The organism is Halomonas sp. C22, from assembly GCF_007655045.1.
In the GTDB taxonomy this organism is placed as follows: domain Bacteria; phylum Pseudomonadota; class Gammaproteobacteria; order Pseudomonadales; family Halomonadaceae; genus Vreelandella; species Vreelandella hamiltonii.
In genome coordinates, this window is sequence record NZ_VBVC01000016.1 from 1 (window position 1) to 41,170 (window position 41,170).

A 41,170-nucleotide genomic window follows, 5' to 3' on the forward strand; every position below is an offset into this window, starting at 1 on the left:
CCGGCAGGTGTATCGGCGGCGGACCACCCAGAGAGTGACCCGCTTGCCGTGGATGGGCAGATCACGATAGGGAACGTCACGCTTGCCGAACCGCACGAACTCACCCTGCACGCCGCACCCCTCGCAGGCTACTGGTGTAGGTGCTTCAAGCCGAAAATGTATGTCTTCATTCTGCTCATCAGAATCCACCAACTGGTACCCAGGAAGGCTTAACGAATTAATCATCTCCCGCCTTGATCAGAAAAACAGGTAGGTGGCGTAACCGGCAATCATCGCCATAGCAAAAATGACTGCTAAAAACGCCGCTAAAAGCTTCAGCGTGAACAAAGAGCGCAACAGAATGAGCTCAGTCAGGCTGGCTCCGGCACTGCCGATGATCAACGCTAGCACCGTCCCGGCACCCACGCCTTTGGCCATCAGAGCCGCTGCCAGAGGTATGACGGCTTCAGCGCGAATATACAACGGCACGCCGATGACAGCGGCAACTGGAATGGCAAAGGGATTATCTGGGCCTGCATACTGCTCCAATAAGTCAGTGGGCATGAAACCATAGATCACGCTGCCAATCGCAATACCGATGAGCAGGTAAGGCAACACATCGATAAAGTCCGACCAAGCTTCCCGCCACACACCACTGTACTTCCCTTCTTTCTTAACCGTGACAGTGGGTTGACTGTCACAGCATTCGCTAGACGTAGAGACTGTTGTCTTCCTATCAGCCCCGCAAGAAGCCGTCTTCGGAGTGGTGTCGCAGCTGTTGGTGCCGCAACTCGATGCGGTCGATGTAGCACTGCACGGGCTTGCTGATGAACTACATCCACTGCTCTCTTGTGTCGCCGTCCGGCGCACATAACGCTCGAAGCCAAGCGTGTGAAGCAGCCATCCGGCACCTACCGCGACCACCAAAGCGGCGAGCACATAGATAGCAGTAAGTGTCCATCCAAACGTGGCAACCAGCAGGCCGACGACGATAGGATTCAGCAACGGAGATGAGAAAAGAAACACCATCATCGGCCCAAAACCGGCCCGTGCCCGAATCAACCCTTTCAACATGGGGATAGTCGAGCAACTACAGAAGGGCGTTATAGCTCCTAAACCAGCAGCAAGAAAATAGCCTCGCTTCCCACTGGAAGTCAGTAACGCTTCCACCTTGGATGGTGGGATGTGACGTTGAAGAACTCCGACCAGCAAGCTAATGCCAATGAATAAAACCGATAGCCCGATAGCGAGAAAGGCGAACATGCCTAGAGCGTCTTGGAGTTGAGATGACATTCAATATTACTCCTATATTTCTAGTATTGTCGAAATGATGTACGCAGCCTACTTGCGTTTATCCGACCTGTCAACTATAATTCTAGAAACATCGAATTATTGGGGCGTGCTATGGATCACGAAAAGGTTGCAGCCAGCTTAGCTGAGCTAGGGAATAGTCACCGACTGTCCGTGTTCCGCTTTCTGGTCAAAGCTGGCCATGATGGGGCTTCGGTCGGAGATATCCAGAAGGGGCTGGGTATTCCTGCTTCGACGCTATCACATCACCTTGCGCGCATGGCCAAGGTAGGGCTGATCCGGCAGGAGAAACATAGCCGCACGATTGTCTGTATACCCGAGTATGGGCACCTAGAGAATTTGATCGGTTTCTTACTAGAGGAATGTTGTGCAGGTGTCCGGATTGCGCATGAACCAGAACCGCTTTGACGCTTGCCCAGCTCTCGCTGTCCTCCCTAGTCAGCATCGCTATGAAGACTCAGGCGAAGGTGGAAACAGAAAATTGGCAGTAGAGTAGGCTGAAGAGGATCAATCAGATAATCCGCTGAGAAAGATTTTCTTCTTTACATCTTTGGCATTTTATCAACCAGAAATTCCGGATACCCATAAGCGATACGACGATGCTGAATTTGGAGTATATGTGGGGCCTTCTGCCGGTCCTGCTCAGTTATTTACCACTAACGCTGCAAATGGCGAGCATCGCCATGGTATTTGCGCTAGTCATTGCCTGCTTGTTGGCGGTCGTGCGGGTGTTGAAAATCCCGGTGCTAAACGGTGCGGCACTGCTGTTTATCTCGTTTTTTCGCGGCACGCCGCTGCTCGTTCAACTGTTTTTGTTTTACTACGGCCTGCCTCAACTGATTAATGCGCTGATTTCCATTAATGGCGTCACTGCTGCGGTATTGGGCCTGACGCTGCACTTTTCGGCGTATATGGCGGAATCCATCCGTGCAGCGATTGTGGGTATCGACCGTAGCCAAACCGAAGCGGCGCTCTCGATAGGCATGACCCAGCCGCAGCTGATGCGGCGCATCATTCTGCCCCAAGCCACCCGCGTGGCCACGCCCACGCTGATGAACTACTTCATTGATATGATCAAGGCGACCTCGCTGGCCTTTACGCTGGGCGTGACGGAGTTGATGGGGGCCACCCAGAAAGAGGCATCGGGCAGCTTTTTGTATCTGGAAGCCTTCCTGTTGGTGGCGATCATCTACTGGGTGGTGGTGGAAGCGCTCTCTTGGGGCCAGCGCCGTTTAGAAACGTATCTGAATAAGGCGTACCAGCGATGATTACGCTTGAGTCTGTCAGTAAGCAGTTTGGTCAGCAGCCGGTCTTTACCAATGTCGATTTACACCTAGAACAGGGCGAAATCATCGTCATTATTGGCCCGTCAGGTACGGGGAAATCGACCCTGCTGCGCTGTATCAATTTTCTAGAGCGCCCAGAGGCAGGGCATATTACCGTCGGTGATCTGCGCGTCGATGCGCGAAAGGCGAGTCGGGCGGATATTTTGGCACTGCGCCGTCGCACCGCCTTTGTGTTCCAGAATTACGGCCTGTTCGCCAATAAAACCGCGCTGGAAAACATTAGCGAAGGCATGATCGTGGTGGACAAGCTACCCAAGGCGCAGGCCCACGCTCGCGCCAGGGAGATTCTGGAGCGTATTGGGTTAGCAGATAAAGCGGATGCTTACCCTGCATCGCTCTCCGGCGGCCAGCAGCAGCGGGTGGGCATTGGTCGTGCCATGGCGGCGAATGCCGACGTCATTTTGTTCGATGAGCCGACCTCGTCACTCGACCCGCAGTGGGTGGAGGAAGTGCTGGCTCTCATGAAGCAACTGGCGGCCGAGAAGCAAACCATGATTGTGGTCACCCACGAGATGCAGTTTGCCAGAGACGTCGCCGACCGCGTGGTATTTATGGACGAAGGTCAAATCGTCGAGCAGGCGCCTCCCGAGCAACTGTTCACGAACCCGCAGGATGAGCGCACGCGGCGCTTTTTGCGCAAGATTTTAGCGCCCACGGGCCAAGCGATGTCCTAGCGGCGCGCCCGAAAAGCATTGACATTGGCTAGTAAGCCCGCTTTGCGCGTGATAGACTACGCCATCCTCTCAGACAAGACCCGTGAGCGGGCAGCTATAAGACTGCTCGTTACACTATTTAGCAGTGTTGAAAACCCTGCTAAATCAATTGGTTGTTACGGAAATGTCGTGATTTGGCAACTGCCAGCCGACAAACACATAGTAAATTCGTTGCCGTTGATAGGCAGCCCTTATTCTCCAAGGAGATACCTGTGGCGAACAGCAAGCAAGCACGCAAGCGCGCCCGCCAGGCCGAGACTCGTCGCGTCCTGAAATCCAGCCAGCGCAGCATGGTCCGCACTTACATCAAGCGCGTGATCAAGGCGATCAACACTGGCGATCATGGCAAGGCCATGGAAGAGTTCAAGGTCATGCAGCCGGTCGTCGACCGTATTGCTGACAAGGACGTGCTTTCCAAGAAGAAAGCAGCGCGCCTGAAAAGCCGCTTGAACAAGCGCATCAAGGCTCTGGCGGCGTAAGCCGGCAGTCGCCCTAAAAACCGGCTGCGGCCGGTTTTTTTGTGTCCAAACGTTGCCCGTGCTGCTTGAGTCCCCCCCCCTTTTCTCAGTATGGAACCAGTGATGAGTGCGAAGACACCGCCGCAAGCCAATATGTCGCCGCCGCGCCGAGGGCTGATGCGCTCTGGGCTGGTGGTGAGCGCCATGACCATGATCTCGCGGGTCATGGGGCTGGTGCGGGATGTGGTGGTTGCCACCTTCCTGGGGGCGGGCAACGGGTCCGACGCCTTCTTCGTGGCGTTCAAGATTCCCAATTTCATGCGCCGACTGTTCGCCGAAGGGGCCTTCAATCAGGCCTTTGTGCCGGTGTTGTCGGAGTACTCGACCCAGCGCAGCAAGCAGGAAATTCGTGAGCTGCTCAATGCGGTGGCGGGCAGCCTGACCGCCATCCTGGCGCTGATCACGGCGTTTGCCATGCTCGGTGCGCCCTGGCTGGTATGGCTGTTTGCGCCAGGCTTTGGGCGTGACCCCGACAAGCTGGCCATGACCGCCGACATGCTGCGCTTGACCTTCCCCTACCTGCTGCTGATTTCCTTGACGGCCTTTTCCGGCAGTGTTCTGAATACCTGGAACCGCTTTGCCGTTCCTGCGTTTACGCCAGTGTTGCTCAATCTTTCGTTGATCGGGGCGGCGCTGTTTTTAATGCCTCTGATGGAAGAGCCTGCCATGGCGCTGGCCTGGGGGGTGCTGATTGCCGGTGCTGCCCAGCTCGCCTTTCAGGTGCCGTTTTTGCTGCGCCTGGGGCTATTGCCAACGCCATGGCCCAACTTCGCCCATGATGGGGTCAAGCGTATTCTCAAGCTGATGGCTCCGGCGCTGTTTGGCGTATCGGTGTCGCAGATCAACCTGTTGCTGGATACGGTGTTGGCGTCGCTGCTGGTAGCCGGTAGCGTCTCCTGGCTCTACTACTCGGACCGTTTGGTGGAGCTGCCGCTGGGCGTGTTTGGGGTAGCCATTGGTACCATCATCCTGCCCGCGCTTTCCAAGCGCCACGCAGAGCAGTCCAGCGAACATTTCGCTGCCATGCTGGACTGGGCCATTCGCGTGGTGCTGTTGCTGGGCGTGCCTGCGGCGCTGGCGCTGGCGGTGCTGGCCGAGCCTTTCCTGATCACGCTGTTCCACTATGGGGCGATGACCGAGGTGGATATTCAGATGGCAGCCATGAGTCTGCGCGCCTATGCGTTTGGTCTGGTGGCCTTCATGCTGATCAAGGTGCTGGCCCCTGGCTTCTTTGCCCGCCAGGACACCAAAACCCCCGTGAAGGTCGGGATCGTCGCCATGGTCGCCAACATGCTGCTCAATTTGCTGCTGATCTGGCCGCTGGCGCACGCAGGGCTGGCGCTGGCCACGGCGCTGTCGGCGTTCCTGAACGCGGGGTTGCTGGGCTACCTGTTGTATCGTCAGGGCGTGCTGGTGTTTCAGCCCGGCTGGGGGCGGTACGCGGTGCAGCTGGGTGGGGGCAGCCTGCTGATGGGGGTGGCACTCTATCTCGTGTCGCCCCACTGGCAGGCGTGGCTGGAGTTCGGCATGTGGCAAAGGATTCGCTGGGTGTCCGGACTGGTCGTGCTTGGCGGTGGACTCTACTTCCTGTGGCTGACGGCGCTGGGGCTGCGCCCACGGCATTTCAGGATGAATAGCTAGGCTGAGGCGGGGCGTTGGTCAAGATGGCCCGATGGCAATCTTGACCTGCACCAGGCCAGCACGTTCGTTATAATCAAACGCTTTCAAGACGGCAGAGGTGCCATGCACGTCATTCGAGGTCTGCACAATCTGACACCCTCTCAGCGTGGCTGCGTGGCGACCATCGGTAATTTTGATGGCGTGCATCGCGGCCATCAGGCGATCCTGCAGCAGTGCCGAGAGCACGCGGCCCGCCTGGGAGTGCCCTTGACCGTGGTGGTCTTCGAGCCGCAGCCACGGGAGTTCTTTGCGGGTGACCAGGCGCCGCCTCGTCTGACGCGGCTGCGGGAAAAAGTGCGCTTGCTGCACGACCACGGTGCGGAACAGGTGCTTTGCCTGCCGTTCAACGACGCCTTGCGCAGCCTGACCGGCCGCCAGTTCATCGACCAGGTGTTGATCCAGGGGTTGAACGTCCGCCATCTGGTGGTAGGGGATGACTTCCGTTTTGGCTGTGATCGCCAGGGCGATTTCGAGCTGCTGGAAGCCGTGGGCAGTCACCATGGGTTTGGCGTCGAAAATACCCACACCTTCACGGTGGCAGGGGGGCGTGTATCGAGCACCCGGGTGCGTACCTTACTGGCCAGCGGCAATTTCGAGGTGGCGGCGCGCCTGCTGGGCAGGCCCTATTCGCTGCATGGCCGCGTGGTGCGCGATCAGCAGTTGGGGCGCACCATCGGTGTGCCCACGGCCAATTTGCCGCTGCTGCCCCAGCCGCTGACGCTGCGCGGTGTGTTTGCCGTGGTGGCCGAGCTGCCGAACGGTGCTCGCCTGCCCGCCGTGGCCAACGTCGGTTTTCGGCCCACCGTGGGGGCCAAACGGCCCACCCTCGAAGTGCATCTGCTGGACTTTTCCGGCGACCTGTATGGTCAGCGGCTGACGGTTTACCCTTGCGCACGGTTGCGCGGGGAAGTGAAGTTCGACGATTTCGACGCGCTGAAGGCGCAGATTCAACACGACCAGGCCAGGGCGCGCCGCTATTTTGCGGCGGCTGAGGCTGGCGTAGCACGTACTCTTCCGCTGGCCTCGGCCCCGCTTGGGCGTGAGACCGCTTCTTCTGATTTCACTTCGGCGGATAACGACGCCGATGCTAACGACGGCTGACCGGAACTATGGATTACAAGCACACGCTAAACCTGCCAGAAACCGACTTTCCCATGCGCGGCATGCTGCCGAAGCAGGAGCCAGGGCGCGTTTCCCAGTGGCAGGACATGAACCTGTACCAGCGCCTGCGCGAAGCCCGTGCGGGGGCACCGCTGTTCGTCCTGCACGATGGCCCTCCCTATGCCAACGGCAGCATCCATATCGGTCACGCCGTCAACAAGATTCTCAAGGACATCATCGTCAAGTCCAAGAACCTGGCGGGCTTCGATGCACCCTACGTGCCGGGTTGGGACTGCCACGGCCTGCCTATCGAGCACAAGGTCGAGACCACCCATGGCAAGCACCTTCCGGCCGATAAAGCCCGTGAGCTGTGCCGTGAGTACGCCGGTGCCCAGATCGAAACCCAGCTGGTGGATTTCGTGCGCCTGGGGATCATCGGTGATTGGGATCACCCCTACCGCTCCATGGATTACGCCAACGAGGCGGGCGAGATCCGCGCCCTGGCCGATATGGTCGAAGCGGGCTACGTCTTCAAAGGGCTTAAACCGGTCAACTGGTGCTTCGACTGTGGCTCGGCGCTGGCCGAGGCGGAAGTCGAGTACGCTGATAAAAAATCTGACGCCATCGACGTGGCCTTCCCCGTGGAAGATGCCGACAAGCTGGCAGCGGCGTTCGGTCTGAGCGAGCTGGCCAAGCCTGCGGCGGTGGTGATCTGGACCACCACGCCCTGGACCATTCCCGCCAACCAGGCGCTGAACGTTCACCCCGACTTCACCTACGCGCTGGTGGATACCGGCGAGCGGTTGCTGCTGCTGGCCGAAGAGCTGGTCGAGAGCTGCCTGGAGCGTTTTGGTTTACAAGGTGAGGTGGTAGCGACGACTCAGGGCAACAACCTGGATCTGATCAATTTCCGCCACCCGTTCTACGACCGCCTCTCGCCGGTTTATCTGGCGGATTACGTGGAGTCTGAAGTCGGCAGCACCGGTATCGTTCACTCCGCCCCTTCTTACGGTATGGATGACTTTGTTACCTGCCGTGAGCACGGCATGAGCTTTGACGACATGCTGAACCCCGTGCAGGGCAACGGCGTTTATGCCGATGACCTGCCGTTCTTTGGCGGCCAGATGATCTGGAAAGCCAACCCGAACATCATCGACAAGCTGCGTGACGTAAACGCGCTGATGGCACATACGCCGATCACGCACAGCTATATGCACTGCTGGCGCCACAAGACGCCGGTCATCTATCGTGCCACGGCCCAGTGGTTCGTCGGCATGGATATCAAAGGCAAGGATGGCAAGACCCTGCGCGAACGGGCGCTGGCCGGTATCGAAGCCACCGAGTTCACCCCTGCCTGGGGGCAGGCGCGCCTGCACAGCATGATCGCCAATCGCCCGGACTGGTGTATCTCCCGTCAGCGTAACTGGGGCGTGCCGATTCCCTTCTTCCTGCACAAGCAAACCGGTGAGCTGCACCCGAACACCGTGGGGCTGATGGAAGAGGCCGCCAAGCGCGTGGAGCAAGAGGGCATCGAGGCGTGGTTCAAGCTGGAACCCTCCGAGCTGCTGGGCGCGGAAGCCGCCGACTACGAGAAAGTCACCGACACGCTGGACGTGTGGTTCGACTCGGGCACCACCCACCGCCACGTGCTGCGCGGCTCGCACCCCCATGGCCATGAGAGCGGCCCACGGGCGGACCTTTACCTGGAAGGCTCGGACCAGCACCGGGGTTGGTTCCACTCCTCGCTGCTGACCGGCGCGGCCATCGATGGGCATGCGCCTTACCGGCAGCTGCTGACCCACGGCTTCACCGTCGATGCCCAGGGTCGCAAGATGTCCAAGTCCATCGGTAACGTGGTGGCCCCGCAAAGCGTGATGGACAAGCTGGGGGCGGACATTCTGCGCTTGTGGGTCGCCTCGACGGACTACTCCGGCGAGATGGCCGTCTCCGACGAAATTCTCAAGCGTACGGCCGACGTTTATCGCCGTATTCGCAACACGGCCCGCTTCCTGCTGTCCAACCTGAGCGGTTTTGACCCTGCTCGGGATCAGGTGGCGTTCGGCGATATGCTGGCGCTGGACCAGTGGGTAGTGGACCGCGCGGCTCAGCTGCAGGGCCGTATCGAAAAAGCCTATGAAGAGTACCGCTTCCTGGATGTCTACCAGCAGGTACACGGCTTCTGCGCACGGGAGCTGGGTGGTTTCTACCTGGATGTCATCAAGGACCGCCAGTACACCACGCAAACCGACTCGCTGGCCCGTCGCAGTGCGCAAACCGCGCTGTATCACGTGGTGGAAGCGTTGAGCCGCTGGGTGGCCCCGATTTTGTCGTTCACCGCCGAAGAGATTTTCGAGCATATCCCCGGCCAGCGTGGCGACAGCGTGCTGCTGGAGACCTACTACACAGGCCTCTCCACGCTGGATGAGGGTGCCGAGATGGGTCGGGCGTTCTGGGAGCAGGTGCTGGAAGTGAAGCACTCGGTGAACAAGTGCCTGGAAGATGCCCGTAACGCCAAAGTGATCAAGGGCAGCCTGGCGGCGGAAGTCACGCTTTACGTGAACGACGAACTGCACACGGCGCTGGCCAAGCTGGGCGACGAGCTGCGTTTTGTGATGCTCACCAGTGAAGTGCATCTGGCGCCGCTGGCCGATGCGGCCGGTGCCGAAAGTACCGAGCTTGAGGGGTTGAAGGTAGCCGTCAACGCCAGTGAGCATGCCAAGTGCGAGCGCTGCTGGCACCACCGCGCCGATGTGGGCAGTTTTGCCGCCCACCCGGACCTGTGTGGCCGCTGTGTGAGCAACTTGCCCGAAGGCAGTGGAGAGATTCGTTACTATGCCTAACACCGTGAGCGGCACGGAAGCGTCGACCCACCAGCGTCCGCCCATGCGGCGGCCGCTGCGCTGGCTATGGCTGGCGGTGGCGGTGATCGTGCTGGATTTGCTGACCAAATACGCCGCCAGCCATTTTTTGAGTTATGCACAGCCGGTTGAAGTGCTGCCGTTTTTCAACCTGACCCTGCTGCACAATACCGGCGCGGCCTTCAGCTTCCTGGCTGACCATCCGGGCTGGCAGCGCTGGTTCTTTGCCACGGTGGCCATTGGCGCCAGCATAGGGCTGACCGTGTGGCTCTCCAGGGTGCGGGCAGACGAAAAGCTGCTGGCCATCGCGCTGCCGTTGATCATCGGTGGCGCGCTGGGCAACTTGTATGATCGGCTCATTCACGGCTATGTCGTGGACTTTCTCTCATTCCACGTGGCGGGCTGGTACTACCCGGCTTTCAACGTGGCCGATATTGGTATTACGCTGGGTGCCGTGGGGCTTATCTGGGAGTCGTTCATGGGCGATCGACGCCGTAAAAAAATGGCCTGAACGCCCCCGCGCCTACCTGTGAGGAACTATGGACTACCTAATTGACGATGGCATGGAAATCACCCTCCACTTCACGTTGAAGCTGGAGGACGGCACGGTGGTGGATTCCACCAAAGAGAAATCGGCTGCCACGTTTCAATATGGCGATGGCAACTTGCCGCCGGGTTTCGAGCACCCCATCAAGGGCATGGCCGCCGGCCAGAGCGGGTCATTCCAGATTACCCCGGAGCATGCCTTCGGTCAGCATAATCCGCAGAATATCCAGACCTTGAAGCGAGCAGATTTTGGTGACGACGAGCCCGAAGTGGGCATGGTCATGTCGTTTGCCGACAAGGCGGGAACGGAACTGCCGGGCGTGGTCAAAACAGTAGAAGGTGACCGCGTGGAGGTCGATTTCAACCACCCGCTGGCAGGGCGCACGCTGACGTTCGAGGTCGAAGTGCTCAACGTCACGCCGATCACCAAACACTAATTTCCCGAGCGATGCAGGTTGCATCAAGGCGCATTTATGCAGTCATCAGAGTCATCTCAGCCCATTCAGATCAAGCTGGCTAACCCGCGCGGATTCTGCGCCGGGGTCGACCGTGCGATCGATATCGTCAATCGCGCGCTGGATGTCTTCGGCCCGCCGATTTATGTGCGCCATGAAGTCGTGCACAACCGCTTCGTGGTGGAAACACTGCGCGAGCGCGGGGCCGTCTTCGTCGAAGAACTCCATGAAGTGCCCGACGATGTGATCGTCATCTTCTCGGCCCACGGCGTTTCCCGAGCGGTTCAGCAGGATGCCGAACAGCGTGGTCTGAAAGTTTTCGATGCCACTTGCCCGCTGGTCACCAAGGTGCACATGGAAGTACTGCGCTACGCCAAGCGCGGCCAGGAGTGCATTCTCATCGGGCATGAAGGCCACCCCGAAGTCGAAGGCACCATGGGGCGCTACGACACTTCCCATGGGGGCAAGATCTATCTGGTGGAAGACGAACAGGACGTTGCCAATCTGGTCGTCAACGACCCTGCGGCGCTGGCGTTCGTCACCCAGACCACGCTCTCCATGGACGACACGGCCAAAGTGATCGACGCGCTGCGCGAGAAGTTTCCCGAGATCCAGGGGCCGCGCAAGGACGATATCTGCTACGCCACCCAAAACCGCCAGGATGCGGTGCGCGAGCTGGCAGCGGACAGCGACCTGGTGCTGGTCGTGGGCAGTCCCAACAGCTCGAATTCCAACCGCCTGCGGGAGCTTTCCGAGCGCATGGGGACCCCCGCCTATCTGATCGACAATGCCGAGCAGATCGAGGCTGCCTGGCTCGAAGGCGTCAAGCGCATTGGCGTCACTGCCGGTGCCAGCGCTCCGGAAGTGCTGGTGAAAGGCGTCATCGACCAATTGCAGGCACTGGGTGCAGAAGCACCTGTGGAACTGCAAGGTCGTGAGGAGAACATCACGTTCTCCATGCCCAAAGAGCTACGCGAGCGTGTGATCGTTAGTGAATAGTCACCAGTGAGATAGCGTTAACACCAGGTCTATTCTAGTGGGTGCAAAGCGTATCGGTTTGGGACATACTCGAAGTATGATTCAGTTGATACGGGAGCACCGCGCGTGCCAGATCGCTCTATCCCCCCTGTGGGCGGCAAGTTTCCTCCCCAGGGGTTCACCCTCATCGAACTGCTGATTGCCGTCGCGATCATCGGTATCGTCGTCGGTATCGCCTACCCCAGCTACAACCGTTATGTCGAGCGTTCTCTGCGTACCGATGCACATGCGGGTCTGCTTCAGGCCGCCTCCGAGATGGAGCGCTGCTATTCACGTCAATACTCCTACAATGACTGCGCCGTTACGGCCACCTCGCCCGATGGTAACTACGCCATTACGGTCGCCAATGGTGGTGACGAAGACGGTGGTTTCCTGCTGACGGCTTCCAGTGAGCGAGACGATGGCTGCGAAGAAGACTTGCAGTACAACGCCCGTGGCGAACGGCTGCCTGCTGCCTGCTGGTAAGCACCGGCAGCAAGGCGGCTTCTCCTTGGTCGAGGCACTCGTGGCGCTGGTGGTGCTGTCACTTGGCCTGATCAGTATTGCTGCCATGCAGCTGAAAGCCTTGCAGGCCGTGCAGCGCGGCTATCAGCAAACGCTGGTGAGCGTGGCGGCGCTGGATGCCCAGGAACGAGTCTGGGCGGCAACGCGTCATGCCGAGGGCTGTCAGGATATCCCGCTTGCCGAGATCGAGCGTGCCTGGCAAACGGCCTGGTTCGCTGCCTCAGGCGGGCCGCTTATCCGTCATGGCCAGGCCATTTACAGCACCATTGCTCGGCAAGGTTGCCTGTTCGAGGTGACGGTAAGGCTCGACAGTGCAGTGGACGACAGCCCTCAGTCGCTTGTCTATCCCTTTCAACTACCCCTTTAGGGAGTGTGGCGGCGCCTATGGAGAGGCAAAACGGCTTCACCCTGACCGAGATGATGGTGGCCATGGTCATGGGCGTCATCATCGTGATAGGGGCAGGGCAGCTCTTCTTGAGTACTCTGCACACATTTCGGCAGACTGAAAGCCTGGGGCGGCAGCAGGAGGCGCTGATTTTCTCCGTGACTCACATTACCACCACGCTTCAGCGCCGCGGAGCATACGATGATGCGGGGGAGCCGTACTACCGATTACAGTGCGTACCGTCAGCCAGTGAATGTCGCTGCACGCTACAGGATATGTCGCGTGCGCAGCCGCTGGTGAACTTCCAGGCTGCCGAGGGAGCCTCCTGTCCACGCGATGAACCCGTCGGCACCGCCGTTGATCAGGCGCCTGCCGTGTATCAAGTAGCATTGCCGTTGGGGCCCGGTGGTCAAGCAGTGACCTTTCATGTGGCTCATCGGGAAGCGCTGTTTCATCTGGATGAATAGCAGGGAGAGGGCTAGTGAATGGAAACGCAACGAGGCGCTGCGCTGGTCATTGTCATGGTGTTGCTGGCCAGTGCACTGGTCACGGCGATGATGGGCATGCAGTCCGCCTTGGTGGATAAGCGGCTCGCGGGCAATTTCCGTGCTTCCCTGCAGGCTCAAATGAACTCAGGGAGTGCGGCATCACACGCATTGTGGCGATTCGACGAGCTATCGTGGGAAGGCGCGCCGCAGATAGAGGCTTCCGCCACGGTGCGCTTCGAAGACTATCTTGGTCATCCCCATGCCCAGCGCGTGTCCCAGGATTGCCCATCTCAGGGCTGCCTGTTCGTGCCGGTGGTGTTTCAAGGCGAATCATGGGTCATGGCGTTGGGGGCCGTGCTGTCTGAACGTGATGGCATCGTGGCCCAGAGTGAGCCCGTCTTCGTGCGGCTGGGCACTCGAGCGGATGGACAGGCAGTCGTCGTTTGGAAATAGGCGTACAATAGCGTATCGTTTTTCACCTTTATTCAGTTGGATCCAGATCATGAGTCAGATAGCCAAAACCCGCGTGCTGACCGGGATTACCACGACGGGGACGCCTCACCTCGGCAATTACGTCGGGGCCATCAAGCCTGCCATCGAGGCAAGCCAGGACCCTAACGTGCAGTCGTTCTACTTCCTGGCCGACTTTCACGCCCTGATCAAGTGTCAGGATCCCAAGCGTGTTCAGGCGTCACGCATGGAGATCGCCGCTACCTGGCTGGCGTTGGGTCTGGATACCGATAACGCCATCTTCTATCGCCAGTCGGATATCAGCGAAATTCCCGAGCTGATGTGGATGCTGTCGTGCGTCTGTGCCAAGGGCCTGATGAACCGAGCCCATGCCTACAAGGCCGCCGTGGCCGAGAACGAAGAGGCTGGCGACCAGGATCCGGACAAGGGCATTACCATGGGGCTGTTTAGCTACCCGGTACTGATGGCCGCCGATATCCTGATGTTCAATGCCCATAAAGTGCCGGTCGGGCGCGACCAGATCCAGCATATCGAGATGGCACGTGATATCGCAGGGCGTTTCAACCATCTGTTCAAAGGGCAATACTTTGCTCAGCCGGAAGCCGTGGTCAACGAAAAGGCAGAGGTGCTGAAAGGCCTGGACGGTCGCAAGATGTCCAAAAGCTACAACAATACCATTCCGCTTTTTGTCAGCGAGAAAAAGCTGCAAAAGCTGGTGCGCAAGATCAAGACCAACTCTCTGGAACCTGGTGAGCCCAAAGACCCCGACACGTGTACGCTGTTCCAGATCTATGCCGCGTTTGCCAGCGATGCCGAAACCGCCACCATGCGTCAACAGTATGAAGAAGGTATTGGCTGGGGAGAGGCCAAGGATCAGGTCTTCGAATACCTCAATGCCCATCTCAGCGCGCCGCGTGAACGCTATAACGCCTTGATGGAAGACCCTGCCCATATCGAAGCCATATTGCAGAAAGGTGCTGAGCGTGCCCGTGCCGAGGCATCCATCACCATGGACAAGCTGCGTTCGGTGGTAGGGCTGGGGCGTTTTGTTTAAATATTCCTTTTGGGAATATGAACCTCTCAATAAAGAATTTCCGGCGTTTACGCCTCGCCGTTAGGCTTATAACTATTGTCCAACTTAGCCAAGCGCCTTGCTGTTGCAGGCGCTTTTGGCGTTGCTAAACAGGTGAATTATGGCGACTACCTCAATGGTGGCTCCGGTCTCGTACCGCGTGCCCCTTCTGGCCATGGCAGCGATTGTGCTGGGGGCGATCGTGATTGGCGTCATTTTTGGCGCCAATATCGGGCTGCTGATGATCGTGGGCGGCCTGCTGGGTATGGTGCTCTATCACGCAGCGTTTGGCTTTACGGCGGCCTGGCGGGTGTTCATTACCGAGCGTCGTGGGCGTGGCTTGCGGGCGCAAATGATCATGCTGGCGATTGCCGTAGTGCTGTTTTTTCCGGCGCTGGGGGCGGGGTCGCTGTTTGGTACGCCGGTGAGTGGCTTCGTCTCGCCGATCGGCATTTCGGTGCTGTTCGGTGCGTTCATCTTCGGTATCGGCATGCAGTTGGGAGGCGGCTGTGCCTCGGGCACGCTGTTTACCGCTGGCGGTGGTAATGCCCGTATGCTGATTACCCTGGTGTTCTTTATCGTGGGCTCGGTCATCGGGTCTGCGCATTTCACCTGGTGGCAAAGTTTGCCCGCCTTCCAGCCGGTGTCGTTGGTCAACGTGGCTGGCGTGGGGGGCGGTATCGGTATCAGCCTAGTGCTGTTCGCTGCCATTGCCGCCTTTACGGTGATCATGGAGAAGCGCCGTCATGGCCAGCTGGAGCAGGTGCCCACGGTCGATAAGCCCGGTGTGGAGCGCTGGCTCACGGGCCCTTGGCCGCTGGTGGCGGGGGCCGTTGCCCTGGCGCTGCTCAACTTTGCCACCCTGGCATTGGCGGGTCGCCCCTGGGGAATTACCTCGGCCTTTGCGCTATGGGGCGCCAAGGCGTATGAGCTGGTGGGCGGCGATGTGAGCCAGTGGGGTTATTGGCAAGCACCGGGTAACGCGGCCGCGCTGGAAGCCAGCGTATGGAGCGATATCACGACGGTCATGAACGTGGGCATCATGCTGGGAGCACTGGCTGCCGCCCATCTGGCCGGGCGTTTCGCGCCGAATTTCCGTATTCCGCTGCGCTCGGTGCTGGCCGCTGTGATTGGTGGCCTGCTGCTGGGGTATGGTGCGCGTTTGGCGTTTGGTTGCAATATCGGTGCTTACTTCAGCGGCATTGCGTCGGGTAGCCTGCATGGCTGGGTCTGGATGGCGGCGGCCTTTGCGGGCAACTTGATTGGCGTGAAGTTGCGGCCGTTTTTCTTTGCTGGCGAAGAGGGGCGTCGTCCCACCGCCAAGAGCTGCTGATCGCTAGCGTTTTGGTTTCTTCGATGAACACCTCGGCCATGGCCGGGGTGTTTTTTTATGGCCATTCTCGGCCCTGTTTCTACCTTTGTCGCACGACCATGTTACATTACGCACAAACGTCGCCAACGCCCAGCGTTGCTGCATTGCAACAGCAATTGACATAAAAAGAGAGTGCCTATGTCTACGAAGAGTAAACGCCCCCTGTACATTCCTTACGCCGGTCCTTCGCTGCTTGAAATGCCGCTATTGAACAAAGGCAGCGCGTTTACTCAAGAGGAGCGATTGGCGTTCAACCTGATCGGCCTGCTCCCGCAAAAAGTCGAAACCATCGACGACCAGCTCGAACGTGTCTATCGTCAGTACCAGCAGTGCCATAGTGACCTGGAGCGTCATATTCATCTGCGTGCCATTCAGGACGATAACGAAACGCTCTATTTCCGTCTGGTGTCCGAGCATCTGGAAGAGATGCTGCCGATCATCTACACCCCTACCGTGGGTCAGGCGTGCCAGGAGTTTTCCAATATCTATCGTAACCACCGGGGCTTGTTCATCAGCTATCCGGACCGCGAGCATATGGACGACATCCTGCGCAGTGCCACCAAGGACAATGTGAAAGTCATCGTGGTAACCGATGGCGAGCGTATTCTGGGCCTGGGTGACCAGGGTATCGGCGGCATGGGCATTCCTATCGGTAAGCTGGCGCTGTACACCGCCTGTGGCGGCATCAGCCCTGCCTACACGCTGCCGATCATGATCGACGTGGGCACCAATAACCAGGCGCTGCTGGATGACCCGATGTACATGGGATGGCGTCACGAGCGGGTCAGCCAGGAAGAGTACGATGCCTTCATGGCCGAGTTCATTTGCGCCGTGAAGCGCCGCTGGCCGAATGTTCTGCTGCAGTTCGAGGATTTTGCCCAGGCCAACGCCGTGCCGTTGCTGGAGCGTTACCGCAACGAGCTGTGCTGCTTCAACGACGACGTGCAGGGAACGGCCTCTGTAGTGGTGGGTACACTGATGGCTGCCTGCCAGGCGCGGGGCGAAACCATTGCGCAGCAGCGAGTGGTGTTCGTGGGCGGTGGTTCGGCGGGGTGTGGCATCGCCGAGCAGGTAGTGGTCTCCATGGAGGCCGAAGGTTTGACCGAAGCAGAGGCGCGAGCGCGCATCTTCATCGTCGACCGGGATGGCTTGATGACCACCGACCAGACCTGGCAGCGGGATTTCCAGCGTCGTCTGGCCCATGATCCTGCGCTGGTAGCCAACTGGAACGGTCAGGGGCTGGAAGAGACCATTGCCCAGATCAAACCCACCATCCTGATTGGGGTCTGTGGCCAGCGGGGCATCTTTACCGAACAGGTCGTGCGTACCATGCATGCAGGCTGTGAACACCCGGTCATCATGCCGCTCTCCAACCCCACCTCCCAGGCAGAAGCCGTGCCTGAGGACGTGATTCGCTGGACCGACGGCCAGGCGTTGGTAGCCACGGGTAGCCCCTTTGCGCCGGTGGTCTACAACGGGCGGACCTACCCCATTGCCCAGTGCAACAACGCATATATTTTTCCCGGCATTGGCCTGGGGGTGATTGCCGCCGACGCCCACCGCGTGACCGACGAGATGCTGATGAGCGCCTCGCGTGCTCTGGCCCGTGAAGCGCCGCTGGTCAAGGAGGGGCAGGGTGCGCTGCTGCCACCGCTGTCGCGCATTCGTGAAATCAGTAAGTCGATTGCTTTCGAAGTGGCTGCTCAGGCGCAGCAAAACGGCGTGGCGCTGAAAACCAGCGGCTCGGAACTGCGTGAGCGTATCGAAAAATCCTGCTGGTCGCCGGAGTATCGCTTCTACCGCCGTCGCGCTTTCTAAGGCGCGGCGCAAAAAAAAGCCCCCACCAAGGTGGGGGCGATGCAAGCATTGGCGGTTTTTACCGTTAGGCTGCGCCGATCATTTTGCGCAGCACGTAGTGAAGGATACCACCGTGGCGGTAGTAAGCCAGCTCATTGGCGGTATCAATTCTGCATTTGGCATCAACGGTACGCTCCTGGTCGCCCTGTTTGATGACCACTTTGACCGTGCCGCCTGGGCTCAAGTCGTTTAATCCCGCAATCGAAATCTCTTCGTCACCGGTGAGCCCAAGGCTCGTGCGGCTCTCGCCTTCGGGGAACTGCAGCGGTACGACGCCCATGCCAATCAGGTTGGAGCGGTGGATCCGCTCGTAGGATTCGGCAATCACCGCCCGTACGCCCAGCAGCCGGGTTCCCTTGGCTGCCCAGTCGCGGGAAGAGCCGGTGCCATACTCCTTGCCTGCCACCACCACCAGCGGCGTGCCTTCTTCCTTGTACTTCATGGCGGCGTCATAGATCGACATCTGCTCACCACTGGGCACATGGCGCGTTTCACCCCCGACCACGCCGTCCAGCATTTCGTTCTTGATCCGCACGTTGGCGAAGGTGCCGCGCATCATGACTTCATGGTTGCCTCGGCGTGAGCCGTAGGAGTTGAAGTCCACGGGTTTGACGCCATGCTCCTGCAGGTAGCGGCCAGCAGGGCTGTCGGGCTTGATGGAGCCTGCTGGGGAAATATGGTCGGTGGTGACGGAGTCACCCAGCATCGCCAGTACTCGAGCACTCTGGACATCTTCGATGGCATCGGGCTCGCGCTGCATGCCTTCGAAGAAGGGTGGGTGCTGAATGTAGGTGGAGGAGGGCCACTCGTAGACGTTGCTTTCCGGCACCTTGATCGACTGCCACGTCTCGTCGCCTTCGAAAACGGCGCCGTACTCCTTGCGGAACATCTCGGTGTTGACCTTCTGTACGGCGTTGGCGATATCTGCCTGCGAGGGCCAAATGTCTTTCAGGTACACCGGGTTGCCATCGCTGTCTTCCCCAAGCGGGTCGGTGGACAGGTTGCATTGAACGTTGCCCGCCAGTGCATAGGCCACCACCAGCGGCGGTGAAGCCAGCCAGTTGGTTTTGACCAGCGGATGCACGCGGCCTTCGAAGTTGCGGTTACCCGACAGCACGGAGGCAACGGCAAGGTCCCCCTGTTGAATGGCTTTTTCGATGGCGTCGGGCAGCGGGCCGGAGTTGCCGATACAGGTGGTGCAGCCGTAGCCCACCAGGTTGAAGCCCAGCGCATCCAGGTCATCGTTCAGTTCGGCAGCGGCCAGGTAGTCGGTGACCACCTTGGAGCCAGGCGCCAGGGACGTCTTGACCCAGGGTTTGGTGGCCAGCCCCTTCTGACGCGCGTTACGTGCCAACAGGCCCGCCGCCATCATGACACTGGGGTTGGAGGTATTGGTGCAAGAGGTGATGGCCGCGATGACCACGGCGCCTGGGTCCAGGTTGAAATCCTGCTCACCCATCTTGACCGCTTGGCTATCATTATGCTGAAACGAGCGTTCGAAGCTCCGGTCGATGCCCACGGCGGTCTGGCCGCCTTCCGAGGAAAGCTTGCCCGTTTCCGTAGAAGGGTAGGACTTGCCATCTTCCTCCATGACGCTGGCGAATGCCTTGGGCATGTTCTTGAGAGAGACGCGATCCTGCGGGCGTTTGGGGCCTGCCAGGCTGGCTTCCACGCTGCTCATGTCGAGGCTTAGGGTATCGGTGAAGATGGGCTCGTCACCGGGCTCACGCCAGAGCCCCTGGGCCTTGCTGTACGCTTCGACCAGCGCGACCAGCTCATCTTCACGGCCCGTCAGGCGCAGGTAATTGAGGGTTTCATCGTCCACCGGGAAGAAGCCGCAGGTGGCGCCATACTCGGGGGCCATGTTGGCAATGGTGGCGCGGTCGGCCAGCGGCAGGTCTTTCAGGCCATCTCCGTAGAACTCGACGAACTTGCCGACCACGCCCTTCTTGCGCAGCATCTCGGTGACCGTGAGAACCAGGTCGGTGGCCGTAATGCCTTCCTGCAGCTTGCCGGTCAGCTTGAAGCCGATAACCTCGGGAATCAGCATCGATACCGGCTGGCCCAGCATGGCCGCCTCGGCCTCGATGCCGCCTACCCCCCAGCCCAGTACGCCCAGGCCGTTGATCATGGTGGTGTGGGAGTCGGTGCCCACCAGCGTGTCCGGGTAGGCGAAGGTCTTGCCGTCTTCTTGTTTGGTCCAGACGGTGCGGCCCAGGTACTCCAGGTTGACCTGGTGGCAAATGCCGGTGCCGGGCGGCACGACACTGAAGTTGTCGAATGCTTTCTGGCCCCAGCGCAGGAACTCGTAACGCTCGCCGTTACGCTGCATTTCGATATCCACGTTCTCCTGAAAGGCCGTGGGGTTGCCAAACTTGTCGACCATGACCGAGTGGTCGATGACCAGATCGACCGGGGAGAGCGGGTTGATGCGGGCGGGGTCTTCGCCCAGGGACTCGACCGCTGCGCGCATGGAGGCGAGATCCACGACCCCCGGTACGCCGGTGAAGTCCTGCATCAGAACGCGGGCAGGGCGGTAACCGATTTCGCGGCTGGACTGCCCCTCGTTTTGCCAGTCGACCAGGGCTTGCATATCGGCTTGTTCGACGCTCTCGTCGTCAGCGAAGCGCAGCTGGTTTTCGAGCAGAATCTTGAGCGTCTTGGGCAACCGGTCGATGTTGCCCAGCGTTTCGGCTGCTTTGGGCAAGCTGTAGTAGTGATACTCTTGGCTTCCTGCCGTCAGGGTATGAAGCGTGCTGGGTATCTTGCTCATTCCATTCTCCTCTCGATCGCTTATGGGTATCGCAACGGTCACTGTGTTCCAGAATAACGCTGATCAACAGTATGGCTCATGTAGGGCACATGGGTGTGGCGGGGTCGCCTTTCAAGCTATCCTGGCCTAATAGCGTAGACCAACCCTTGTAATTGCTTGTACTCGACGCCATTTCAGGCAGACTCTTCTGCGAATGTCGGCCCTGCAACGAATGTCGACGACGAACTCTGCTCAATTGTCACAAAGGTGGTGTCATGGAAACGCGTCATGAACGTTTGATCATTCTAGGCTCTGGCCCGGCAGGGTACACGGCAGCGGTTTATGCCGCTCGGGCAAACCTGAAGCCGCTGCTGATTACCGGCATGCAGGCGGGTGGCCAATTGACCACGACGACCGATGTGGACAACTGGCCCGGCGATGCCGAGGGCGTACAAGGGCCTGAGTTGATGGAACGCATGAAGCAGCATGCCGAACGTTTCAACACCGAAGTGCTGTTCGATCATATCCACGAGGTGAGCCTTGGCGAGAAGCCGTTCACCTTGAAGGGCGATAGCGGCGTCTATACCTGCGACGCCCTGATCGTGGCTACCGGCGCCAGCGCTCGCTATCTGGGGTTGCCGTCAGAGCAGCAGTTCATGGGCCAGGGGGTCTCTGCCTGTGCTACCTGCGACGGTTTCTTCTACCGCAATCAGGAAGTGATCGTGGTCGGCGGTGGCAACACGGCGGTCGAAGAAGCGCTCTACCTGTCGAACATTGCCTCCAAGGTCACGCTGGTCCATCGCCGCGATACGCTTCGCGCCGAAAAGATCCTGCAAGACAAGCTGTTCGAGAAGGCGGAGGCAGGCAAGATCGCCTTGGAGTGGTTTTACGAGGTGGAAGAAGTGCTGGGCGACAACACCGGCGTCACCGGCGTGCGAGTGAAGTCGACGCAGGACGGCAGCACCAAGGAGATCCACGCGCCTGGGCTGTTCATCGCCATCGGCCACAGCCCCAATACGGGCATCTTCGAAGGCCAGCTGGAAATGAACGGTGGCTACATCAAGGTACAGTCCGGCAGCGAGGGTAACGCCACGGCCACCAGCGTGCCAGGCGTGTTTGCCTGTGGCGATGTCATGGACCATATCTATCGCCAGGCCATCACCTCGGCGGGCAGTGGCTGCATGGCAGCGCTGGATGCAGAGCGTTACCTGGACGGTATTGCCTGAGGCTGACCCGACTAGCAGGCGATAGGCGACGTATCGATACGCAGTCTGCCTAACTGGCTCAGCACCAGCCGCTTGCCCGTTTCGCCCGTCGCGCACACGTCGAAGCTGCCGTTATAGCCGCTGGCATGGCCGAGTGGCGTGTACGTCACTCGATGCCAGCCACGGCTATAGGTGGTGTAGGTGGCCAACTGGCCGGGAAAAGTGCGCAGCACCTGCGCTGGCTCGATGGTATCCGTGGCGCGTCCTTTCACCACCATCAAGGTGTCGTGCCAGCTCGCAGTGCAGGCAGTGTGTTGTGGGTTGGCAGGGCAGACGGTGACCGCCGTGCGCTGGGTAATGGCCGTATTGCGCGCCAAGGCAAACGCAGCCTGCAGCCGCGTCGTTTCACTGTTGAGCATGCTGTGGTGCCCCAAGGCTTGAAAACTTGGGGCCAGCCAGGCAGTCATGACGGCCATCAGCACCAGGGCCACCATCAGTTCGAGGAGCGTAAAGCCTCGCTGAACCGAGCCAGGCCGTGGGTGTGCAGCGGTATCGCATGTCATCATGAGACCCTCTGTGTACGGTCATGGGACTTATCCTAGAGGGCCTTGTGCTCTTTTTATGTAAGCCAAAACGGACAAAGCTTGTGAGCCATATCTTAATTATTGGCGGCGGTGTCATCGGCATGATGACCGCGCTCCAGCTGGCTGATGCAGGGCAGCAGGTCACGTTGGTGGAGCGCGGGCAGTGTGGCCAGGAGGCTTCCTGGGCGGGTGGGGGTATCGTCTCGCCGCTCTACCCCTGGCGTTACGGTGAGCCGGTGTCGCGGCTCTCGCGCTGGTCGGAAGGGGTGTACCCCACGCTGGCGCTGCGGCTGCTGGAAGAAACGGGCATCGACCCCGAGTATCGCCAGAAAGGCCTGCTCTATCTGAACGTGGAAGATGACGAGCAGGCGCTGGCGTGGGCTCGGCAAATGGGCAAGCCGCTCGAACGGGTCGAGGCAGAGGTCGTGCAGCAGAAAGAGCCCGCCGCGCTGGCCTCTGGCGGAAGCGCTCTGTGGATGCCGACGCTGGGCAGCATTCGTAACCCCCGCCTTGGCCAGGCGCTGCGGGCCCGGCTGGCGGCGATGCAGAGCGTCACGCTGGTCGAGCAGTGCCAGGTCACCGGCTTCCTCCAGCGTCAGGGCAAGGTCGTGGGGGTGGCCACGGCGTCGGGCGAGCTGCATGCCGAGCGAGTAGTGGTATGTGGCGGAGCCTGGGCAGCCCAGCTACTGGAAGGCCTGGGTGTCCAGTTGCCCGTTCGTCCCGTGAAAGGGCAGATGATCGCTTATCAGACCCCGCCAGGGCTGGTGCAGCGGGTGGTGCTGAAAGATGGTCGCTATGTGATTCCGCGTAACGATGGTCTGCTGCTGGTGGGCTCGACGCTGGAAGAGGCGGGGTTCGATAAAACCACCGACCAGGACGCCCTGGCGTCGCTGCGCCAGAGTGCTGAAAACATCATTCCTGCGCTGGCCAGGTACCCCGTGGCGTATCACTGGGCGGGGCTGCGTCCGGGCTCCCCGGACGGCATTCCGTTCATCGGGGCGCTGCCGGAATTTCCCAACGTGTTCGTCAATGCAGGGCACTACCGCAATGGGCTGGTACTGGCTCCCGCCTCGACGCATCTGCTGGTCGACCAGCTATTGGATCGTGAGCCGCTGATCGACCCAGCGCCTTACTTGCCGGTGGCGCTACGTCGGGGGTAGCGCATCAAGCGTTACCGTCGTCGCGATCACGCTGTTCCTGCAGGAAACGGTCGCGGTGGGCGCTGCAGCAAAACCACTGCTCATGGTCACGCAGTGCCTCGCTTTCCGGCACGTGAACGTCGCACCAGCGGCAGCGCACCATCTGCCCGCCTTCATGGCGAGGAGCGGGGGGCTGCTGCTGGGAAAGGCGGTGCTGGCGATACATGCCGTAGAGTTTCAGGCCTGCATAAAACAGCACCGCAAAAATAATCAGCCGAATGATCAACAGGTTCATCCTCGATAACTCCCATACCGGGAAAAAGCGGGCAGCACGCCTGTAGCCGTATGGCCTTTGCCAGCAGGCGCACCTTGCGGGACAATGCCCCAAGTGCCATCGTATTCTGAAGATTCTCAAGAGATTTTGACGCCCATGCAAGACTTAACGCTGGTAATGGCCCAACTCGACCCGCTAGTGGGAGATATTCCCGGCAATGCCGCGCGCGCCATCGAGGCCGTGCGTGAGGCGAGGATCGAGCATGGGGCGGACATTGTGGTCTTTCCCGAGCTGTTTCTTTCCGGCTACCCGCCGGAAGACCTGCTGCTGAGGCCTTCCATGGAGGCGCGCCTGCGCGAAGCCCGCGCCAAAATGGCCGAGAAGGTGGCCCGAGACGTGCTGGTCATCATTGGTTATCCCGGCGTGCGTGAAGGCAAGTGCTACAACATGGCGGGCGTGCTGTACAACGGCCAGTGGGAAGCAGAGTACGCCAAGCAGGCGCTGCCCAACTACCAGGTGTTCGATGAGCAGCGCTACTTCACCCCCGGCACCCAGCCACTGGTTTACGAGCACAAGGGTGCCAAGCTGGGGCTGTTGATCTGTGAAGACTTGTGGGAAGGCTCGCCGGTCAAGGCGGCGCAGGCGGCCGGGGCGGAAGTATTGATCAGCCTGAATGCCTCGCCCTACCACCAGGACAAGCCCACCGAGCGGCTGCGCCTTCTGGAGCAGCGGGCTCAGGACGTTCAGCGCCCCATTCTTTACGTCAACACCATTGGCGGCCAGGATGAGCTGGTGTTCGACGGCGGTTCTTGCTGTGTGGATGAGCAGGGCCAGCTCAAGGTGCTGGCCCCTTACTGGCAAGCCGGGCTGATGCCCGTTCAACTGCTGCAAACCAGCGCCGAGCGTTGGGAGCCCCAGGCCGGAGAGATCGAGCCGGAAGTCATGCCGGAAGAGAGCCTTTATTGCGCGCTGGTCACCGGGCTGCGTGACTACGTCAATAAAAGCGGCTTCAAAGGCGTGGTGCTGGGGCTTTCCGGTGGCATCGACTCCGCCTTGTCGCTGGCGATTGCGGTGGATGCGCTAGGGCCGCAGCGCGTTCAGGCGGTCATGATGCCTTACCACTACACCGCCGATATCTCCAAGCAGGATGCCGCCGAGCAGGCCAAACTGCTGGGGGTGCATTATGACGTGATGCCCATCGAGCCCATGGTAGAGGCCTTCATGGCGACCCTGGCGGATAGCTTTGCGGGCACCGAGCGTGACACCACCGAGGAGAACCTGCAGTCGCGCTGCCGAGGCGTGCTGCTGATGGCCATTTCCAACAAGAAGGGCCTGATGGTGCTGACCACCGGCAACAAGAGCGAAATGGCCGTGGGCTATGCCACGCTCTATGGCGACATGGTGGGCGGCTACAACGCCATCAAGGATGTCTACAAGACCTGGGTCTACCGCCTGGCACGTTGGCGTAACACCCAGTCGCTGGCCATTCCGGAGCGGGTCATCGAGCGTCCGCCCAGCGCAGAGCTGGCGCCCGACCAGCAGGATAGCGATTCCCTGCCGGATTACGATGTGCTGGACGCGATTCTGGTGCGCTACATCGAAGGGGACATGAGCGCCGAAGCCATCATTGCGGCGGGTTACGACGAGGACGATGTCTACAAGGTGGTGAAGCTGGTGGACCGCTGCGAGTACAAGCGTCGCCAGGCCCCGGTAGGTGTACGGGTCACGCCGCGTGGTTTCGGGCGTGACCGTCGTTACCCCATCGTCAATGGCTGGCAGCCGGGCGAGTAGCGCCTGCTGCCCGCCGCGACCAGCCCTAGGCCAGTACGGGAGGAGGTGCCAGGCAATGCTTGGCCATCTCCTCCGGTGCCACCGGCTTGCAGAAGTAGTAACCCTGATAGGCATGGCACTGGTGCGCGTTGAGATAGCGCCAGTGCTCGATGGTTTCCACTCCTTCTGCAATCACATCAAGCCCCAGTGAACGCCCCATGGCAATGATGGTTTCGACGATGGCCATGTCGTCGGCGTCCTGATGAACATCGCGCACGAACGACTGGTCGATCTTGATCTGGTCCAGCGGCAGGCGCTTCAAGTACTGCAGCGAGGAGTATCCGGTACCGAAGTCATCCATGGCAAAGCTGATGCCCAGCGCCTTGAGCTGGTGCATGCGCTCGATGGTGTCCTCCACTTTGCCGATCACCGTGCTTTCGGTCAGTTCCAGCTTCAACCGATGGGCAGGGGCGCCGCTGAGCTCCAGCGCGGTAGCGACTTCCTCCATGAAACCGGGTTGCTGGAACTGCTTGGCACTGACGTTCACCGCCAGCACCAGATGCCGGGTGTGCTCCGTGGCCTGCCAGGCCGCCAACTGCTCACAGGCTGCGTGCAGTACCCAGCTGCCAATCGGCACGATCAGCCCGGTTTCCTCCGCCAGGGGGATGAACATGCCGGGGGAGACAAACCCTCGTTCCGGGTGCTGCCAGCGAATCAGCGCTTCGGCACCAATCGCCCGCCCTTGGTTATCTACCTGCATCTGATACACCAGCACGAACTCTTCCTGCTCGATGGCCAGGCGCAGGTCGCGCTCCAGCTCCGTGCGGCTTTCCAGCTGGGCTTGTACTTCAGGGTCATAAAAACGCAGGCCGTTCTGTCCGCCGCGCTTGGCCAGGTGTACCGCTGAGTTTGCATACTGGAACAGGCTGTCGATGCTCTCTTCCAGCCCTTTGAACAATACCAGGCCCTGGCTGACGTTGAGGAACTGCTGACGGCCTTCCAGGCAGTAAGGCTGGGTCAGAGTGTGACTCACCTGCTGGGCAAAGAACTCGGCTTTTTCGGCCGCTTTCAGCTGGTCTTCATCCAGGCCGTCCACGATGATGGCAAATTCGTCTCCGCTGAGCCGGCCAATCGTGCAGCCTTGGGGCTGCAGCGTTTCCAGCCGCTTGGCCATCTGCTTGATCAACTCATCCCCGGCGCGGTGGCCAATGCCATCGTTGATGCGCTTGAACTCGTCCACGTCCACATAGATCAGGCTGCCGTAGGTGCCCGTGTGCGCATTGGTTTCGAGCGAGTGCTGAAGGTGTTCGAGCATCAAGCGCCAGTTGGGCAGCTCGGTAAGCGAATCGTAGTAGGCCAGTTGATGCACTTGCTGCTCGGCATGACGCCGCTGGTGCTCGGAGTCACGCAAGCTCAATAGCGAAGCGGCGATGCGCTGCAGGGTTCCGCTATGCTGCTGGCTGAGCCGCTCCACTGCCTGCATGTCCGGTAACTGATCCGAGCGCTTGGAAAGGGCGAGAATGGCATCGCCCACGATGACCAAGCGTTGATTGATCCGCCATGCCGCGATCATCGCCGCGCCCAGCAGTAGCGAGAACAGCCCAATGCCGGTCCAGAGAATGGAGTTGCGCTCGTGGGTCAGCGCTTGGTACGACTCGCCATGTCGATCACTGGCCCGCTGGGTCAGGGCTTCGAAAATCTGCTGAGAAAACAGGTTGAACGTCGTGAAGTACTGCTGGGCTTCACGTAGATAATAGCCAGCGTCTCCCTGATTCAAGGTGGCGGCTTCGTTCGCCATGTCCACAAAACGACGGTAATCGAAGAAGGCGCGCTGCAGAGTGTCCGCACTCTCTTGGCTGAGATCGTAGATCAGGGGTGAGGCCGCCAACTGGTCGATGCTCTGACCAATTCGGGAAAGCTCCAGATTGATGATGCCATACTCGGAATAACGCTGCATGGCACTCAGGTTGGTGTCGGTTGCCTGGCTGAGGACTTCGGTGACCCGCTGATGCAGGTCGCTCAACTGGCGGTCAAAGGTGGCCATTTGCACCAGCGTGTCCAGATCATTGGACTGCAGCTGATGGTTTTGCAGCGACTGCTCTTTCAACACCTGGGTGGCAAGCGCCAGCAGCAGCATGGCGGGTAACACCACCATCAGTACCGGTAGCAAGAACACCATAAACAGGCTTTGGGAAGGTTTCATGATAACCTCGAAGGGAAGGCAGTGGCCGTGATGCAGTGCATCACGGCCTGTCTAAATAGTTAACGGCAAAGCGCGCGTTTTATTTAGAAACTTTCCCACTCAGGCTCTGCCGAGGTCGTTTTCGAAGCGGGTAACGCCGGTGCCGTGGCGGCAGGGCGTTTCAGTTCTTGAGCCGGAGCGTGTTGCTGGCGAGCAGGTGTCGCGCCAGTGGTGGCAGGCAGTTTGAACGCCCCCATGGCGTGGAGCAGCTGATGTGCGTTTTGGCGTAAGTTGTTGGCCGCCGTGGCGCTCTCATGAACCAGCGATGCGTTCTGTTGGGTCACCTGATCCATTTCGGTCACGGCTTGCCCGACTTCCTGCACGCCAGCACTCTGTTCAGCGCTGGCATGGCTGATTTCCTGCATGATGCTGGTCACCCGCTCGATGGCGTGGACGATGTCTTCGGTCGATTTGCTGGCCTCTTCTGCACGCTCGTTACCATGGTTGACGCGTTCGAGGTTGCTGCTGATCAAGTCATTGATTTCCCGGGCTGCATCGGCGCTGCGCTGGGCGAGTTTGCGCACCTCTTCGGCAACCACGGCAAAGCCTCGGCCATGTTCTCCCGCCCGTGCGGCTTCCACCGACGCATTCAAGGCCAGGATATTGGTCTGGAAAGCAATCGAGTCGATGGTGGAGATGATGCCGGCAATTTCCTGAGAGCTCTTGTTCAGGTCGTTCATGATGGCCACGACATGGTGCACCGCTTCACCGCCCTGGGTTGCCGTCTTCGAGGCGCTGGCAGCCTCATGACTGGCTTGCTCAGAGTTGTCGGCGTTCTGCTTCACAGTGCTGTTGAGCTGCTCCATGGCAGACGCCGTTTCTGCCAGTGCGCTGGCCTGCTCTTCGGTGCGGGACGCCAGGTCATTATTGCCTTCCGCGATCTGCTCGCTGTTGGAAGCGACCGCCTCGGCCGATGCGCGCACCTGCGTCACGATATCCTGGAGCTGCTTGGCCATGGCGACCTGGGAAGCCATGATGCTGCGTGTATCATTCTTCTTCACACGGCCTTTGGTCGCCAGCTCACCGCGCCCAATCGCTTCTGCAAATGCCTTGACTTCATAGGGTTCGGCGCCCAGCTCTCTGAGCAGCTGGCGTGACAGGAACACCGCAATCATGCTGCCAATCAACAGGGCAAACAGGGTCAGGCCCAGCATCTGCAATTGAAAACCTGAAGCCGTCGCGCGGGCATCCTCGGTGGTGGCATTGTTGATCTGCTCTTGCAGGTCGATGAATTGATTGATGCGGCTCAACCACTCGCGGTAAGACGGCCCCGCTTGTTCGAGCATCAACGCCTGCGCCTGCTCGAACTGGTCAGCGTTCCTGGCATCGATCACTTGCTCCGACAGGGCCATGGTGGCAGTGGCCTGATCATTGATGCTGCTCAGCAGCGCCTGCTCTTGTGACGTGGCGGGGTACTGCTGGTTCAGGTCACGCATCTTGCTGATGGCAGTGTCGTAGAGGCCACGCAAACGGGTCAGCTCGTCTTGCAATGTGCCCAGGTTGCCGTTGCCTGCCGTGATGACCACGTCGCGCAACACGATCGCGCGATCATGCACACTGCCTCGCATGTCTACGGCGAATCGCTGCTTGGCTCCGTTGATATCGTTGATCTCGCTCAGGCTGCGGTCGATCTGGTTGACCTGATAGATACCAGCTGCTGTCAGCAGTACCAGCAATAGCAGGATCGTCGAGAAACTGGCGGTCAGTCGGGTGCTGATTTTCGTGCCGGCTAGGCGTTTATACAGGGATGGCATAAGGAAGCTCCTCAGGCGCCGTGCAGGCGCTTTATTATGTTCGGCGGGGCAATAATAGCGCCGCGTGAATATTTTGTACAATAATTGTATCGGTATTGGTTTTTGAAAATCTAATCAAGTGTCTGTTAATTAAGCTTTTGTGACAAAAACAAAAAAACCACGCCAAAGCGTGGTTAGATAAGGTGCATCGATTGTATAGCTTTTAAAAAGGGGTGGCTAGCACCCCGCTTCAACGTTAGTTACGGCCGCCGTTGTATTTGGGCACGAAGCGGCTGCCTTGCAGTTGCTCATGATCGGGCGCATTTTCACGCAGCACGGCCAGGACTTCGCTGGCGCGATCTTGCATGCCCATGCCTTGGTAACCTTCTACCATGGTGGCCAGAGCATCCCGCGTGGCGTTGGATTCCGGATAGTTTTCAACGACCCAGCGACCGCGCTCGATGGCCGCGAGGAAGGCGCCACGACGCAGGTAGTAGTCGGCGACATGCAGCTCATGGCGAGCCAGCAGCTCACGCAGGTAGACGATACGTTGCTGGGCATCTGGGGCGTATTGGCTTTGCGGATAGCGTTGAATCAGCTCGCGGAAGTCGTTGTAGGCATCCCGTGAGGCGCCCAGGTCGCGCTTGGAAATATCGATCAGGCGCAGGCGTTCCAGGCTGAAGCGCCCTGCTTGCCAAGCGGACAGCCCGCGTAGGTAGTAGGCGTAATCCACTTGCGGGTGGTCAGGGTGCAGGCGAATGAACCGGCTGGCCGCCGCGCGGGCCTCTTCCCAGTTACTGTTCTCGTAGTAGGCGTAGATCAGTTCGAGCTGGGCCTGTTCGGCATGAGGGCCAAACGGGTAGCGGGTGTCCAGGGCTTCCAGGCGCTCGATGGCGATAGGGTAGCGATTGCTGTCGAGGGCCGTACGGGCCAGCTCGTACAGCTCGCGCTCTTGAACACCGGCAAACTCGTCTTCGTCTTCCGGAGTGGTGTCATTGCTGGCACAGCCTGCTAACAGGGCAAGACTCAGGGCCAGGGCGCCAAAGCGGTTGGCAGCGGAAAAAACGCGCATCATCATCCTCGTTGCAAACAAGCCTCAATCACCGAAAAGCGACGATGGCCATAAGTAGAAATGGTAGAATAGGTCGCAGTCAGCCCACTATAAAACACCTGAGCGCAAAACGCAGGCTTGGCGACACTTTGCTGTCAGGGTTCAGCGGTGTCGTGTCATCCAGAAGTGGGCGTGTTTGTGTCATAAAGAGGTCATTCATGTCTCGAATTGTGGAAGCCACGCAGCGCGTCCCCGCCACCCTGGCGGGCGCACGCTTGGACCAAGCCGCCGCGGAGTTGTTCAGCGATTATTCCCGCGAGCGCTTGAAAGCGTGGATCAATGCGGGGGAACTCACGGTCGATGGGGCCCAGGCCAAGCCCAAGGCCAAGCTGCACGGTCACGAAGTGTTGGCGCTCCACGCCACCATCGAAGAAGACACTCGCTTTGCGCCCCAGGACATCGCCCTAGACATCGTTTATGAAGACGACGACGTCATGGTGGTCAACAAGCCTGCGGGGATGGTGGTACATCCTGCTGCAGGCAATCCCGATGGCACGCTGCTCAATGCGCTGCTGTTCCATCACCCTTCGCTGGCAGAAGTGCCCCGAGCGGGCATCGTCCATCGGCTGGACAAGGACACCACTGGCCTGATGATGGTGGCCAAGACCCTGCCCGCGCAAACGGCGCTGGTGGAGCAACTTCAGGCGCGTACCGTGTCACGTCAGTACGATGCGGTCGTGCTCGGCAAGCCGGTGTCGGGCAGCACGATCGATGCCCCCATTGGTCGGCACCCGAAAGACCGCAAGCGCCAGGCCGTGACCGCCTCGGGCAAGCCTGCGGTGACGCATTTTCGTGTCGTCGAGCGGTTCCGCGCGCACACCCACGTGCGCTGCCAGTTGGAAACCGGGCGTACTCACCAGATACGCGTGCACATGTCTCATGCGCGTTTTCCGCTGGTGGGAGACCCGCTGTACAGCGGTCGCGCCAAGCTACCGCCGGGGGCAGCCGGGCCATTGAAGGAGATTCTGCGTGAATTTCCCCGTCAGGCGCTGCATGCGCGCCAGTTGAGCTTCGTCCACCCCGTCAGTGGAGAAACGCTGACCTTCAAGGCGGAGCTGCCTGACGATTTGCTGATGCTGCTGGATTATCTGCGTGAAGATAGCGAGACCATGCGATGAGCGATGCCATAGACCTGCGCCCCACGCTGCTGCGCCCTGATTGGGCGGCGCCTGCCAACATACAGGCCTTTGTGACCACCCGCGAGACAGGCCCCAGCCAGAACGACTTCGCGGCGTTCAACCCGGCGGCCCACGTGGGCGACAACGCCGACCACGTGGCGCTTTGTCGTCGGCTGCTGCACAAGGAAATCGGCGATAGCCGTCCGCTGCTGTGGCTCAATCAAACCCACGGGGCACGGGTGCAGCAGGAGTATCAGGAAGGCGTGCCAGAAGCCGATGCCTCGGTGGCCAGCAGCAGCGACTATGCTTGTGTGGTACTCACCGCCGACTGCCTGCCGGTGCTGTTCTGTAATCGGCAGGGTACCCAAGTGGCGGCGGCCCACGCCGGGTGGCGCGGGCTCGCCGGTGGCGTGCTGGAAGCCACGGTGGCAGCGATGAACTGCGACCCCGAAGACATTCTGGTGTGGCTTGGCCCGGCGATCTCCAATGCTCAGTTCGAGGTGGGCCCGGAAGTGTACGGCACCTTCGTGGCCATCCAGCCCGACACCGCAGAAGCCTTCGATCATAGCCCTTATCGCCTGGGCCATTACATGGCCGACCTGTACCGCCTGGCGCGCTTTCGCCTGGAGGCGTTGGGTATCCATCAGATCAGCGGTGGTCACTTCTGTACGGCCTGCGAGTCGCGCTTTTACTCTTATCGGCGGGATAACGGCAACACCGGCCGCATGGCAAGCGTGATCTGGATCAAGTGAGCCGTCGTTCAACGGCTGGTTAATATCGCACGCCTCTTGAAATGGCTATAACTGCCGCCATTTTACTTGTCAAGCTAATCGTCTTTAGCACGTTCAACGACAGGTTATCGGGATGCGCCGTGGGTCGAAACGCACGGCACCCCCCAGGAGGTACTCCATGCGATTCGATAAATTCACTGCCAAGCTGCAGGCCGCCATTGCCGAGGCTCAATCCCTCGCCGTGGGGCGTGGCCACAATCAACTCGACCCTGCCCATTTGCTGCTGGCGCTGCTCGATACGCGCGATACCGGCATCAAGGCGCTGATCGAAAAAGCAGAAGGCAGCAGTTCCCGGCTGCGCGACGGCTTGCAGCGCCAACTGGAAGACTTGCCCAAGGTCAGCCAGTTCGACGGCGAGGTCCAGCCTTCCCGGGAATTCGTCAAACTGATGAACCTGACCGACCGCGAAGCGCAAAAGCGCGGCGATCAGTTCATTGCCTCCGAGCTGGTGCTGCTGGCAGCGCTGGAAATGAACGGTGCCATCACCAAACTGCTCAAAGAGGCCGGGCTGACGCGCAAAAGTCTCGAGGCGGCCATCGACAGCCTGCGTGGCGGCTCCCGCGTTGACGACCCCAACGCCGAAGATCAGCGTGAAGCGCTGAACAAATATACCCTCGATCTGACCCAGCGAGCGCTAGAAGGCAAGCTCGACCCGGTGATCGGTCGTGACGACGAAATTCGTCGCACCATCCAGGTGTTGCAGCGCCGCACCAAGAACAACCCTGTACTGATCGGTGAGCCGGGCGTGGGCAAGACCGCCATCGTCGAAGGCCTGGCCCAGCGTATCGTCAATGGGGAGGTGCCCGAGGGCCTGAAGGAAAAGCGTGTGCTCTCGCTGGATATGGGGGCGTTGCTGGCGGGCGCGAAATTCCGCGGGGAATTCGAAGAGCGGCTGAAAGCCGTGCTCAAGGAGCTCTCCCAGGAAGAAGGTCGGGTGATCCTGTTCATCGACGAGCTGCATACCATGGTGGGCGCAGGCAAGGCGGAAGGTGCCATGGACGCTGGCAACATGCTCAAACCGGCGTTGGCCCGAGGCGAGCTGCACTGTGTCGGGGCCACCACGCTGGATGAGTACCGTCAGTACATCGAAAAAGACGCGGCCCTGGAGCGGCGCTTCCAGAAAGTGCTGGTGGACGAGCCCTCTGAAGCGGATACCGTGGCCATTCTGCGCGGCCTGAAGGAGCGTTACGAAGTTCACCACGGTGTCGATATCACCGACTCGGCCATCATCGCGGCGGCCAAGCTCTCGACCCGTTACATCACTGACCGCCAGCTGCCGGACAAGGCCATTGACCTGATCGACGAGGCGGCATCGCGCATCCGTATGGAGCTGGACTCCAAGCCGGAGGAGATGGACCGTCTCGACCGCCGCCTGATCCAGCTCAAGATGGAGCGGGAGGCGCTCAAGAAAGAGACTGACGACGCCACGAAAAAGCGTCTGGAAGCCCTCAATCAGCACATCCATGAGCTGGAGCGCGAGTACGCCGACCTGGATGAGATCTGGAAGGCGGAAAAGGCCAGCATCCAGGGGGCAGCGCAGTTCAAGGCCGAGCTGGAACAGGCGCGTATCGACCTCGAACAGGCGCGCCGCCAGGGGGATCTTGGGCGTATGTCGGAGCTGCAGTACGGCAAGATTCCCGCGCTGGAGAAAAAGATCAGCGAAGTGGGCGAGGGTGAAGCCGATACCACCAGCCATCAGCTGCTGCGCTCCAACGTGACGGAGGAGGAGATTGCCGAAGTCGTGTCCCGCTGGACCGGCATCCCGGTGTCCAAAATGCTCGAAGGCGAGCGTGACAAGCTGCTGCGCATGGAAGATGCCCTGCACGAGCGGGTCATCGGTCAGCACGAAGCCGTGGAAGCAGTGGCCAACGCGGTGCGGCGTTCCCGGGCGGGTCTCTCCGACCCCAACCGCCCCAACGGCTCGTTCCTGTTTCTGGGCCCCACCGGGGTGGGCAAGACCGAGCTGTGCAAGTCGCTGGCCAATTTCTTGTTCGATACCGAAGAGGCCATGGTGCGCATCGATATGTCCGAGTTCATGGAGAAGCACTCCGTGGCCCGTCTCATTGGCGCACCGCCTGGCTACGTCGGCTATGAAGAGGGCGGTTATCTGACCGAAGCGGTGCGCCGCAAGCCGTACTCGGTGCTGCTGCTGGATGAGGTGGAAAAAGCCCATCCGGATGTGTTCAACATCCTGCTCCAGGTGCTGGAAGATGGGCGCTTGACCGATGGTCAGGGGCGTACCGTGGACTTCCGCAATACGGTCATCGTCATGACCTCCAACCTGGGCTCGGACATCATCCAGCGCATGGGAGGCGACACCAGCAGTGACGACGGCAGCGACTACGAGTTGATGAAGCAGGCAGTCATGGAAGTAGTGGGCAATCACTTCCGCCCTGAGTTGATCAACCGTATCGATGAAGTGGTGGTGTTCCATGCCCTTGGCCAGGAGCAGATTCAAGCGATTGCCGGGATTCAACTGGAGCGCCTGAAGGCTCGCCTGGCAGAGCACGATCTGAGCCTGGAAATCAGTGACGACGCCATGGCGCAGTTGGCGGTGGTTGGCTTCGACCCCGTATTTGGCGCGCGGCCGCTGAAACGTGCCATCCAGAGCCGCATCGAAAACCCGCTGGCGCAGGATCTGCTGGCTGGCAAGTACGCCCCGGGCGATACCATTCGCATCAGCGCGGGTGAAGGCAAGCTGATCTTTGGCTGATCCCGGAAGGGCTTGCTGCGCAATCAAATAGGGCGAATGCCCCGTCAGTGACGCTGGCGGGGCATTTTTTTGCAGCGACTGCGACCTTTGTTGCGTTTGCTCGGATAGGTGGTTGACACGCCAAGGGCGCTAATGGAATCTTGTGGGTTCCTGATTTGCGGGCGCGGAACCAGCGGGCAATCCCTCATCACCGCGCGAAGGGTAGGCTCACGCCTCTACCCGCCGAAGGACTTCCGGGCTCGGGCTAACCGCCTGACCTGGCCAACGCCCCGACACGGCAAACCGCCGTGTAAGGGAGGCACGCGTCAAGCTCGCCACGTCCAGACAGGCCATGGTGACCAGCAACGCGTGCTCCCGATGAGAGTGCAGGCCCTAACCGGGCCATATTGCCAGGGTTTGGCATCAGGTGCCGGCATGGGCCGGCAGCGGCATACCGCCGCACTCGACCCCGCAGGATGTCCTGCGGATCGCACTCGAGACCTCCAGGGGAGAAACACAGTGGAACTGCTTTCCGGCGCAGACATGATCGCCCGCTTCTTGCAAGATGAGGGCGTAGAGTACATTTATGGTTATCCCGGTGGTGCGGCACTGCATATTTACGATGCGCTGTTCCGCCAGGACAAAGTGAAGCACATCCTCGTGCGTCACGAGCAAGCGGCCACCCACGCGGCTGACGGCTATGCCCGTGCCTCCGGCAAGCCCGGCGTGGTGCTGGTGACGTCCGGCCCTGGTGCGACCAACGCAGTCACGGGTATCGCGACTGCCTACATGGACTCCATTCCCATGGTCGTGCTGTGTGGTCAGGTCATGAGCCACCTGATTGGTGACGACGCTTTCCAGGAAACCGATATCGTCGGCGTGACCCGGCCCATCGTGAAGCACAGCTTCTCGATTCGTCACCCTTCTGACATTCCGGAAGTGCTGAAAAAGGCCTTCTACCTGGCTTCTACCGGCCGCCCCGGCCCTGTGGTCGTCGATATTCCCAAGGACATGACCGCGCCCACCGAGCGCTACGAGTACGTGTACCCGAAGAAGGTCAAACTGCGCTCCTACAATCCGGTGACCCGTGGGCATACCGGGCAAATCAAGAAAGCCGTCGAGATGATGCTGAAGGCCAAGCGCCCCGTGTTCTACACCGGCGGTGGTGTGGTTACCGGCAAGGCCAGCGAAGGCTTGACCGATCTGGTGAAGCAGCTTGGTTTCCCGATCACCACCACGCTGATGGGCATTGGCGCTTACCCGCAAAGCGACCGCCAGTGCCTGGGCTGGCTGGGCATGCACGGCTCGTACGAGTCCAACATGGCCATGCACCACGCGGACCTGATCATTGCCATCGGCGCACGTTTCGACGACCGCGTGACCAACAACACGTCGAAGTTCTGCCCCACGGCCAAGATCATCCATGTGGATGTCGATCCCAGCTCGGTCTCCAAGACCGTGCGTGCCGACGTGCCCATCGTCGGTCCAGCCGCCAGCGTCATCAACGAGATGATCAGCCTGGTGCAGGGGCACGAGATTGCCCACCCCGAAGCGTTGACCGACTGGTGGCAGAAGATCGACGGCTGGCGCGCCGAGCGGGAAGGCAAGCTCTATGAGCCCTCCAAGCCCGGCGAGGCGCTGAAGCCCCAGGAAGTCATCGAGGCACTGTGCCGCGTCACTCGGGGCGAGGCGTACGTCACCACCGACGTGGGCCAGCACCAGATGTTTGCCGCGCAGTACTACAAGTTCGACAAGCCCAACCGCCTGATTACCTCCGGTGGCCTGGGCACCATGGGCTTCGGCTTTCCGGCCGCCATGGGCATCAAGCAGAACTTCCCCGAAGACGACGTGGTATGTGTCACGGGGGAAGGCAGCTTCCAGATGATGATGCAGGAGCTTTCCACCTGTAAGCAGTACGGGGTGGGGGTCAAGATCGTCAACCTGAACAACGCGTCGCTGGGGATGGTGCGCCAGTGGCAGGACTTGAACTACAAGTCCCGCCATGCGCACTCCTACATGGAGTCGTTGCCCGACTTCCATATGCTGATCGAAGCTTACGGGTTTACCGCCATCACGGTCACTACCCTGGACGAGCTGGAGCCAGCGTTGGAGCGTGCCTTTGCCAACAAGCATGAGCTGGTATTCCTGGACGTGAAGGTCGACCCCTTTGAGCACGTTTACCCGATGCAAGTGCCGTTAGGCGCGATGCGTGACATGCTGCTGTCCAAAACGGAGCGTACCTGATGCGTCATATCATCTCGATTCTGATGGAAAACGAACCGGGTGCGCTGTCACGTGTAGTCGGGTTGTTCTCTCAGCGTAACTTCAACATCGAAACGCTGAACGTAGCACCGACGGAAGACCCGTCGCTGTCACGCTTGACGGTCACCACCATCGGTGACGACCGGGTGATCGAGCAGATCACCAAGCACCTCAACAAGCTGATCGACGTGGTGAAGCTGGTCGACCTGACCGAAGGTAACCACATCGAGCGGGAGTTGATGCTGGTGAAGGTCAAGGCGCTGGGCGCTGCCCGTGATGAAGTGAAGCGTACCGTGGATATCTTCCGCGCCCAGGTCGTGGACGTGACACCGAGCCTCTACACCGTTCAGATCACCGGCGATGCCTCCAAGCTGGATGCCTTCCTGCAGGCCATGGCGCCGGTGGGCATTCTGGAAGTGGCGCGTACGGGCGTCTCCGGCATTGCCCGCGGTGACAAGGTGCTGTCGCTCTGATCTCTGATCGCGCGTTAGTACCCACCCAAAACCGCCCTTCGCCGGGCGGTTTTTTTGTTTTTGGGTGGCGCCAGGCGAATGCCGCTAGCGAGGTGCCACCGTGGTCCAGAAAGCATCGATCATGGGATTCTGCAGCCGCCGGTTCAGCACGCACAGGCCAACATCGTAGTGGGGCAGCTCGGGCTTGACGTTGAGTACCTGTACACGCTCTGCCAGCGGGCTGTTGTCCAGCACGATACGCGGCACCACACCGACCCCAAACCCTAGCCCCACCATGCTGACGATGGCCTCATGTCCCGCCACCTGGGCATAGATGCGTGGCGCAATGCCCATGGCCTTGAACCAGGTGTTGGCGTACTCCCGCGACAGGCCCGCCTCCGACAGAATCATGGGCACATGCCGCCACTGTCCGGCGGTCGAGCTTTCCGGATGGCTAGGCAGCCAGGCATGGGTTTCCGTCGGGGCGATGAACAACAGCGGCGAGCGGGTGAGCGACTTGAACGCCAGGGCGCTGGGAGGAATGCGAGGCCTGGGCGTAATGGCCATGTCATCGGCCCCTTCCAGTACGCGGTTCATGGCGTCTGCCGGGTCACCCGTATGCAGCTTGAGCTCGATGCCGGGGTGGCGTACCCGCACATCGCTCAACAGCTCATACAAAAAGCTGTAGCTGGCGGTGACCGAGCAGTAGATGCTGATTTCCCCGCTGAGCTGTGTCGCGCTGGTGGCCAGCGTGCGCTTTTGGGTTTCCCACTGCTCCAGCGTCTCCTTGGCGTAGCGCAGGAAGGCGATCCCTTGCGGGGTCAGCGTGACATGCCGGTTGTCGCGTTCGAACAGGCGGGTGCCCAGCTCGCTCTCCACCTGTTGAATCGAGCGGCTCAAAGTGGAAGGGCTGATATGGCACAGCTCGCTGGCACGCCCGAAATGCAGCGTATCCGCCAGGGTGGCCATGTGCTTGAGAAGACGAAAATCCATGGGGTCGATGCCCTGAGTGTGATTTCATTTTATGAAATAGTATGTTGCAAATATAGCGTTTTACGCAATGGTGCTGCTGGCGTAGAGTGACCTCAACGCCGAATCCCAGTGCTGCACTAGACGGCACGGGTGGCCATCAACGCTGACACATACACGATAACGATCTGATTAAACCGATTTCTGGAGTCTCGCCATGCACGTTTACTACGATAAAGATTGCGACCTTTCCCTCATTCAGGCCAAGAAAGTCACCATCGTCGGCTACGGTTCTCAGGGCCATGCCCACGCCAACAACCTGAAAGAGTCGGGTGTCGATGTCACCGTAGCGCTGCGCAAAGGCTCCTCGTCTGCGGCGAAAGCAGAAGCGGCAGGCCTGAAAGTCGCCAGCGTACCGGAAGCGTGCAAGACCGCTGACGTCGTCATGATTCTGGCGCCGGACGAAAACCAGAAAGCCATCTACGAGCAGGAAGTCGAGCCGAATCTGAAAGAAGGCGCGACCCTGGCGTTTGCCCACGGGTTCAACATCCACTACAACCAGATCGAGCCGCGTAAAGACCTCGACGTGATCATGATCGCGCCGAAAGCACCGGGCCACACCGTGCGCTCCGAGTTCGTCAAGGGCGGCGGTATTCCCGACCTGATCGCGATCCACCAGGACGCCTCTGGCAACGCCAAAGAGCTGGCGCTCTCTTACGCTGCAGGGGTTGGCGGTGGCCGCAGCGGTATCATCGAGACGACCTTCAAGGATGAAACCGAAACGGACCTGTTCGGCGAGCAGGCGGTCCTTTGTGGTGGCGCGGTCGAGCTGGTGAAAGCCGGTTTCGAAACCCTCACCGAAGCAGGTTACGCACCGGAAATGGCCTACTTCGAGTGTCTGCACGAACTCAAGCTGATCGTCGACCTGATGTACGAAGGCGGCATTGCCAACATGAACTACTCCATCTCCAACAATGCGGAGTATGGCGAGTACGTGACCGGCCCTGAGGTGATCAACGACGAGTCTCGCGCTGCAATGCGCAATGCACTCAAGCGCATCCAGACCGGCGAGTACGCCAAGATGTTCATCCAGGAAGGCAACACCAACTATCCGTCCATGACTGCACGCCGTCGCCTGAATGCCGAGCACGAAATCGAGCAGGTGGGTGCCAAGCTGCGCGGCATGATGCCGTGGATTGCTGCCAACCAGCTGGTCGACAAGTCCAAAAACTGATCGACCACCGTCATGAAAACGCCCCGAAGCGCCGCTGCGTGCTTCGGGGCGTTTTGCATTCCGGCTGTCAGGACTGGTCGGCAAGGGTTCACCGTGTAGAATGAGAAGGGTTCACTTGTGAATGTGACTTCACTCTAAATGGATGACACTTATGACTCAGGATGCTCGCGACCCAGAGCAGGAATCGCTCCCTTCGTCCGCTGCAGGCGCGGACAGCGCGGCTACTCCTTCGTCGAAGGAAGAGGACATCGTGCGGAACGAGGATCTTGCCGCTGCTTTTCTTCGTGAAACCGAAGTCGTGGAGGAGGCCGTCGAAAACGGCAAGAAGATTCGCCGCAAGGGCATCTACCTGCTGCCCAACCTGTTTACCACGTCGGCACTGTTTTCTGGTTTCTTTGCCGTGGTGGCCGGGATCAATGGCGAGTTCACGTCGGCAGCGGTGGCCATCTTCATCGCCATGGTGCTGGATGGCTTGGATGGTCGCGTGGCGCGCATGACCAATACGCAAAGCGCTTTCGGGGCCGAGTACGACAGCCTGTCGGACATGATCTCGTTCGGCATGGCGCCTGCCCTGGTCGCCTTTACCTGGATACTGCAAGATATCGGCAAGACCGGCTGGGTGGTGGCCTTTCTCTATGTGGCGTGTGCTGCCTTGCGCCTGGCCCGCTTCAACGTACAGATCGGCAGCGTCGACAAAAAGTGGTTCATCGGCTTGCCCAGCCCTTCGGCTGCTGCGCTGGTTGCCGCCAGCGTGTGGACATTCCACAGCTTCGACGCCGATGCCTTCGGCTTCAAGCTGCTGATGCTGCTGGTGGTGGGCGCGGCGGGTATTCTCATGGTGAGCAATATCCGCTACTACAGCTTCAAGGACCTGGACTTCAAGAAGCCCGTGCCCTTCGTGGTGCTGCTGGCGGTGGTGCTTGGATTCGTGATGATCTCGGTACAGCCCTCGGTCATGTTGCTGTTGCTGTTTGGTGCCTACGTCTGCTCGGGGCCGGTGCTGGCCGTCATGCGCAAGGCCAAGCCCAAACACTGAGCTGAAATTATTTTACAAAAGCCCTTGCCAACCCGGCAGCGAATCCGTAAAGTACGCATCCGCTGCCGGGGACGCCAAGCGTTACCAGCGGTAAAGAAGGTTGAAAAACCTT

At 60.0% G+C, this 41,170-nt stretch carries 36 protein-coding genes; 27 read left to right on the forward strand and 9 right to left on the reverse strand.

From position 1 onward, the window contains the following. On the reverse strand, nucleotides 1-225 hold a 225-nt coding region (locus FEU76_RS18015), incomplete at its 3' end, for a transposase family protein (RefSeq protein WP_144984901.1). Nucleotides 226-237: 12 nt separating this feature from the next. Beyond that, complete coding sequence (locus tag FEU76_RS18020; protein WP_144984904.1) at nucleotides 238-1,272, reverse strand: permease; 1,035 nt, start codon at nucleotides 1,270-1,272, stop codon at nucleotides 238-240. A 111-nt stretch (nucleotides 1,273-1,383) separates the two neighbouring features. Here FEU76_RS18020 and FEU76_RS18025 point away from each other — a divergent pair, with 111 nt between their 5' ends. The 17 genes from FEU76_RS18025 to FEU76_RS18105 all read left to right on the forward strand — a co-directional run bounded on the left by FEU76_RS18025 (nucleotide 1,384) and on the right by FEU76_RS18105 (nucleotide 17,655). After that, nucleotides 1,384-1,698 (forward strand): ArsR/SmtB family transcription factor, encoded by a 315-nt coding sequence (locus FEU76_RS18025; RefSeq protein WP_068435097.1) that lies wholly within the window; start codon nucleotides 1,384-1,386, stop codon nucleotides 1,696-1,698. Nucleotides 1,699-1,889: 191 nt separating this feature from the next. After that, on the forward strand, nucleotides 1,890-2,558 hold the full coding sequence (locus FEU76_RS18030; protein ID WP_144984907.1) for an amino acid ABC transporter permease: 669 nt from the start codon (nucleotides 1,890-1,892) through the stop codon (nucleotides 2,556-2,558). Next, nucleotides 2,555-3,310 carry an amino acid ABC transporter ATP-binding protein gene (locus FEU76_RS18035; RefSeq protein WP_144984910.1) on the forward strand — a complete coding sequence of 252 codons (756 nt, stop codon included), beginning with the start codon at nucleotides 2,555-2,557 and terminating at the stop codon, nucleotides 3,308-3,310. The genes FEU76_RS18030 and FEU76_RS18035 overlap by 4 nt, the downstream gene beginning before the upstream one ends. Before the next feature lie 251 nt (nucleotides 3,311-3,561). Then, nucleotides 3,562-3,828 carry a 30S ribosomal protein S20 gene (gene rpsT / locus FEU76_RS18040; protein WP_016916025.1) on the forward strand — a complete coding sequence of 89 codons (267 nt, stop codon included), beginning with the start codon at nucleotides 3,562-3,564 and terminating at the stop codon, nucleotides 3,826-3,828. Between the two features lie 102 nt (nucleotides 3,829-3,930). Then, on the forward strand, nucleotides 3,931-5,508 hold the full coding sequence (murJ, locus tag FEU76_RS18045; RefSeq protein ID WP_016916026.1) for a murein biosynthesis integral membrane protein MurJ: 1,578 nt from the start codon (nucleotides 3,931-3,933) through the stop codon (nucleotides 5,506-5,508). 102 nt (nucleotides 5,509-5,610) lie between these two features. Beyond that, nucleotides 5,611-6,648, forward strand: coding sequence for a bifunctional riboflavin kinase/FAD synthetase (gene ribF / locus FEU76_RS18050; protein WP_144984913.1), 1,038 nt, complete (start codon nucleotides 5,611-5,613; stop codon nucleotides 6,646-6,648). Between the two features lie 8 nt (nucleotides 6,649-6,656). Next, a complete protein-coding gene (ileS, locus tag FEU76_RS18055; protein WP_144984916.1) occupies nucleotides 6,657-9,488 on the forward strand; it encodes an isoleucine--tRNA ligase in 2,832 nt (943 codons plus the stop codon). Next, entirely contained in the window at nucleotides 9,481-10,017 is a 537-nt protein-coding gene (gene lspA, locus FEU76_RS18060) for a signal peptidase II (RefSeq protein WP_016916030.1), read from the forward strand. Before ileS ends, lspA begins: the two co-directional genes overlap by 8 nt. A 28-nt stretch (nucleotides 10,018-10,045) precedes the next feature. Beyond that, complete coding sequence (gene fkpB / locus FEU76_RS18065) at nucleotides 10,046-10,489, forward strand: FKBP-type peptidyl-prolyl cis-trans isomerase (protein WP_039182333.1); 444 nt, start codon at nucleotides 10,046-10,048, stop codon at nucleotides 10,487-10,489. 36 nt (nucleotides 10,490-10,525) lie between these two features. After that, nucleotides 10,526-11,506 carry a 4-hydroxy-3-methylbut-2-enyl diphosphate reductase gene (gene ispH / locus FEU76_RS18070; protein ID WP_039182336.1) on the forward strand — a complete coding sequence of 327 codons (981 nt, stop codon included), beginning with the start codon at nucleotides 10,526-10,528 and terminating at the stop codon, nucleotides 11,504-11,506. Nucleotides 11,507-11,611: 105 nt separating this feature from the next. Next, nucleotides 11,612-12,010: a type IV pilin protein gene (locus FEU76_RS18075; protein WP_276307082.1), complete on the forward strand. Its 399-nt coding sequence runs from the start codon at nucleotides 11,612-11,614 to the stop codon at nucleotides 12,008-12,010. Further along, a complete protein-coding gene (locus FEU76_RS18080) occupies nucleotides 11,979-12,416 on the forward strand; it encodes a type IV pilus modification PilV family protein (protein WP_240525256.1) in 438 nt (145 codons plus the stop codon). The genes FEU76_RS18075 and FEU76_RS18080 overlap by 32 nt, the downstream gene beginning before the upstream one ends. Before the next feature lie 17 nt (nucleotides 12,417-12,433). Next, a complete protein-coding gene (locus FEU76_RS18085) occupies nucleotides 12,434-12,901 on the forward strand; it encodes a PilW family protein (protein WP_039182341.1) in 468 nt (155 codons plus the stop codon). An 18-nt stretch (nucleotides 12,902-12,919) separates the two neighbouring features. Continuing rightward, nucleotides 12,920-13,375: a hypothetical protein gene (locus FEU76_RS18090; RefSeq protein ID WP_144984919.1), complete on the forward strand. Its 456-nt coding sequence runs from the start codon at nucleotides 12,920-12,922 to the stop codon at nucleotides 13,373-13,375. Nucleotides 13,376-13,424: 49 nt separating this feature from the next. Further along, nucleotides 13,425-14,447, forward strand: a complete 1,023-nt coding sequence (locus FEU76_RS18095; RefSeq protein WP_096921537.1) for a tryptophan--tRNA ligase — start codon at nucleotides 13,425-13,427, stop codon at nucleotides 14,445-14,447. A 139-nt stretch (nucleotides 14,448-14,586) separates the two neighbouring features. Next, nucleotides 14,587-15,798, forward strand: a complete 1,212-nt coding sequence (locus tag FEU76_RS18100) for a YeeE/YedE family protein (RefSeq protein ID WP_096921536.1) — start codon at nucleotides 14,587-14,589, stop codon at nucleotides 15,796-15,798. A 177-nt stretch (nucleotides 15,799-15,975) separates the two neighbouring features. After that, nucleotides 15,976-17,655: an NAD-dependent malic enzyme gene (locus FEU76_RS18105; protein ID WP_039182397.1), complete on the forward strand. Its 1,680-nt coding sequence runs from the start codon at nucleotides 15,976-15,978 to the stop codon at nucleotides 17,653-17,655. A 64-nt stretch (nucleotides 17,656-17,719) separates the two neighbouring features. Here the strand turns inward: FEU76_RS18105 and acnA are convergent, their stop codons facing one another. Next, nucleotides 17,720-20,467, reverse strand: a complete 2,748-nt coding sequence (gene acnA, locus FEU76_RS18110) for an aconitate hydratase AcnA (protein WP_144984922.1) — start codon at nucleotides 20,465-20,467, stop codon at nucleotides 17,720-17,722. 254 nt (nucleotides 20,468-20,721) lie between these two features. On the opposite strand from acnA, the gene trxB reads away from it, so the two are divergent. Next, complete coding sequence (gene trxB / locus FEU76_RS18115; RefSeq protein WP_039182403.1) at nucleotides 20,722-21,672, forward strand: thioredoxin-disulfide reductase; 951 nt, start codon at nucleotides 20,722-20,724, stop codon at nucleotides 21,670-21,672. A gap of 11 nt (nucleotides 21,673-21,683) precedes the next feature. On the opposite strand, the gene FEU76_RS18120 is transcribed toward trxB, so the two are convergent. After that, a complete protein-coding gene (locus FEU76_RS18120; protein WP_039182406.1) occupies nucleotides 21,684-22,217 on the reverse strand; it encodes a GspH/FimT family pseudopilin in 534 nt (177 codons plus the stop codon). 80 nt (nucleotides 22,218-22,297) lie between these two features. Between FEU76_RS18120 and thiO the strand changes: the two genes are divergently transcribed. After that, nucleotides 22,298-23,395, forward strand: a complete 1,098-nt coding sequence (gene thiO, locus FEU76_RS18125; RefSeq protein ID WP_144984925.1) for a glycine oxidase ThiO — start codon at nucleotides 22,298-22,300, stop codon at nucleotides 23,393-23,395. A gap of 4 nt (nucleotides 23,396-23,399) precedes the next feature. On the opposite strand, the gene FEU76_RS18130 is transcribed toward thiO, so the two are convergent. Continuing rightward, complete coding sequence (locus tag FEU76_RS18130) at nucleotides 23,400-23,669, reverse strand: PP0621 family protein (protein ID WP_081138865.1); 270 nt, start codon at nucleotides 23,667-23,669, stop codon at nucleotides 23,400-23,402. Nucleotides 23,670-23,804: 135 nt separating this feature from the next. Between FEU76_RS18130 and FEU76_RS18135 the strand changes: the two genes are divergently transcribed. Beyond that, nucleotides 23,805-25,439 carry an NAD+ synthase gene (locus tag FEU76_RS18135; RefSeq protein ID WP_039182415.1) on the forward strand — a complete coding sequence of 545 codons (1,635 nt, stop codon included), beginning with the start codon at nucleotides 23,805-23,807 and terminating at the stop codon, nucleotides 25,437-25,439. Between the two features lie 25 nt (nucleotides 25,440-25,464). Here the strand turns inward: FEU76_RS18135 and FEU76_RS18140 are convergent, their stop codons facing one another. The 3 genes from FEU76_RS18140 to FEU76_RS18150 form a co-directional block, all read right to left on the reverse strand. Continuing rightward, entirely contained in the window at nucleotides 25,465-27,621 is a 2,157-nt protein-coding gene (locus FEU76_RS18140) for a putative bifunctional diguanylate cyclase/phosphodiesterase (RefSeq protein WP_144984928.1), read from the reverse strand. An 83-nt stretch (nucleotides 27,622-27,704) separates the two neighbouring features. After that, a complete protein-coding gene (locus FEU76_RS18145) occupies nucleotides 27,705-29,414 on the reverse strand; it encodes a methyl-accepting chemotaxis protein (protein WP_144984931.1) in 1,710 nt (569 codons plus the stop codon). A gap of 235 nt (nucleotides 29,415-29,649) precedes the next feature. Continuing rightward, nucleotides 29,650-30,465: an outer membrane protein assembly factor BamD gene (locus FEU76_RS18150; protein ID WP_039182422.1), complete on the reverse strand. Its 816-nt coding sequence runs from the start codon at nucleotides 30,463-30,465 to the stop codon at nucleotides 29,650-29,652. Between the two features lie 197 nt (nucleotides 30,466-30,662). Here FEU76_RS18150 and rluD point away from each other — a divergent pair, with 197 nt between their 5' ends. The 5 genes from rluD (at nucleotide 30,663) to ilvN (ending at nucleotide 37,840) form a co-directional block, all read left to right on the forward strand. Further along, nucleotides 30,663-31,622, forward strand: a complete 960-nt coding sequence (rluD, locus tag FEU76_RS18155; protein WP_039182424.1) for a 23S rRNA pseudouridine(1911/1915/1917) synthase RluD — start codon at nucleotides 30,663-30,665, stop codon at nucleotides 31,620-31,622. After that, on the forward strand, nucleotides 31,619-32,374 hold the full coding sequence (pgeF, locus tag FEU76_RS18160; RefSeq protein ID WP_144984934.1) for a peptidoglycan editing factor PgeF: 756 nt from the start codon (nucleotides 31,619-31,621) through the stop codon (nucleotides 32,372-32,374). Before rluD ends, pgeF begins: the two co-directional genes overlap by 4 nt. 157 nt (nucleotides 32,375-32,531) lie before the next feature. After that, nucleotides 32,532-35,126: an ATP-dependent chaperone ClpB gene (gene clpB, locus FEU76_RS18165; protein WP_039182428.1), complete on the forward strand. Its 2,595-nt coding sequence runs from the start codon at nucleotides 32,532-32,534 to the stop codon at nucleotides 35,124-35,126. Nucleotides 35,127-35,624: 498 nt separating this feature from the next. Further along, nucleotides 35,625-37,349, forward strand: a complete 1,725-nt coding sequence (locus FEU76_RS18170; protein WP_039182430.1) for an acetolactate synthase 3 large subunit — start codon at nucleotides 35,625-35,627, stop codon at nucleotides 37,347-37,349. After that, entirely contained in the window at nucleotides 37,349-37,840 is a 492-nt protein-coding gene (gene ilvN / locus FEU76_RS18175) for an acetolactate synthase small subunit (protein ID WP_016916051.1), read from the forward strand. The genes FEU76_RS18170 and ilvN overlap by 1 nt, the downstream gene beginning before the upstream one ends. Nucleotides 37,841-37,924: 84 nt before the next feature. Here the strand turns inward: ilvN and ilvY are convergent, their stop codons facing one another. Further along, a complete protein-coding gene (gene ilvY / locus FEU76_RS18180) occupies nucleotides 37,925-38,812 on the reverse strand; it encodes an HTH-type transcriptional activator IlvY (protein ID WP_144984937.1) in 888 nt (295 codons plus the stop codon). Nucleotides 38,813-39,005: 193 nt separating this feature from the next. On the opposite strand from ilvY, the gene ilvC reads away from it, so the two are divergent. After that, on the forward strand, nucleotides 39,006-40,022 hold the full coding sequence (gene ilvC / locus FEU76_RS18185) for a ketol-acid reductoisomerase (protein ID WP_016916053.1): 1,017 nt from the start codon (nucleotides 39,006-39,008) through the stop codon (nucleotides 40,020-40,022). Between the two features lie 151 nt (nucleotides 40,023-40,173). Further along, nucleotides 40,174-41,058: a CDP-diacylglycerol--serine O-phosphatidyltransferase gene (gene pssA, locus FEU76_RS18190; protein WP_039182438.1), complete on the forward strand. Its 885-nt coding sequence runs from the start codon at nucleotides 40,174-40,176 to the stop codon at nucleotides 41,056-41,058. The last annotated feature ends 112 nt before the right edge of the window (nucleotides 41,059-41,170 follow it).

Excerpts from the sequence above, each read along its gene's own strand:
- FEU76_RS18120 (WP_039182406.1), bottom strand. The coding sequence starts at position 22,217 with ATGATGACATGCGATACCGCTGCACACCCACGGCCTGGCTCGGTTCAG.
- FEU76_RS18105 (WP_039182397.1), top strand. The coding sequence starts at position 15,976 with ATGTCTACGAAGAGTAAACGCCCCCTGTACATTCCTTACGCCGGTCCT.
- FEU76_RS18090 (WP_144984919.1), top strand. The coding sequence starts at position 12,920 with ATGGAAACGCAACGAGGCGCTGCGCTGGTCATTGTCATGGTGTTGCTG.
- ileS (WP_144984916.1), top strand. The coding sequence starts at position 6,657 with ATGGATTACAAGCACACGCTAAACCTGCCAGAAACCGACTTTCCCATG.
- lspA (WP_016916030.1), top strand. The coding sequence starts at position 9,481 with ATGCCTAACACCGTGAGCGGCACGGAAGCGTCGACCCACCAGCGTCCG.
- acnA (WP_144984922.1), bottom strand. The coding sequence starts at position 20,467 with ATGAGCAAGATACCCAGCACGCTTCATACCCTGACGGCAGGAAGCCAA.
- FEU76_RS18135 (WP_039182415.1), top strand. The coding sequence starts at position 23,805 with ATGCAAGACTTAACGCTGGTAATGGCCCAACTCGACCCGCTAGTGGGA.
- ilvY (WP_144984937.1), bottom strand. The coding sequence starts at position 38,812 with ATGGATTTTCGTCTTCTCAAGCACATGGCCACCCTGGCGGATACGCTG.
- FEU76_RS18030 (WP_144984907.1), top strand. The coding sequence starts at position 1,890 with ATGCTGAATTTGGAGTATATGTGGGGCCTTCTGCCGGTCCTGCTCAGT.
- ispH (WP_039182336.1), top strand. The coding sequence starts at position 10,526 with ATGCAGTCATCAGAGTCATCTCAGCCCATTCAGATCAAGCTGGCTAAC.
- rluD (WP_039182424.1), top strand. The coding sequence starts at position 30,663 with ATGTCTCGAATTGTGGAAGCCACGCAGCGCGTCCCCGCCACCCTGGCG.
- FEU76_RS18100 (WP_096921536.1), top strand. The coding sequence starts at position 14,587 with ATGGCGACTACCTCAATGGTGGCTCCGGTCTCGTACCGCGTGCCCCTT.
- clpB (WP_039182428.1), top strand. The coding sequence starts at position 32,532 with ATGCGATTCGATAAATTCACTGCCAAGCTGCAGGCCGCCATTGCCGAG.
- trxB (WP_039182403.1), top strand. The coding sequence starts at position 20,722 with ATGGAAACGCGTCATGAACGTTTGATCATTCTAGGCTCTGGCCCGGCA.
- FEU76_RS18130 (WP_081138865.1), bottom strand. The coding sequence starts at position 23,669 with ATGAACCTGTTGATCATTCGGCTGATTATTTTTGCGGTGCTGTTTTAT.
- murJ (WP_016916026.1), top strand. The coding sequence starts at position 3,931 with ATGAGTGCGAAGACACCGCCGCAAGCCAATATGTCGCCGCCGCGCCGA.
- FEU76_RS18150 (WP_039182422.1), bottom strand. The coding sequence starts at position 30,465 with ATGCGCGTTTTTTCCGCTGCCAACCGCTTTGGCGCCCTGGCCCTGAGT.
- FEU76_RS18095 (WP_096921537.1), top strand. The coding sequence starts at position 13,425 with ATGAGTCAGATAGCCAAAACCCGCGTGCTGACCGGGATTACCACGACG.
- FEU76_RS18020 (WP_144984904.1), bottom strand. The coding sequence starts at position 1,272 with ATGTCATCTCAACTCCAAGACGCTCTAGGCATGTTCGCCTTTCTCGCT.
- FEU76_RS18140 (WP_144984928.1), bottom strand. The coding sequence starts at position 27,621 with ATGAAACCTTCCCAAAGCCTGTTTATGGTGTTCTTGCTACCGGTACTG.
- FEU76_RS18145 (WP_144984931.1), bottom strand. The coding sequence starts at position 29,414 with ATGCCATCCCTGTATAAACGCCTAGCCGGCACGAAAATCAGCACCCGA.
- ilvN (WP_016916051.1), top strand. The coding sequence starts at position 37,349 with ATGCGTCATATCATCTCGATTCTGATGGAAAACGAACCGGGTGCGCTG.
- pgeF (WP_144984934.1), top strand. The coding sequence starts at position 31,619 with ATGAGCGATGCCATAGACCTGCGCCCCACGCTGCTGCGCCCTGATTGG.
- pssA (WP_039182438.1), top strand. The coding sequence starts at position 40,174 with ATGACTCAGGATGCTCGCGACCCAGAGCAGGAATCGCTCCCTTCGTCC.
- FEU76_RS18085 (WP_039182341.1), top strand. The coding sequence starts at position 12,434 with ATGGAGAGGCAAAACGGCTTCACCCTGACCGAGATGATGGTGGCCATG.
- fkpB (WP_039182333.1), top strand. The coding sequence starts at position 10,046 with ATGGACTACCTAATTGACGATGGCATGGAAATCACCCTCCACTTCACG.
- ribF (WP_144984913.1), top strand. The coding sequence starts at position 5,611 with ATGCACGTCATTCGAGGTCTGCACAATCTGACACCCTCTCAGCGTGGC.
- FEU76_RS18025 (WP_068435097.1), top strand. The coding sequence starts at position 1,384 with ATGGATCACGAAAAGGTTGCAGCCAGCTTAGCTGAGCTAGGGAATAGT.
- ilvC (WP_016916053.1), top strand. The coding sequence starts at position 39,006 with ATGCACGTTTACTACGATAAAGATTGCGACCTTTCCCTCATTCAGGCC.
- FEU76_RS18035 (WP_144984910.1), top strand. The coding sequence starts at position 2,555 with ATGATTACGCTTGAGTCTGTCAGTAAGCAGTTTGGTCAGCAGCCGGTC.